The sequence below is a fragment of the Leptospira alstonii serovar Sichuan str. 79601 genome, from assembly GCF_000347175.1.
Taxonomy (GTDB): Bacteria; Spirochaetota; Leptospiria; order Leptospirales; family Leptospiraceae; genus Leptospira; species Leptospira alstonii.
Map to the genome: position 1 here is coordinate 1 of NZ_ANIK01000123.1, position 57,671 is coordinate 57,671.

A 57,671-nucleotide genomic window follows, 5' to 3' on the forward strand; every position below is an offset into this window, starting at 1 on the left:
TGTGGGCGGGTCGAGCGCGTTTTCTTGGGATGGGGATGCGATCTTGCTTTGTTTCTTTATCCAGTTGAAGAAGTAATGATCAGACTGAAGTTTCAAATCTTTCAGTTTGGTCTTCTGGACTTTAAAAACGGGTTTTGCTTTCTACGAAAGTGTCATTGTAAATAAAGAAACGATCACGCGCTCGACCCGTTTATTCGAAAGTGCAGTTTGCTTTTGATTGGGCGAACATCGCCTAACTGCGGCTTCTCGCGGCGCTTCGGGATTGCTCCGCAACCCTTGCTTGGCCTTCGGCACATTTGCTTTGTCACTCGGCTTGTGATCGTTCGCTAAGGCTCACTCAAGCCTTCGTGCCAATCCTTCCGCGCGTTTAGCGCGCTCCAGGACCGCAAACGTCGAGAAGCCTATTTCGTTAGGCGCCATAAATCAGGATAATTTAAATGACAAAATTTTTACTTATTTCATCAGTCTATACCTTAGATTTTATAAAACAAATAAGGACGGAGCTTTATAGTAGAAACTATGATTCACAAATAAATCTTCCCGATATTTCGATCGATTCAGAATCAAATCGACATTTATTGTTAAATGAGTTGGACAAATTTCAAGGAGTTATTTGTTTTCTAGATTATTCCGACCCAGAAATGCACGGACGTTCGGCCATCATCAATTACTATCGTAATGCTACAAGGGAGTTAGGAAAATATTTCGCTATATACTTACTTAATAATCCTCTTCATGGAGAAATCATAAATGACCCGGATACAGTCGACGGTAGTGAACTGTCGGAAAATCAAATTGCAAATAATATAGCAGAAACATATAAGAGTTTAGTATTATTTCAACTATCGTCTAGCAGATTAGTTTTAACAGATGAAAATAAACAAAAAATAGGCAGCTATATCAAGGATGCTATTGATGATCTAAAAGATCGCGAGTTGTATGAATCTAAAATGGCGACGATCTCGTTGTTTTTTTCAATTTCTATTCTGATTGTTGGAACATTAATATCAATTATTGGTATAGATTATATAATTCAAGGAACTACTGAATTATTTTCATATTCAATTATTTTGAAATTATTACAAAAAATATTAGTTCTTTCGGTCACTGGAATCATTAGCAAGATCTTATTTAACCTCTATAATAGCAAAAGACATTTAGTAGATACATTGATGAATCGAATTCATGCGATAAATTATGGAGATCTATATATTAAGGTATTTGAAGGGAAAATAGATCGGGAAGAATTTTCAAAAATTTTTAAAGACTGGAGCGTTAATATTAGCGCTTCAGATAATGCTGATTCATTTCCAAATTATGATTTGTCTTCTTTGAAAGATTTAATTGAGGGACTATTAAAAAAGAATGAATCTAAATCTTAATTTACGGCGCCTAACTTCGGTTTCTCGCTTCGTTCGCCATTCGCGGTCCCCGCTCAGGCTCACTGCGGGCTTCGCCACATTGCTCGATTTCGGTTCGCTTTGATGTTTAAAGACGAGCGAACCTCATCGTCCCTTCGCGCACAAGCGCTCGCGGCCGCAACGTCGAGGAGACTCTTTCGTTAGACGACAGTCTGAAAATTCATTTTATGAAAGTAAAAATTAAGACGGAGGCTAAAAATTATACTTTCCCTGAAGTAATTCTTTATTTAGATCAAATTCCAAGTCAGTATTTGTTCTATTCAGAGTATTCACTTAGACATCCATTTGACATTCTAAATCATTCATTAGGAAAAATATTTGGAACATATAAAAGACTTTTAAACTCCTTAACAAGTTTTCATAAAAATGCTCACCAACTTAATTATCGAATTCCTGATGAGGTCCTGCAAGCGACCAGCGATTTACTTTTGAATTTTAATAGTCTTTATGACGATTGTTTTTGGGTATTAAAGAGTATTTGTAAACCAGACAATATTCAGTATAAAACGCTTTCAGAATGGGTTATAAATGCTAAGGTTAAAAGTGCGGTTGAATTTAGATCCGATACGGTTCTTCATTCCTGCCATTGGAAAGATCAAATAAATCTTATAAAACATGGCAATACTAGGCTTAGATATATAGTAGGTCGTTATAGTGATATAGTTGTTCCCGGTTATTATATAGAGGGTGTCGATGCCGATGGTTCAATTGGACCAATTGAATCGGTTCATCCAAAATTTTTAGGAAAAACAACGGCATTTTCTTATAATTATCAATTAAGGCATAATATAATGCTTCTATTTGATATTTTAGAAAAATTACTTAAACATCTCAGACGACATTTTAAATCTTCTTACAATCATAAATTAATTAAAAATCGTGAAATCGAGTTAAATGCAAATGATATAAATATCGTTCTTAGTAATATTATCCATCTTCCAAAAATATTTTTTCCAGATGAAGTCGAGAAGAATACAACAGATATTTACGTTACAGATAAGGAGCTTAATATCAGTTATCCTGGTAAATTGAGAAGTCTTGGCTACCCATCAATGCAGTTTACGTTTATGTTTCAGGTAGAAAAGTTTCATCGATCCTTTCATATGCCTTATTTAGATGATTCTAAGTATCAACAATCAAACCAGACCGTCGTCTAACTTCGGCTTCTCGCGGCGCTTCGAGATTGCTCCGCAACTCTCGCTTGGCCTTTGGCACATTTGCTTTGTCACTCGGTTTGCGGGACGCTCACTAAGGTTCGCTCAAACCTCGTTCCAATCCTTTCGCGTGCTTAGGCACGCTTCAGGAACGCAAACGTCGAGAAGCCTACTTCGTTAGACGACATTGCAAAACAACATGCCTAAAATATTACCTGAACAATTTATAGAATCTCATAATATTGCTTTCTTCTTTCATGATGCAATGCTTTCAACTATTCATGATCTCGAGAAGAATGGTATTCTAAGTACTAAACTGGAATTTAATGATAAAGAAACATCCGAAGAATTTTCTAAAATTCCTAAAAAAGATACTTTCAGATTCCTGGAGGAAAGAGACAAAAAAGATGAACTTTACGAATTAATAACGAAACTTTCATATCATTCTTTATTAAGTGATATGCTACACTTTATTTATGAATCATTAAAGTGTTCCGAAAAAGGAAAATTAACAGTAGCTTATGCAATACTAAGAAAACCTTTCAAAGAAAGCCTATTTTACCTTGAAATGTTAGCAACTAATCATATTGACTTCTATGAGCGATTAAAGTCCGAAGATCCCAATGAATTAAATCTTTCAAACTCAAAGATTTTTGATGATACTACAAAAAAGAAGATTATTTCAAATGCTATTGCTAAATGTCCTTATGAACCAATCTTTGATTCGGAATTCATATATGATGTTCGCTACAACAAACATTGCGAATATGGCATTGAATTACTTTGGCAAAGAGCAAATCATTTAATCACAACATTTGGCCCTATCGCGACAGAACCCTTCAATTTCAATTTCATATTCCTAAATGGAAAAGATATCAATTCGTTATGGTTTCACTATTACCGCACTGTTCCTTTTCTTTTATTTTATACTTTTAATGTCATTGAAGCCATTATTGGAAAGTTTACAGTTTTTGATCCGCAAAAAGCTGATACGTTACCGCTAAAAGCATTTGCCGGATTTGCAATTTGGGCTGAAAATTCAGATTGGGATGAGATAGTGGAACCAATAGGATCAATTGGAAAAAATGTAACTAAAGATATTCCTTTTTTGTGTGCCAAATGCAATAAATCATTTGACTTTGATATCAAAATCTATAAACAAATTTTCTACGATGATTTCGTCAAATGCCCCAATTGCCGCTTCAAAATTAGATTACTTTAATATTTTGCTACGTCGTCTAACTGCGGCTTCTCACTTCGGGCTAAAGCCACATTGCTTTGTCACTTCGGTTCGCGAGACGGCGCTAAGGCGCCTCGAACCTCGTGCCAACCGCGTCGCGCACAAGCGCTTGCGGACGCAACGTCGAGAAGCCTATTTCGTTAGATGACATGTTCCAAAGTATTCTTTTGCAGTAAAATTCATGATCCGAAAATATTTTTCCTCTCGAAATCAAAATAATAGATTAACTTTAAATGACTTATATTTTAAGTTTCAAAATCTATATCTCTACTTTCGTGATAAAGATTATTTTAAACAGTCAGGAATAACAAAAAAGTTTTTATCAGAAGCCATTAAATTTGAAGCGGCTATAAAACTTTCCTTTCAGTCGTTCCCAATTACAAAATGGGAAAAGGAAGATATCACTGAGGATCGGATATTCGATACTATCGAATTTCTTTTTGATAAAGTTTCTAAGCCTGGAAGCATGGAACCATTTGATACTGATGCTGGATTTCAGATTTGGGATTACGGATCTTATAGCCAGAAAGAAGGTCAAAGTGAATATATTGAAATTGTAAATATGTTCTTAATTGATTACGGAGATGGATTTGAATTAAATGATAGAGGCGAAATTTTATCATTAGGCGACTCAGCATTGAAAAATATTTTGTGTGCAGACATACTTCCTTATGACGTCGAACATGTTGATAACAAAGTAATAAATGCCATTCATAAATGGAGAACTAGAAATCAATCCCTAAATGATAGAAAGGAAACAATTAGAGAACTTGCAGATGTTTTTGAATGGTTACGAAAAACTAAAAAATTAGAAAAAGTTTTAGATAAAAAGGACGACGCCTTGATTTTCGATCTTGCTAATAATTTCGCAATTAGACATCATAATCCAAGTCAGAAAGGAAATTATGATAAGAACATATGGTACTCTTGGATGTTTCATTTCTACCTTGCGAGTTACCATGCAATAATTCGACTTTTAATCAAACATGAGAAGTAATAATATCCTAATTTGTGGAACACGTCGTCTAACTTCGTCTCCTCGCTCCGTTCGAGATTTGCTCTGCAAACTCTCACTCCGGCTTCGCACATTTACTTTTTCACTCGGTTCGCAAGACGTTCGCTAATGCTCACTCGAACCTTGTGCCAATTCTTACGCGCGTTTAGACGCGCTCCAGAACCGCAAACGTCGAGAAGCCTATTTCGTTAGACGCAATCATGCAAATTTAATTATTATGAGAATTGGATATTATTTTGGTGCTGGAATTAGTAAAGAGAGCATTCCTTTGGCTCTTGATTTGCCTGCAAGATTGGCGTGAAATTGCCGAGGAGTGCCGTGGAATTCCCATTGATACATACGCTATAGAAAACAAAGATCAACCGAAGGTTTTGGCAAAGATCAAAAATGTTATATCTTCATATTTCTTAGTAGAGCAAAGTATAAATCATTCTTCAAATCTTGTCGGTTACGATTCGAAAATTAGTCCGCGTATAAGAAATTTTTTATCTCAACTGATAAAATCTGTCGATAGCCCCACTCAACTTTTTAACAACCCGATTATTTTCTCCTGGAATTACGACAATCAATTTGAGCTGTCTTTTTGTAAGCACATAGAAAGCATTTATGCAAATGAACATAAATTTCATTACGCTTTAAAACTTTTAAATGTCATACCTGGAAATGAAAATACTGGTGCCAATTCAGTTAATACTGAAGACACGCATACAATTATAAAATTAAATGGATCAGCAGGTTATTTAGTTCCTAATGATTCATATAGAAAGTGGAACCATTATGGACAATATTTGGCCTATCAAAATTTGGAAAAAATAATTCTAAGGGCTATTCGATATTATGGAATTCTTAAATATTCAAATTCGGCTGTAAAAAACTATATCAAATTCGCCTTTGAAAAAGAAGGAACGATAAATACTTATAATGACTTCATTAAAAGTGCGGCCTCGAAAGTCGAAAGATTAGTGATAATGGGATATTCGTTTCCAAGCGATAATAATCAAATTGATTCTGAGGTATTCAAGAACATGATTAATATTAAGGAAGCGATACTTATTGATTTACCGGAACGAGAAAGCGTGTTATTAGAAAGATTTAAAAATAGAATGAAAAAAGATATAGCTATTCGTTTTAGTTCGAATGTGGGTGAAATCCCGGTGTATTGATGCATAACTGCGGCTCCTCACTTCGGTTCGCGGGACGCGACTAAGGTCGCTCGAACCTCGTGCCAAGTCCGTCGCGCTTAGGCGCTTGGACCCGCAACGTCGAGGAGACTCTTTCGTTAGTCGACATAGCTTAAAACTATTTTAATTCCAAAAAGAAAATTGCTGAAATATTCTGATTTACTAGAACTTCATCTAAAATATTTCTAATCTAAATGCTTTTTGAATGGGATGATAAGAAGAATTCTTCAAATTTTAAAAAGCATCAAATATCGTTTAAACAAGCTTCTCAGGTCTTTTTAGATAAAGATGCAATCTACATTCCCGATGAAGATCATTCAGAAAATGAGGAAAGGTGGCTTGTCCTTGGGAAAATTGAAAATTTTACTGTAATCGTAGTTGTTTTTGTAGACAAATCTAATAAAAAAGAAGAAAAGTTAAGAATAATTTCCGCCAGAAAAGCTGATAAATTGGAAGAAAAAGAATACCTCCAAAGATTAGGCAAAGATTAAGAAATGAAAAAACATTACGATTTCTCCAAAGGTAAAAAAGGCGTTTTTTTTATAGAAGACAAAAAAAATATACATTTGCCGATATATCTTGATAACGATATTGAGGAATATTTTTCCAAAATTGCCTCTTCTAAAGGTAAAGATTTAAATTCTATCATTAACAAGGTTCTTAAGAAAGAAGTGGAACTTCAAAAAGAACTTTCTATTTAATTGTTCAGCTACGGCGCCTAACTGCGACTTCTCGCGGCGCTTCGGGATTGCTCCGCAACGCTTGCTTGGCCTTCGGCACATTTGCTTTGTCACTCAGCTTTCGAGACACTCACTAAGGTTCGCTCAAACCTCGTTCCAATCCTTTCGCGCGCTTCAGAACCGCAAACGTCGAGAAGCCTATTTCGTTAGGCGAACGACGAAATATTATTCTAAAAGGAAATCAGATGTTTATTAAAAAGAGTAAATCAATAATTATCATACTTTTCTGCGTCACAAATTTGATTGCACAAGAGGCTACAAATAGTTTAAAACAACAACTATTAGCTGTTAAGGTATGGAATACTTCGAATGGCGACTCTATAAGATTTAATGAAAACGGGACGCTGATCTTTCATGAAGAATCAGAACCCGTCATTTCCGGTGAAACCAATTATACTATTGAAATTAATATGGTATTATTTAAGTTTAAGAATTCTTCCGACCCGCGGCTTAAAGGACGAGAATACAAATGTACTTTGAAATTTAAAGAACATGACTATCTTCCAAAGCAATATATTGCGTGTGAAGGAAAATCTAAAAATGTTAAAGCAGTAAATTTCTATAATCCAAATTCCATTAACCCACCAGATCATAAATACGAAATTCAAGATCAAAAAGTCGTTTCAACGAAAAGAACAATTGGAACAGTAAATTCGGATGTATTTTTTAGAGAAAAAGCAAATGTAAATTCTAAGTTCTTTGCTTTTAACCAATTATCTTCCGAAGAATGTATGGAAGACAGATTAAAAGATCTTAAAAGCGATTCAGATCTTTCTAAGCAGATTAAATTACCAAAAGGATTTTCTGTCGAGATAATTGCCAGAACAGAAAGTATGTATAAAATCGAAAAATGGAATAATTATTGGTATTTCGTGTCTACTAGGTTAGGTTGTTACGGAGGAGTGACAACGACTTATGGTTGGATCTATGGAAATTTTATTAGTTTCTAACGAAGTTCGTCGCTTCGCCTAACTTCGTCGCGCACAAGCGCTTGCAGCCGCAACGACGAGGAGACTCTTTTTCGTTAGGCGAAATGGGACGAAAAATTACTCAAATAGAATATGAGAACCTCAATCTTTTGTTTATTAGCGTTGGCATTTATCGCCAACTGTTTACTCTTAGCACCGACGCATACAGTTGTTGGGCAAACGAGCCGCACACCCGACGGACATCTTGCTTATGACTTTGGTATTGAAACGCTCGGTGGCGTGTTTACGCCAATTATACGCAAAGGAGTTACGATACCTCACTCTGTGACCCAAGTTTTTTCTACTGCATCCGATAATCAGGAGCAAATCTTTCTGAGTATTTTCTCTGGCACTGCTCCGGTTACTTCGGGTGCCAATAGCCTCGGTCAATTCCAGTTAGTCGACATACCAAGACTTCCTCGCGGAGAACCTCAAATTGAAGTTACATTTGGAGTCGAAATCGATTCACTATGGATATCCGCAAAGGATCTTCGAACTGAACGTAGTATTTCAATACGCAAAGTTAAATAATCCATGCCCCCACTTCTCGCATAACCGAAAATTGTCGCGGTGCTGCGGGATCGCTTTGCGAACCTTGCTTGGGCTTCGCCAAATTCCGCTTTGTCACTCGTCTTACAAAGCAAGCCTCGCGCCAAGTCCTTCTGACACGCGGAACTTCGACAATTATCTTTCGTTAGGTGAAAGTTGTTAAATTAAATTTTTTAATAAGAAATAATGAATCAATTACTTACAAATCTTCTCAAATATAAAAGATATGAAAGCCTCAATTATTATTTTTATGATGATGGGTTAATTCAAAAAGCAATAAATAGTAACAAAACAACTGATATAAAAATGCAGACTACGTTATTATTAATGAGCTTGCAACGGCTCAACTATTATGTATTGCTTTCTTATTCTTTTGGAATTAAGGAGGGCGCTAAAAGATACAAAACAAATACTCAGTGGATTAAATATTTCAGTTCCGTAGCAAGGGAGATTATTTTATCGAATAATTTCGAAAAAGAATACCTTGATACTAATATAACTACAAGAACAAAGAAAATTAATAATTATCTAAAATACATTCGCGGACAATTAAGAGATACTGAAGATGGTAACCACGAAGTTTCGCGAGCTCTATCGACGATATTTAGATTTCGCGATCTTAAATCGATTATATTGGAAAATTATAATTATTACAACGCTACGTTTGGATTATTAATTGATTGCGATCAGTTTTTGACCGCTGTTAAAGCGAATTACTTATTTGATTAAAATAAACAACTTTCGCCTAACTGCTGCGGTTCCGCACATTTGCTTTGTCACTCGGTTTGCGGGACGATGCTAAGGCTCACTCGAACCTCGTACCAACCGCGTCGCGCACAGGTGCGATTGCGGTCCCAACGTCAAGAAGCCTACTTCGTTACGCGCCCATTTCGTAAATTCTATAATTTGAGCGAAAAAACCCGGAATTTTCGGTGAAATTCGATATTTTTGAAGATTAAATACTAATTCCTCTTATTGACTTTTTTCTCATGCGATCGAAAATTTTACATATGAAAGTTGAAACCAAACAAGAATTGATGCAAAAACTTTCTGTAATTAAGCCAAAGCTCCAAGCCGATTTTGGAGTTCTTCATATTGGTTTTTTCGGTTCTTTTGCAAAAGATAATATTAACCCAAATAGTGATGTTGATATCTTGGTGGAGATGAAAGAGCCTGATTTCGATTCAGTAGCAGAATTGCAGATCTTTCTAGAATCTATATTTGAACGTCACGTTGATCTAGTTAGGAAAAGAAGCCAAATTAAGCCTTCTTTTTTAAATCGAATTCAGAAAGATTTAATTAATGTCTGAAGAAATTAAAGAAAGATTTGAGTTTATATTAGAATCAATTTCTCTCATCGAAACAAGATTTAGTAAAATTAGATTTCCGGATGATTTAATCAATTCTGAAGATGGAATTACCATTCTAGACTCTATCCGCAATGAGGCTTCAGGCGATTGGAGATAATATCAAATCAATTTTTAAGTTAGATCCAAACTTTCTAAGCAAATACCCGGAGACTGATTGGGTTAAAATAATGAAAATGAGAGATATTATCTCACATCATTATGAAGGTCTCGATCATGAGATTATTTTCAGTATTTGTAAAGATAAGTTAAAGGATCTCAAGTTTTCTGTTATTGAAATATTGAACAAACTCAACAGCGCTTAACTGTCGGGTCTGACGCTGGCCCATCGAGATCGTTTCGCGGAAAAACTTCAACAAGACGTACAATGAATTTTTGTTATCTGAAACAATTAGTCAACTAATGGAACTTAAAAAAAATATCCGTTCGGGAGCTTTCAAAAAAACCAATCTCTCCCCTATGATCATTTAAGAAATTAAATCAGGTAAAAAGATAGAACCCTACATCCACCTCCCTCTTTCATCTGCAAGCTATCACAAGTTTTGCGGGCCGTTCGCTAAGGCTCACTCGAACCTCGCGCCAATTCTTTCGCGTACTTAGGCACGCTGCAGAACCGCGAACGTCGAGAAACCTATTTCGTTATGCGAAATAACGCCAAAAATAATTTTGAATACAAGATTTAAAATGAGAGGGACAAACCCTTAAATTGTTAGCCAAATAAGGGTTGGCTTCTGTAACACTATTGTATATACTATGTTGTAACGAGTTAAAATATGGTCAAAAAACTAATTCAACACGGTAATAGTTCTGCATTAATTATTGAAAAACCAAATCTTGAACTTTTAGATATTACTTCAGATACTTTTTTGGATATTAGTACTGATGGTAAAAGCTTAATCATTACACCTATTGACAGAAAATTAGAAACAAGTCTTGGAAAAATAAATAAAAAACACGGCAAGACACTTAAACGACTTGCTGAATGAGTTTGGATTCTATTAGATATTTATCTTACGAAGAGATTTTTTACATCCACAAGAACCAAATAGAAGAATACGGCGGTTCTTATGGAATTAGAGATAAAAAACCTCCTTGAGTCGGCGATCGCTCAACCGCTTTCCGGATTTGATAATCAAGAATTTCATATTGGGCTAATTCAAAAAGCATCTGCATATTTATTTTACCTTTGTAAAAATCACGCCTTTATAGATGGAAATAAACGAGTAGCACTTGCTTCCGCGCTGATTTTCTTAGATTTAAACGGTGTTGAAATAGAAGATCAAGAAGATTCATTGTATGAACTTACAATCGGAGTCGCTGATGGAAGAGTTTCATTAAAAAGTATTATAAAAATTTTAGAAAAATTAAAACTATAATTTAGTTCTAATAGAGAAGGGGCTTCAGCGCCTAACTTCGTCTCCTCGCTTCGTTCGGGATCGCTAATGCGACCCTCACTCCGGGCTAAAGCCACATTCGCTTTGTCACTCGGCTCGCGAGACGCGACTGCTCAAGCCTTGCGCCAATTCTTCCGCGTGCTTTAGGCACGCTCCAGAACCGCGAACGTCGACAATCACTTGTCGTTAGACGCAAGTCAGCAAAAATTTCTGGTTTTCATTATTAACAAGTTTTAAAAGACATTTTGGACCAGATCTGCGAAAAAACATTGACTTGCTTACAATTATATATATAATAAAATATATATGAATAGGGCTAAAATTTTTAAAAATGGCGACAGCCAAGCAATACGTTTACCAAAGGACTATCGTTTTAAGGGTAAGGAAGTTTATATACGAAAAGATGGCGATAACGTCATTCTAACACCAATAGACGATGCGGTTGATCGATTTTGGAATACCGTTAATAATTTTTCTGAAGATTTTACCATTGATCGAAACCAACCAAATGACTACGATAAACGAAATAGAATATGACTCAATATTTGTTAGATACGAATATCTGCATTTATATAATAAATCAAAAGCCGGAATCTGTTTATAAGAAATTTAAAAAGATTAAATTAGAGAACATCTTTATTTCATCAATTACTGAATTTGAATTGAGATATGGTGTTCAGAAAAGTCTTCATTTCGAAAGAAATCTGAAAGTCTTAGAGGAGTTTTTAAGTTATTTGAATATCCTCCCGTTTATTAGTGGAGATAAAAATAAAGCTGCAAAAGTTCGCGTAGAATTAGAAAGAGTAGGGAAACCAATTGGTCCTTTTGATCTTCTAATAGTTTCTCAGGCTTTATCAAATAAACTTACTCTTGTTACGAATAATGAAAAAGAGTTTATTCGAATTAAAGATATTAAAATTGAAAACTGGCTTTAAAAGATGCTAACCAGCGCCTAACTTCGTCTCCTCGCTTCGTTCGCGACTCACGGTTCCCGCTCGCGCTCACCGCGGTCTTCGACACATTGCTTTGTCACTCGGTTTGCGAGACGCTCACTAAGGTTCGCTCAAACCTCGTGCCAACCGCGTCGCGCACAAGCGCTCCGGGACCGCAAACGTCGAGAAGCCTATTTCATTAGGCGCTTACTAAAATTTATCGAGAAAGCAGGGGACTACTCCATAAATCTTAATGAAAGAAACTCCTTTCTAAATCATTAAGTTTGATTCTAAAAAATTGCTGACAAATTTTCAAAAGTATATACATTGTATATATAGGAATATTATGGAATCAATTATTCAAAAATGGGGTAATAGCTTAGGTATTAGAATTCCAAAGGCAATGGCAACGGAATTAGAGCTAAATGACGGAAGCCACGTTGAATTACAATATGAAGGGGATAAGATTGTAATATATCCAATGAAAAAAGCTTCATTAGAAGAAAAACTTTCTAAAATTACGAAACAAAATCTTCACTCTGAAATATCTACTGGTAACTCGATAGGTAAGGAAGCTTGGTAAGGAGTAGAAAGTATATTCCTGAAAAAGGAAATATAGTTTGGCTCAACTTTACCCCTCAAGCAGGTCATGAACAGAAAGGTCGTAGGCCCGCACTTGTTTTATCGCCGAAGGAATACAATTCAAAGACTGGGTTAGCAATATTTTGTCCAATTACGAGCAAAATTAAAGGTTATCCATTCGAAGTGTTGATTAAATCAAAAAAAATCGATGGTGTAATTCTTTCTGATCAAGTGAAAAACTTAGATTGGACTATTCGTGAAGTGGAGTTTATTGAATCGATAAATAAAGTTTCTTTGAAAGAAGTTTTAGATAATATTAAGCTATTAGTATTTTAATAAATGGGCTTCAGCGCATAACTTCATCTCCTCGCTTCGTTCGAGATAGATACGCGATTCTCACTCCGGCTCCGCACATTTGCTTTGCCGTTCGGCTTGTGATCGTTCACTAAGGTTGATCAAACCTCCGTCAACTCCTTCGCGCACAGGCGCTCCGGAAATGCAAACGTCGAGGAGACTCTTTCGTTAGGCGCAATGCCGCAGGAATTTATTGTGCTACATAAATAGATTTTATAAAACAAAGGCCTAAGTGGATACCTGCTATAAACAATGGCTGCAGGTGAAGAAGAGCTTTTCCTGGTATTCATGCCTTCATTAAACGTCTCAATAGTAAACGTATGTCTTTCAATACGACGTGGAAAGCAAAATGGTAAATAAAGAACAATTAGAACTATTTAGAATAGCTTTAATATCCGGATATATTCAAGTTTCGTCCGTCATAGACTGGGCAGATAGTAAAATTCAAAATGGTTCTGATGATTACATATATATTGAAATAGCCACTACATACAATATTAATGACATGGTCTCAGTGCTAAGGCAGACGGCAGGGGAATTTGATCCTCAAAAGGTTGTTCGTGGTTTTTTGGGAGTACTATACAATCACTACAAAAACAATCCCAGTGATATTGAAAAAATAGTGAGAACATTGTATCAGATATTGCTGGAATTTGAATCTTCAATGACGGATAATGAAAGAGGAACCATTTATCAACTTGATGATGGGTATGATCTGGCAAGTCAAGGAATATACGGATCAATGGAAGAAGTAAGCTTAGAATTAGGAGCATTTTTAAATGAATACTTCAATGAATATGAATCCATGTTCTGATTAATGCGGCACTGCACATAACTACGGCTCTGTCGCTCCGTTCAGGCTCACTTTGTGACCTTCGCTCCGGAAACGCAAACGTCGAGGAGACTCTTTCGTTAGGCGCAATGCCGCAGGAATTTTCAGAAAATCGGAATTATTCAGTTTGAATAATCTTTAAGCAACAAGTTAAAGCTTGACAATGTATCTCAATTGGGGAACAATCAACTTAAAGGATAATGATCATGGCAAAAACAGCAATGATTCGAGCGAGAGTTGAAGGTAACTTAAAAAAAGATGTAGAAAATATACTCGATCATTTAGGTATTTCTGCTTCAGAAGCTATCAATATTTTCTATCATCAGATTAAACTTAGTAAAGGATTGCCTTTCCCGGTTAAAATACCTAATAAAGTAACTCAAAAAACATTTGAAGCTACTGACAAAAAGAAAGGTATAAAGTCTGTCAAATCTAAAGAAGAATTATTTAAGAAACTGGAGATATGAAATTCATTCCTAGCTTTACAACTCAATTTAATAAAGATATTAAGTTACAGAAAAGGCGCAAGAAAGACTTAGAGAAACTCAAAGGGATAATGTCACAACTAATTGACGGTATTCAATTAAGTACAAAATACAAAGATCATAAATTAACCGGGAACTACAAAAATCGGCGTGAATGCCATATTGAACCTGATTGGCTTTTGATCTATAAGTTAGATGGCAACTCGATCATATTTGAAAGAACTGGAACGCACTCGGATTTATTCGATTAACATATCTTAATTATGCGGCGTTCCGGGAACGCAAACGTCGAGAAGGCTACTTCGCTAGGCGCCATTTTTGCAATTGAATACGTATAGTAAGGGGAAAAACTATTGAGATTGATTGTTCCATTAATTGTCTTGCTTTTGATAGCCTGTTCGGCAAAGACCACTGTTATTTCTTACGCAATAGTTCGCGGAGATGCAGTTAATACAAGGAGCGGCGCCAACTTTGTATAAAAATATACTACCTAATGAAGAGTTGTTTATTAATAAATTTAAATCTACGGTTTCCAATTTATTTCCTTTGATAAAATACCTCGAGATAGAAACGGAAGCTTTGAACCGCAGATAATTCAGACACGCTTTACCGGCTTCGATGAAAAGATCATCTCGATGTATTCGCGTGGAATGACGACGCGAGAAATATCCGAACACTTGAAAGAAATTTATCAAGTGGAAGTTTCAGCGGATCTTGATCTCTCAAGTCACCGATTCCGTCATGGAAACGGTAGTCGAATGGCAGAATCGACCCTTAGATAAGGTGTATTCGATTCTCATCATGGACCCGCCGATCGTAAAGGGACGGCAACCACGTCGTGAACAAAGCCTTCTATTTGGCTTTAGGAATCAATCTACAGGGTACAAAAGAGATTCTTGGGACGATGGCTAAGAAATGGCTTTATGATTTTTCTGCCAAGTGGGACAGTCAATATCCGATGATCGGTAAGCCTCGGAGAGGTAATTGGGAATCGGTCATTCCTTTTTTGGCCTATCCACCTAATTTTCGTAAGGCGATTTACACAACAAACGCCATCGAATCTATGAATATTCGGAGTTTTCAATTGGGTCGTTAATCTATTAAGCGGTTTAGTTGCATTTTCATTTTTTCCAAAAAAACCTTCTTTGAATTTGAGATCTAAAGACAATTTACAACTTTTACTTTCTACTTAGGCCGAACTCACGTTAATATAAAACACAAAAGACTGAATCCTAACGGCTCCTTGTGACGCAAAACTTCAAAATTACCACAGCTTCTAACATTTCTCTTAGGATGTAGGAACTATAGCGGGCCAGGATTTTACAGATCAATTGTAAAAATGTAGAAGGTCGTAATCCATTAAGAATTTTCTAAAGATTATGGCTGATTTCTTTTACTGCTTAAGCATGTCTGCATAAAAATATAATGTCCTGTTTTTGAAAACGGTGTTTTTGCGATAAAAATTAACGAAAATCGAAGCCAGTAAACGCAGACAAAAGATAGAAAAGCAAGATTTACAACATCTGTGATCCAAAGACCGAATGTGTCTCAAGGGGTGAATTTCATAAGAAAAATGAATTTAGTAGTCCGTTCAAATTTTCTTTAAAAAAAATGGATTAAAACTAATATATAATTTAAATGTATGTTCAATATAAGTAAATTATAGTTTCAGTTTATTTAAATATTCTAAATAATTAAATATATTGTTTTTGTTCAAAGGTAAATGAAAAGACTCGAAAGTAAAAATATTTTTGATGATTCGTATCCGTTTTTGTATTGCTGATCCCTATGGAATTTGAGTGCGAAAATTAAGGGGAGATTTGGGAAGCTGTATAAGTTCTCACAAATTGAATCTACCTGGAGTTTGCGGCTTTTTTGAGTGAGATTTAACATTTTAACTTTTGGAAATATAGTATGTTCGAGTAGTAGCGACGAAATGTTCATGTCATCTGACAGACAGCTGAAATTTAGAATTCAAACGAATTTATTGAAATCAAATTTAAGAAAAAATATTTATTCAATTCATATAAGTTGGGTGAATTAGTTTTCTTTTTGAACATAGGCTATGATTAATTGAGAAACATTTATAAGTAATTTAGAATATTTACTTAATTTAAAAAATAGGATTTGAAAGATGTGCAATTGGAAGAAGGTGTTAATAGTAGTTCTGTTAGTTACTATTGGGGTTGGGTTTGAGTATGGAATGAATCCTACACCAGTAGACGCTTCATCAAAGATTGAATACTCGGTTATTCAAAAACCCACCAATGAACCAAAAGACAAGCCGATCAAAGTCAATGTAAGTGGCGGCGGATCATTTTGTTACGGCCCCACCTTTAGCGGAGGTGAAAGTTACATTGTGATTGAACAGTGTTGGCAAACCCACGTTGCGAATGCAAGATACGACGTGTTTCAAAGAATTTCCTATTACATCAATGATACGTGGTTATGTGTTACTGCACCGGAAAAAGTAATTAGAGGGGACGAAACCTGGAACTATGTAAATCTCAGACCTTGTACGATCAACGACCCACTACAGAGATGGATCATAAAGGACAACGCCTTTTGGACTGCGGATGGACTTTATCGTTTAAAAGATACAAATTGGTATGGTTATATCTCTAGAAACTCTGGAGATAAATACAACCATACCTTAGATTCTTCCATGGATGATTGGATTAAAACAGTGGCCACTCCCGGAAACATTAGTATCAAGACTTCCATAGCTTGGGATCTGAACAATCGCTGGGGAAATGAACGTTATTTTATTCGTTGGGGAGGTTCGGATAAGAATACAACTCCTCTCTACTACAATCCTGAAAGCGGGCATCTCGCTCAGTATGATAGAGTAAGCGGCTCTCTCTACTGTATGTATTCTAATGTGGGTAAATCGAATTGGAATTGGGTGACGTGGGCATTGTGTAGTGACGCGGCTATCAGTAAGTATAATCCAGCTTATTGGAACGTCTCTTTTGAAACGGAAGAAGGCGGGATTATCTCGGACTACAAAGACAATGTGCTGAGAGTAACCAGAGGCGGATCCAATTGGGGTGTTGCCTATGCAGCCAAACCATCTTATTTAGGCAAGGATACTACCAATAATCCCACTTCTTTGTTTGTTGTTGATAAAAGCTTACTGGACTGGACACGTTATACGGCTTCTAATCTTGGAAAAACAGACCAGTTCTGTCCAGCTGGATATAAAGAAAGTATTGGACGTAAAAGAGTACTAAGAACTTTACCAACCGATTTTCAATTAACTGAAGAGTGGATGAATAGACTTTATCAGATAGCTATTTCAGTTTCTGCCGAATCTGCGACTCTATTGCACGGAGTATGTGGTCCTTGTCTACTTCATACTTTTCAGATGATGGCAGAATTACAGGAGTATCATTCTCAAGGACCTCTTCAGAGTGGAGGTTACTTTTTTGATACCGCTCCTAATACAAATCCTTTTACCTCATTACTACAACGTTATCCGTTGTTGTATTTCTTATTAGGAGATATACCTAGAATATTTTCTTTTTCAAATCAATTTATTAGAACTCAAGTGTTAGCAGCTTCTAGAGCTATGTTGCCTCGGTACAATTGGACCCTCTCTCAACAATTCAACACTCGGGAAGATATACTAACTTATGTTAACTCACTCATCAATTCTCCTCCTGGAAGCATTTGGTTGGCATTATTGGGACGGGAACGTCCAGACGGAACGGGTTTTGGGACTCATGCAGTTCCAGTTCTTAGGACCTCTCAAGGAATAGTAGTAATGCCAACTAACGCTCGCGTGTGGACATTAGAAGACTACAGAAGATCTTTAACACCCACTATGGATCCAAACCAGGTCATTTCTAATCTGGAAATATCAAATAGAGTTTTGAGAATACTTGTAACTATACAGTTAGGCGATCTCCACCAAAATACTTTCGATGCCGCGATCTCTAATAGAAATTGCACCGGAGAAGGAGAAGGCAGAAGAGGTAGTGGAGGATTTCCGACCAGCACATCCGTAAATCAATGTTCGACTGAAAGCGGCAGGTGCCTGTTACAATAAGTAAGTGAGGAAGGAGAAATAGTAATTTCTGTCGATGTCATGGTTAAAAAAATCCGTTGGCGTGAGAATGAATGTAAGCACAGATCTGACGTCAACGATACAAAACTACTGAATCAATTTAGAATCTACTATCAGAATTTAGAAAAAGATCTGCACGAAAAATCTAACCCCAGGCGTTGCCGCTAACGCGGCCCAGGGGGCTCCGCTTCGATCAAGTTGTCTCAAAATTACTTGAGTATATTGTGTTATTATAAAATAAAAATAACTTGACCACGAATTGATCCCTGACGCCGAAAAGCTCTACTATAAACTCAGAGGATCAAAACGAATTGTTTGAATCTTTTTTCCGAATTGGAAATTCATTCGCCTAAAAATTTAGAATAACAAAAAATGTTAGAGTCTTGATCCTAAACCGTTCGATTCCGTTTCCATGATAAACGAAAACTAATTTGTCTCTGATCAATTTCCAAACTTTTATAATATGATTATTTGGATTTAAGCCTATGAATAATACTTTTAGAAGACAAAAAATAGTGGCACGATTCCAACGAAAAAGTTAAAAGCAATGATCGAGCTTGTGAGATAAAGAGATGCAAGATAATTTTCAGATTTTCTTTCCCAACGAATCAAAATGACTCTTAGTTATTCGACGCTCTTCCCCTTATTTTTACGTTTCATTAGCATAGATGATACGAATGAAGTAGATACTACTTCAAGGTAATAGTTATCCGTAAAAATCTCAGAATAGTCTAATTACATATTTTCTTCCTATAGATGAGTTTCAATGAACAGGTCTGAAAAAAGTGAAATTAATATTCGAGGGAAAGATTTGATCGTTAGCTTTTAGCGTTGAGGTTTTATTTCTTGAGTTTTTGTAACGGAAATCAAGCATGTTTTAGAATTAATGATCCTCAAAATTACAACAACACATAACCCCGCAACCGATTTGGGTTTTTTGCTTCACAAACATCCTGATAAATTACAGTCCGTTGATTTATCGGTTGGAAAAGCCCATATATTCTATTCGGAAAAAAGAGAAGATAGGACTACTATTTGTATTCTCCTCGATATCGATCCTATTGAAATGGTTCGCGGTTCTAAGAATTTGAGCGGTGACGGATTTACTCTTGGCAATTATGTAAACGATCGTCCTTACGTTGCTTCTTCATTTTTGAGCGCCGCCTTAGTTAAGGCTTTTTCAACCGCAATGAATGGGAAGTGCAAAGAAAAACCGGAATTAGTGGAAGAAAAAATCCCTTTCGAAATATTTATATCTTCAATTCCCATTCCGAAAGGCGGAGAGATTCTGATAAGAAAGTTCTTCGAACCTCTCGGATACGAGGTTGAATTATTAAGACATGGATTGGATAAAAAATTTCCGGAATGGGGTGAAAGCAAGTATTATAACCTGAACATGAGGAATATCGTAACTACCAAAGATCTTCTTTCACATCTTTACGTTCTAATTCCGGCTCTCGATAATAATAAACATTATTTTGTAAACGAAGATGAAATTGAAAAACTGCTTCAAAAAGGGGAAGGGTGGTTGAAAAGCCATCCTGAAAAGGAACAAATCACTCGAAGATATTTGATCAACTTGAATTCGTTGTCCAGAAAGGCTCTCGAAAGATTAAACGAAGGTGAGGATGATAAGGCGGTTGATGATTATTCTGAAGTGAGTGAGCAGAAAAAAGTTAAAGAATCTTTTCATGAGAAAAGACTTAAATTCGTTGCAGATAAATTGATAGAATCCGGCGCTGAAAGGGTTTTGGATTTGGGTTGTGGAGAGGGAAAATTAATAAGACATTTAATGAAACAAAAACAATTTTCGGAAATCGTCGGAATCGACGTATCCTATTCGGAATTGTTGAAAGCAAAAGAACGATTGAAATTTGAAGAAATGGCACCGAAACAAAAGGAGCGAGTAAAGTTGATTCAAGGATCATTGACTTATAAGGATAATCGATTGGAAGGTTATGACGCGGCTGCCGTTGTTGAAGTGATTGAACACCTTGATTTAAATAGACTCGATGCCTTTGAAAAGGTAATTTTTCAATGTGCAAAACCAAAAACAGTAATTTTAACAACACCGAATAAAGAATACAATGTTGTTTGGGAAACTTTGGATTCGGAAGAAATGAGGCATGATGATCATCGTTTCGAATGGACGAGAAAAGAATTCGAAGATTGGTCCTCCAGGATTGGGTTGGAATATAATTATAGAGTAGAACTTTTACCGGTGGGCGACGAAGTGGAAAGTGTCGGAGCGCCTTCTCAAATGGCAATATTTACGTATGGAAATTAATGTACCCGAGTTATCGTTAGTCGTATTGATCGGAGCGTCCGGTTCCGGGAAAAGTAGTTTTGCCAAGAAGCATTTTAAGAAATCGGAAATACTTTCATCGGATGAATGTCGCGCATTAGTGTCGGATGATGAAAACAATCAGGCGGCTACGAACGACGCATTTGACGTTCTTTATTATATTGCAAGAAAACGTTTGCAGAACGGATTGTTAACCGTAATCGATGCGACAAATGTCCAGAGGGAGTCGCGAAAAGGACTGATAGAATTAAGTAGAGCTTACCATTGTTTGCCGGTGGCTATTATTCTAGATATTCCGGAGAAGATTTGCGAAGAGAGAAATCGAAATCGATCCGATAGAAATTTCGGCAGTCATGTGATTCGTCAACAAACACAACATTTAAAAAGTTCGATTAAGGGGCTGAGAGAAGAGGGCTTCCGACAAATCTATGTTTTAAGGTCAAAAGAGGAAGTAGATTCGGTTTCGACGATCCTAAGAGAAAAGTTATACAATGATAAAAAAGATATTACAGGACCGTTTGATATCATCGGAGACATTCACGGCTGTTTCGAAGAACTGCAAGAGTTGTTGAATAAATTAGGCTACTCCATTCAAAAAGGTGAAGATAACGATACAGATTACGGTTTTAGAGTAATAGCCCCTGAAAAGAGAAAGGCGATTTTTCTCGGGGATTTAGTAGACAGAGGTCCAGATTCTCCTAACGTATTACGTTTAGTTATGAGTATGGTTCATTCGGGTGCGGCTTATTGTGTTCCCGGAAATCATGATTTGAAACTCCAGAAATATCTTATTGGTAAAAAAGTTCAACTCAAGCACGGTCTTGAAATTACTGTAAAGCAGTTAGAGAATGAATCGGATCGTTTCAAAAAGAACGTAGAGCAATTTTTGTATGGTTTAATCAGTCATTACGTATTTGATAATGGTCGTTTGGTTGTGGCTCATGCCGGTTTGAAGGAAGAAATGCAAGGACGCGGTTCCGGAGCGGTAAGATCCTTTTGTCTATACGGCGAAACAACCGGTGAAATCGATGAATTTGGATTACCGGTACGTTTAAATTGGGCAAAAGAATATCGAGGAAAGGCAAAGGTTGTCTACGGTCATACGCCCGTTCCCGAAGCGGAGTGGTTGAATAAGACGATTGATATCGATACGGGTTGTGTTTTTGGCGGAAAGTTAACCGCACTTCGTTATCCGGAAGAAGAATTGGTTTCGATACAGGCCAAGAAAGTATATTGTGAACCTGTTAAACCGCTACATTCGGTTGAAAATCAGGATGGGCTCAGCGCTCAACAAGAACATGACAATTTATTGAATATTGAAGATGTAATCGGAAAGCGGATCATTCAGACAAAATTAAAAAGTAATATAGTGATTCGAGAAGAAAATTCAATTGCCGCATTAGAAGTCATGAGTCGATTCGCAGTAAATCCTAAATGGCTTATTTATCTTCCTCCGACGATGTCCCCTTGTGAAACAAGCAAATTGCCGGATTACTTGGAGCATCCTGAAGAAGCCCTAAACTATTATAAAAAAAGAGGGGTTGATAAGGTCGTCTGCGAAGAAAAACATATGGGCTCAAGGGCAATATTAGTAATATGTAAAGATGAGGACAGCTCTTTAAAACGTTTTGGTATAAATGATGAAGGAGTCGGAATCTGTTATACGAGAACGGGTAGAAATTTCTTCAATGACAAAGTTATGGAAGAGCAATTTATCACTAGAGTAAACCAATGCCTAACGAAAATCGATTTTTGGGATAACTTCAATACGGATTGGGTTTGTTTAGATGCCGAATTGATGCCTTGGTCCGCAAAGGCTTCCGCACTCTTAAAGGACCAATATGCGGCTGTCGGTGCAGCGGCAACCGGAGCTTTCCCGGAAGTTGAGAATGCGTTAAAGCAAACAATGGAACGTGGAATTGAGGACGTTGCAGATTTATATGAGAAATATTCAAAAAAACAAGCCGCCGTCTCAAAGTATGTAGTCGCTTATCAAAACTACTGTTGGCCGATTCGATCCATCGATGATTATAAATTGGCTCCGTTTCATATATTAGCCACGGAAGGACAGGTTCATATCGACAAATCTCACCAATGGCATATGGAAAGGATATCCGAGATTTGCGATGGGGATGGAAATCTTTTTCTATTAACGCCCTATCAAGTTGTTGATTTAAATAATCGATCGAGTTTCGACGAAGCAGTCGAATGGTGGGTGCAATTAACTCAAAAGGGCGGAGAGGGAATCGTTATTAAACCGTATAATTTCATCGAGTTTGGGAAAGAAGGACTCTTACAACCGGCAGTAAAATGTAGAGGAAGCGAATACCTTAGAATCATTTACGGACCTGAATATGATCTTCCACAAAATATTGAGCGATTGAAAAATCGAGGGCTTTCACGAAAACAATCTCTTGCATTAAGGGAATTTGCGTTGGGTATAGAAGGTCTTGATAGATTTGTAAAAAAAGAACCTCTTAGGAGAATTCATGAGAGCGTATTTGGAGTATTGGCTTTGGAAAGCGAGGAAGTTGACCCGCGTCTTTAAGGTTTAATTTTTCGATTAAGGCGTTATTCCGGTTCGCATTTGCTATCATTTTAATTGAATGTCCCGTAAATAGGTTTTGGGACAAGCTCTAAGATTCTCTGGACAAAAATTAACCATATAGTTTTTCTTCCAACCACACAGACATATTCTCGCGGATTTAACTCCGGAGCATAAGGAGGCAAAAATTCTACTCGAAGCCTTTTCTCATTTGCTTTTAAAAATTCCTTCATTGTTTTGCTTTTATGAACAGATAGGTTGTCTCAAACTATTAAAATCTTTTTGAGAAATAGCGCCTATATTACTGATAACTTTTTCCAAGACATCTTCTGACGAATGATCGGTGTCTTACCGTGTTTACACAATCGAGCTGACACCCTCCTGGCTTCGTTACTTCCTGTATTTAACGTGAGTTCGGCGTAAGAAAGATTGGGCGAATCGGTCGCGAATTTCATAGTAAAAATGGCTCCCGACCGCGCTTTACGCGAAAATTCCTTCGGAATTTCTGCTGCAATCGCTTTCGCATTTGTTATATCGAACTCACGTTATGTTAAAACGATCAAAAAAGGATAATTATACCTTTCGATTTTTAGATAGTATGCTTAGAATAAAAACATGTAATCGGGAGTATATTCATTTCTTTGCATTCCCCAAGTTGCAAAAACCGTATAACAATGTAAAATTTTAGATTCAAGTATGGACGACTGAAATCAATGTATCAAAAAAAAAGAATATTCTGTTTTTCAAATGTATTTCTTTTTTCCCTTATTATGTCCCCGGGTTTCCCGCAAACTCAATCGCAAACGACGATTTCCATCGATCCTTTACTTCGAGGTTCCTGGTATGCGGACCAGGAAGAAAAGGAAGCCGTACTCTATAACCGAGTGATGAAGTTCTTTCGGCCGAACGCACATTTCGTTTTGAAGACGGATCTACACGGAAGAAACTACCGGTTTTACAAGGACGGAAGGGTGGAGTTTATCGTGGACCGGGACTTCAAAGAGGTGTTTCCGGACGTTTCCGAACTGGACGTACATAGAAGCGAGGCAAAAGTATTGGCGGAACACGGAGAACCTTATTCGGCGATACGTTTGTTAAAAGGAATCGGGCTTTGTTACAGATTTCAATTCGGAAAACTCGTTCCCGAAGGATATGGAACCGCAGCGGAGGAGTTGAGTCGGTTGATGAAACACATGGCTCACAAAAGAGGGAACGTGGACGATCTCACCGATCCCTACGGATGTATAAAAAAGAATATTCTAAAAATTGAAAGTGAGCCGTTCCGATTTTCCCTGGAAACGACGGACGATTGGAAACATTATTTTCCGGAACCGGAAACGCCCGAAAGTGGAACCGAAGAGGATCACGTTTGGAAGGTCCGAAGATTTTATAAATCGATTCCCACCGAATGGGATACGGAGGAATGGGAAAAGGAATATCGCTCCCGATCCGAAACGTTTTTCTACTATAGGCCCGACAGAATTTTATTTACGATCGGACTCTCGTATCATCCGGTCGCGGCGGTTTATACTTCCAAAAATTATTTTCAACTCTGGGATCTCAAACGCGGAATCAATTCCCGTACGATTCGAGAAACGAACTTCCGAAGAAAGAAGGAACAGGATTCCTACGCAAGCCGTTTCGATTACTTTCACAAGGACGGAAGAAAGGTTCCCGTGGTTCTTTTGGAAAAATATTATTTACGAGAGAATCGAGGACTTCTGTTTTCCATATCCGGACCGGAAAAACAGATTGATCGCATCCGACAAATCTGGTCACAATTGAACCAGAAACTAATCGTCGAATGAACAATGATTTTCGCGCTCGTAAAAATCGGAGACCGTCCTTTTCCGCCGGGACAACCCTCGCAAAATTCTCCCTGGCAATTGCTCCTGATCGGGTTTTGTCTCGTGGACGGAATGGCGCTTCTTTTTATTCCTTTCGGAATTTACGGCTCCGTTTTACTCACGGTCGCCTTACTGATATTTTTGTTTTTGCCTCTTCTTTTTTTGGTCATCCGACTGAGTGCGAAATTCGGAAATCTTCTCTACGTCGCTTTGTTTTTAAGTCTTTTATCCGCGGGAGTTTCGGCGCTTTACATCAGTCATAGCATTGGATTTTTCCTCGGATTTCCGGTCGGAAAAAACGTCGACCTTTCACAATTCTCGCAAAGCGGAGAATCCGATCGCATCCTCGTTTTTCGGGGAGTCAAAATTCTTACCGACTATGTCTCATCCAGATCCGCGATCAGCAGGGCGAGGACGGAACCCAAGCGCGCCAAGACGATCTACTTTCACGTTGCGCCTCTTGTATCTTCGAGTTGGAAAAAAGGGGACCCGATTCCGGGTTGGGTCGCCTGCGAAAGAATGGAATTGCCGACTTGTACTTGGGGAAGTTCCGTCTTTTTTTGGGGCGAGAATCTAAAAAACCATTCCTTATATCCGTATTATAAACTTTCCGTTCAGGATGCGGGAAGAATCTATAAATTTTCCCTTCCGGAACATCCCATCATCTTCCGGCCGATCCAGAATCCGGAAAGGAAACTCTTTCGAGCGGGAATGTACGGACTATCGGGACTTTTCTTTCTCAATTATTCCTGGTTCCTTTGTATTTTTTTGGGGAAATTTTTCGGTAAGGAAAAATGAGTTTCGGCCGTTAAAAAAATCCTCAATTTCCTAAAAAACTTTTTCGTTTGCTAATTTTGATCCTTTATCTTCCGATATTTATACTGAGACGGGTAGTAGAATCTGATTTTTCCTTCTTCCTTAAATTCTTTTCCAAAGAATTCCAAGAGGGAACACAAAATCGATTCGGGTTCGGGGATTCGTTTACGTTTTTCCTTTTTAAATCGGAAAACGTTTTAAGAGTCGGACCTTAGTCTCTAAACGATTTTTTATTTTTTATTTTGTAACCAGGAGAAATTCTCATGAGGAAGAAGATCATCTTACTTGCCGGACTGCTCTGCATTCTTGCTGTACCAGGTGTCTATAGCCAGCAAACCGGAAACAATCAGGCTGGTGGAAATCAGCAAACAGGGGCTAACCCGGATCCTCTTGAAAAACTCATACTCGAGAATTTCGAAGAGGCGGAAGACTGGAGAGCGAAATCTACGACTCCACTGGGCGAAACCAAACTTCTTAAAATGGTTCAAAGAGGTCTGATGAGAGACGTGTTCGACGAGAACACGGTTCCGGATAACGGAGGAGATCAGATCGAAAAGAATCATATCCTCGGAATAAAAACCAACTATACCAATAGAGGTTTTGACAGAGTGGAAGTTTTTCCTCCTCACGAGTATATCGTAAAAGGAAAAGCTCGTCAGCTTTCCATCTGGGCTCTGGGAAGAAAATTCCGTCATACTCTTTTCGCTAAGCTGAGAGATTACAGAGGAAACACGCATAATATCCGTTTGGGAAGATTGGATTATTTCGGTTGGAGAAAACTCACCGCTACGATTCCGGGTTACGTTCCTCAAAGTACAAGGTTCGCCCTTTTGGATAAGAATCTTCACTTCGTATCTCTTTTTGCCGTCAGCGACGTTCACGAAGTAGGAGGACAATTCTACTTTTATGTGGACGATTTGGAAGTTCGTGCCGATAAATCGGATGCGAAGTATCCCGGATCGGAAATCAAGGATAATTGGTAATCTTCTAAAGAAAGGAAAACAAACATGAGAAGGTTCATGAACTCGTTCAAAATTACAGCGACTCTTACAACAATTCTCGGGGGAGCGATTCTTCTGGGTCTGGTTAACGGGCAAAACATCATCAAAAGTAAACGCGGGATCGATACCGCAACCGGTATCGACGTAAGCGGTTTGGAACTTAGATCCATCACCGTGGAATCCTGGGATAATCCCGCTTCTTCCGCGGCGTACGGATGGGAAGTTACCACCGATAAGGATACTCAACAAGCCCAAGGAGCACAGCCGCAAGCTTACCAACCGACCGCTCAAAACGCTCAGTCTCTTCGGGAAGTAAAATTGATCTCGGGTAAACCGGGAGATATCAAAAATGTGGACGCGGGAACGGCTAAGGTTCTCGGAATTAAATTTCAGTTCACATATCCGGGAGAAAATACGGTAACGATTCGTCCGCCGAGAGTGCCCGAATACGAAGTTCTTCGCACCAAGGCTTACTTGGATTCGAACAATCAAAGAAAGGTTTCAAAAATCTACGGAGTTGAATTTCCGGGTGTGAGTAAGGCTCTTTCCGTTTGGGTTTGCGGAAGAGGAAACGAATACAATCTGGAAGGTTGGATCGAAGATTGGAAAGGCGACACTCACATTCTTCAATTCGGGTCCCTTGACTTTATCGGATGGAGACCTTTGACCGTTTCGATTCCACAAGGAGTTCCTCAGGACGTAAATTCGTATCCGCAGGTAAAGACGATCGTTTTCAAACAGTTTAAGATTCGTTCTCGTCCCGATACGAGCGGCGAAACCGTTTATCTTTTCTTCGACGAGTTAAGAGTTCTTTCGGATGTGTTTGAAGTTCACTTCGACGGAGCTTCGATAGACTTCGACGATGACGATTGTAAGAGCAAACATAAATTGGATAAGATGCTCAAGACAAAGGTCGAAAAAGAATGCGGCGGCGGTGGCGCCAACAAATAAAGTTTTAAAGATCAACGGGATGTTCTAAATCCCGTCTTCCTTCTTCTCGGTGAGGTCGTTTGTTCGACTTTACCGGAAGTTCCTTCCCTTTAAATTCTGGTTTACGGATAAGCCAACTCGTCTATAATTGATAAATACAGGGCTGTCAGAAAGGAATTTAACCCCAAACGTCCCAATTTTCATCAAGCCGAGACTCAATCGGTGGAGTATCCTATGTCTAACGAAATATCAGCAACTACGGAATCCAGACCGGCCAGCGATCTGGATAAGCTGACATCTCTTTTTAACGAAGAAATTTATGTTCGCACGGACGCGAACTCCATTCCTGCATCCAAGTTTAAGATTTTTGACGATCTCATCGAATTTTATAAATCAGCCGGAAAAATAGACGAAGCGAAACGAAAAATCGAGGAATATCTCTCCGAACACGAAGACAGCATCTCCGCAAGATATTTACTCGGAATTCTTTCTCTCGAAAGAGGGGAAATCAGCGACTCCGGTCTTTTAAAAAACCTATTAGAATCTTTTAAAGCAGCCGGTAAGTGGGCGATTATAGAACACATCACCGATCAAATCCTGAAATACGGAGATCAAAGACTCGCCCTCAAATACAAAGCGGAAGCCCTTGAAAAATTAAAGAAGAACAAAGAACTCAAGGTCGTATTGGAAAAACTCGCCAAACACGACCGTAAGAATCCCGAAATCTTAAAAAAATACGCGCTTTCCATTTTGGACGAAAATAAGGAAAGGGCGATCACCTATCTCAAACAGGCGATCGAAACCTTTGCGAAGACGAAAGATTACGTTCAACTCGAAGAAATCTGGTCGATCATCGTAAGTAACAATCACGAAGACCTTCAATTTTTCGAAAGAATCGAAAGAATCATGTTGGGTCATAGGGAAAGAACCAGACTTGTCGGTTATCTTTATCCGATCGTAGAACCTTACAAACAGTTGGAAGACTGGGACAAGGTGATTTATCTTTTAAAAAAGATCCTAGAACACGAGGCTTCTTCCAACAAAGCAAGAAACGAACTCATCCGCGCTTACAAAGCGAAGTATGCCAATCATTCCCTTTTGGAAGATTTTCTCAAGATGTCCGAGATCGGAAACAACAGAAAACCGATCAAGGTTTGTATCGCCAACTTCGAAAGAAATATCGTGTTCGACACGAACAACTATGTCCTTCATAGAAACTGGGGAGTCGGGAAAATCACTTCGATTTCGCCTAACGGGGATTCCATTTTTGTGGACTTCAAGGACAAGAAGGATCATAAACTTTCGATCCAGATGGCGATTACCAGTTTAAAACCTCTGAAAAAAGATCATATCTGGGTAAAATATTACGAAAACAAAGAGGAGATCACGGATCTTTTTAAGAACAATGTTCCCGATTTTTTTAAGGAACTTTTGACCTCCTTCAACAACAGAATGTTGACTGCGGATATCAAATCCGAAGTTTCCGGAAAATTCCTTCCTCTCGCGGAATGGTCCAAATGGTGGAACAAAGCCAAGAATATAATCAAAAAGGAACCCAACATCGGATTCGATCCTAAGAAAAAGGACGAACTCGTATATCGTGAAAAGGCGATTTCTTTGTCGGAAGAGTTGTCGGAAAAGTTCGCTCACCAGACCGACGCGAACAAAAAACTCGATATCGCTATGGAAGCTTTGGATAACCGAGAAGACGCGGAAGGTGCGATCGAAGCTTTCAATCATTTTTATTACGAAGAAGAGGAAGCGGCCGATCCCGTTCGTAAAATCGTGGCGTTTTTATATCTGCAAACCGCGTCGGAAGAACTTGGAGAAGAGGAAATTCCAAGACATCTCAACGAACAAAAAATTGCGGAACTTATCAAATCTTTGCCTGTGAGTAATCTCACTGAAGTTTCCACAAAAATCGGAAACGTGGAAGTCAAAAAAGGTTACGTGAACTTGGTTCGCAAACACGCGCATAACCCCGAGGAAGTTTTGACCGGAATTCTTTTCGAAGTTCCGATCAAGGTCAACAAATACGTATTTTCCATCTTGGAAGAAGAGGATAAGTTCGATCTTCTGAATTCGTTTATCAAATCCGCGGGAGTAAGAGCGAAAGAAACTCCCGAAGTTTTCATTTGGGTCGCTAAGTCCATTCTCACGAAAATATGGGAGGGGGAATGGCTGGTCTCTTCTAAAGAGGAGGAACGTCTTGAGCTGATTCTGAAGGTTTTCCGTATGTTTAAACCTCTCGCTAAGATCGAGGATAAAGGAACGAAACTTAAGAACGCATGTAAGGAAATCCTTCATGGAAACGACGACGAGATTCTTCGGGAAGCGATTCATTCCGGAGACTCCGAATATATCCGCAAGTTATACGCGCTTTACAAAGAGGTTCCGTACTTTACCGATCTGGAAAAAGAACGTCTGTATTCCCTGATTGTGGAATTGAAACCGGACGTCGCTTGGGAAGAAGACGAGGACGAGGATGAAGAGGACGACGATATTCTCAACCGGATTCCGGAAGGTGCGATTCTAGTTACAAGGCGCGCTCTCAACCGGAAGAAGGAAGAGTTCGAACATCTTCTCAACGTGGAAATGCCGGAGAACTCCAAGGATATCGGAGAAGCTCAGGAAAGAGGGGACTTACGAGAAAACGCGGAATACAAGGCGGCCATGGAACGTCAGGTTCAGTTGCAAGCGGCCATCAAAAGGCTCGAAGCCGAAATCAAGAGTGCGATTATTTTGGATCTTACCAACGTCAAAACGGACAAGATCAATATCGGAGTTTCCGCAAAACTCAAAAACGAGTCCACGGGAGAAGTGGTGACTTATTCTATTTTGGGCGCTTGGGATGCGGATACGGAAAAACACATCATCAGTTATCAATCGCCTCTCGCTAAGTCTTTGCTCGGAAAGAAAACGGGAGATTCAGCCGTCTTGAACCTTACGGGTACGGAAACTCGTTATACGGTTCTTGACATCGGTAGATTTTCCTTACAAACTCAAGAAGACTAAGAAGAATATTCAAAAAGCTGAATCTATAAAAGTCCCGAGTCGATTTTCGATTCGGGACTTTTTTTATTATCGAGCGATCTGAAACACGATCATCGAACGACCCGTGGAAACTCAGTGAATGCCTTCCTATGGGGCGGCATTCAGGGAATAAACTCAATTTCGCTCTCTATGGAACATTCGGCAGAGAGCGAGATAGGAACTTTGTGTTACGCCGTTTTGCTTTTGTAGTTTTTATCCGAGAGGATCGACGCGACTTCAGCCGGAAGAATATGACGTTGAATATAAAGATGCAACTCTTCCGCGTTGAGTTTTTGAATCATCGTTTCCGGAATTTTATTCCAACATTGATCGAATACCGATCGAACGTTGAGCCCTTTCGATTTCAGATCCCCTACTTGATCACAGAGAAAGCGGATTCGCACCCTGTCTCTTTTAATTATGTTTGCCATTTTTTTTCTCCTTTTCCCGATCTTATGGTCTTTTAAACCGATTTCGGTTCGATCCAAGGATTTGATTTTACCGGAGATCCGTCTTCAAATCCCGAATTTACTTTCGTATTTTCCAAATCCGACTCTTATCGTATAGGAACCTCCGGACAAAAAATCCATACGAGAAGATCTTTTAGACGTCTTTTTATACAAAAATGTTTCGATTCGATTTTCGGTCCCATAAAACGAATGCAAACTTTTGAATGTAATCCAACCTGAGTTTGGTATAACAAATGCGAAAGCGATTGTATGTTGCGATCTATCGAACGACCCATAGGGAGTGAGATTGAGTTCAGAGAGCAACACTCGAGCTTCTTATTCGCCCAAACTTTTTTCGTCAAACTCGCGTTCGACGAAAGTAAACTGTGATTTTTGCGGGGGTAATAGGGACCTTGTTCGTTATTACTTTGAATGGTGCCTAACGTTTACGGGAGAATTGGGCGGACGGAAGTTCGGCGTTGAAATTAACGAACTGTTGGGATTGTCACAATCGATTTGAAAGAAAATTGCGAGTAGAGGGACTCGAACCCCCACACATTTCTGCACCAGAACCTAAATCTGGCGTGTCTACCAATTCCACCATACTCGCGCGCGGTCCTTCCAATGTTTGCGAATCTTCTTTGGAGTCAAGCGGTTTCGGCAAAACGCCTTCTCAAAATTGGGGAGCTCACCTTTGTTCACAATTTCGCGATGTTCGGCAAAACATAGGATCAACGATTAACGAGGGAATTCGCGGAAAAAAACGAAAGAACACGTTATCGGCCTTAACCTCATCCAAACAAAAAATCGCGTAAGAAACTCTTTCACAAATTCAAAATTTACCGAAACCGCTTTCCAAAAAAAAGATCCCATTGGGAATGGATGCACAATCATTCGATCGGATCCGCTTTCCAAAGATTCAATCAAACAGGTATTACGTATGTGGAAATCCCTAACCGGCAACGCACAATTCAGCATCATCGCTTGTATCATTTTTGTATTCCTGGGTTTTTTCAGCATGGGGATTCTTGGGTTCGGACTTTACTATTTGATATTTCCGATTTCAAAATCGCTGTTCCCGCACCCGGATTCCTTACACGGGGACAACGTCTGGCTTGTAGCCATGTATGCGAGTATGTTGTGGCCTTTCGGTTTTATTTTCGCGGCGATTTTATTTCATTTCCTTAAAAAAAGAGGATGGCCGACCGGAATATTATATTTTTTATATGTGATTTCACTCTGGCTCTGGTGTGCTCTTCTCTGGCTTTTTTTAATCAAGAGTTATTTTGTAAGTTCACAAGGGGTTACGACTCGTTCTATTGAAATCAAATCGAACCTTTTCTACGATATTTCATTTCTAAAAAAATGAAAGTAGGGTCTTATCGATTTAAGAAATCAATTTCGTCCCCGAAAAACCGAGCTCTCAGAAACGGGCTTCGGGAAGTTCAGCATCAACGCGAGACAATCGGTTGGAACGACGTCAAAACCCATTCCGGGAAGAAGTATTACTTTTTTGTAATCAGCTCTCCGATATAACGGTTTGCTCCGCAAAGATCCAATTCCTTTTTGAATCGTCATACTATTTTAGGGATTCGTCAAGTTTTGGCGAATAGTTGATTCACAATATGTTCTTCAAAAATTCCGTTTCCCTTTAAAGAATTCTTGAAACGGGATCGATTCTTTGAAACCATCGCTTTTTAAAAAACAATCTCAACTTGAAAAACACGGTTGAATCGAATCGGAAGGAATTCAAATGAACGAAACGTTTTACAAAGATAAAGTAGTATGGATCACAGGCGCTTCCTCCGGAATCGGGGAAGAACTCGTAAAAGAGGCGGCAAGGCGAGGAGCCAAGATCGTACTTTCCGCGAGAAGAAGTAAGGAATTGGAAAGGGTTAAAAAGGAATGCGGCCTAACCAAAACGAACAGCCTTGTTCTTCCTCTCGATTTAGAAGATTATAAAAAACTAAAGAACCTTCCGAAAAAAGTGATCGATCAATTTCAAAAAATAGACGTATTGATCAACAACGGCGGAATCAGCCAGCGTTCGTACACTTACGAAACGGCTCTGGATACGTACGAAAAGTTGATGGACGTGAACTATTTCGGGAATATCGCCTTGTCTCTTGCGGTGCTTCCGATTTTGCGGAGACAAAAAAACGGAGTGATCGCTTCGATTTCCAGCGTCGCCGGTTTGTTCGGAGTCCCTCTGAGAAGCGGATATAGCGCGACCAAGGCGGCTCTTACCGGTTTTTACGAAGCTCTGCGCGCGGAGAACACCAACGAAAACGTAAAGGTTTGTCTGATTTATCCGGGTTTTATTAGAACTCAAATTTCAAACAACGCGCTCAAGGGGGACGGAAGTAAACAAGGCAAGATGGACGAGGTGATCGAACAAGGAATCGCTCCGGACGAATGCGCTCGTAGGATTTTGGACGGAATCGCAACGTCCAAAAATAAAATCGTAATCGCCGGTAGGAGGGAAAAAATCGCCATTTTCATCCACAAATTCTTTCCCGGAATTTTTGCGAAGTCGATCGCAAAGGCGAAAGTCACCTAACGTTCTCTTTATGGATCGCAACATATAATCGTTTTCGCATTGTTACTCGCGTTAGAGTAAACGCGGTTTCGGGTATTCTATAAAACAAAACGAAGAAAAAAACAGTAAGGAGTTTTAGAATTTGAATATGTTCTTTACTGTCCGTCGTTTTCCCGGATTCTAACCTACGATTCGCAAACGTTTAAAGTTCGTTTAACATTTGCGGCAAAATCAACGATATCATTTAGGTACACTGTATGGCAAAGAACTACGTACGATTCGGCAGAAAGAATTCGATTCAATGGGGAAAAATCGAAGGCGACAAAATTCTTCCCCTGGATTGCGGGGATTCCACTACGAAGGATTTTTTGGAGTTTATAAAGAAAAAGAAAAAAACCTCCAAACAAAAACCGATCCGCATCCGGGACGTTTCCATTTTATCTCCGATCACCGCTCCTTGTCAGATTCTTTGTCAAGGCGCCAATTATAGACAACATCAGATCGAATCCGGTCTTGATCCGGACGATAAGATGTACAATCTATTCTTCACAAAATCGGACGCCTCTCTTTCTCCTCCGCTTGGAAAAATCATTCGTCCCTCCCACGTTAAACTTTTGGATTATGAGATCGAACTCGGCCTCGTATTCGGAAAAGCTTTCGATTCGACCTTGAGACTCGATTCTAAAAACGTCGGCGAATATGTGGCGGCCTTTTTTATGGCGAACGACGTATCCGCAAGGGACGTTCAAATTCCTCAGATGCAATGGTATAAAGGAAAATCGTATAGAACCTTTTGTCCCGCAGGTCCCTATCTCGCGGTTTTAGATCCCGGAGATTTCGATCTATTGGAATCCTTGGAGTTGACTCTTTTTGTAAACGATCAAATCAGACAAAAGGACGTAGCTTCCAATCTCGTTTTTAAACCCGCGGAAAGTATTTTAGAACTATCACAATTTTGTAATGTAACCCCGGGAGACGTTTTGTTGACGGGAACTCCTTCGGGATGTGCGCTCAGAGCTCCGGGAAAGTTCATTCAAAAAATTGCAAGTCTTTTATCGGAGAGAAAAAAATGGGACCTTTTTATCAAGGGCCAAAAAAAACGGATTCAGTATTTACGGCCGGGGGACGTCGTTCGTTCCACGATTTGCACTCCGGATCGTAGAATCGATTTGGGAGAACAGATTTTAAACGTCGTGGAGGAATGAATCCGGCGAGAAACGATATTTAATGCGAGTTTGGTGTGGGAAAATGCGCGAATTCGGCCCTATTTTGTAACTTCAAAAGTTTTAGCCCGAAGAAGTTCGTGATGTTATACGCACAATACAAGAATATCCAATATACGTTCAACCAACTCGCCGATCTTCTATCCGCCGTGGATGAAAAGGAATATTCGAAAAACATCACGCAAATAACGGGTTCGAGTATCGGGAAACACGTTCGACATTGTATCGAGGTTTTGGAGAATTTAACCGTCGGACTCGATACCGCGAACGTATCCTACGATCGGAGAAAGCGAAATCCCCTTTACGAAACGTCTCCACTCGCCGCCAGAGATAAAATTTTCGAACTATTGGGAAAACTCGAACAAATGGACGAAGATAAGATTATAGAACTTGCATATCTGATCGATCCGACCACGGGTCTTGAGGAAAAAACGACCACCAATCTGAAACGGGAATTTTTATACGTTCAGGATCATACGATCCATCATATGGCGATTATTAAACTTTACGCGGAATGTTTTTTACAAAGTATTTTTTTGCCAGAAGAATTCGGAGTCGCGTTATCGACACTTCAATTTCAAAAAACGATCGGCATCTCGGACGCGCAAAGTAAAAGTTCGGAATCCTAAAAATCCGCCTCTAACAAAGCTAAACATTCGGATTAAAAAAATCTTTTTATGAAACGTTTGAATGCGGTTATAAGTAGTAAAATCACTTTTGGGAAAATTCGTCTTAAAAAATTAATCCGACCTGAGTTTTGGCCGACTTGTTTCTTTTACGCGCCTCTCGTTCCGTATATCGCCTATCTAACGGTTCGTTACCGAGGATTGGGAACGATCTGTGCGGCCAATCCCGGAATTCCTTTGGGAGGTTTGGTCGGAGAATCCAAGGAACAAATCTTGAAAAATATGGATTCCGAAAACGTATTGAATTTTTTTAAAGTTTCCGACGCCGAATCGAATGTCGAAAAGGAATTTGAATTCATCAAAAAGGAAACTTTGAAAAGAAAATTCAAATTTCCTTATATACTGAAACCAGACGCGGGACAAAGAGGCTCCGGCGTTAAACTCGTAAAAAACGAAAACGAGGTTCTTGAATATCTGAAAAAAACCAACGTGGATCTGATCGTACAGGAATATCATTCGGGTCCGGAAGAAGCGGGAATTTTTTACTACCGTTTTCCGAACGAAGACGAAGGAAAAATTCTATCGGTTACGAGAAAAACCTTCCCGATCCTGGAGGGCAACGGAACGAACACATTGGGCGAGTTGATTTTAGAACATCCAAGATTTCAATTCCAATGGAAAGTTTTTAAAGAAAGGTATGTAAAAGAATGGGATACGGTTTTGCCCTTAGGAGAAAAAAAAAGATTGGCCGAAGCGGGGAATCATTGTCAGGGCACTCTATTTACGGACGGAAGTTCTTTGATCACGAAAGAACTCACTCGAAAGATCGACCAAATTTCAAAGACATTTTCGGGATTTCATTTCGGGCGATACGACATTCGTTATCGATCCGATGAAAAGTTAAAACTGGGAAAAGATTTCGGAATTGTGGAATTGAACGGAATCACTTCCGAATCCACGAATCTTTACGATCCCGATTTTTCCATTTGGAGAATGTATTCGATCTTATTCAAACAATGGAATTTGCTCTTTCAAATCGGTTTTGAAAATAGAAAACGGGGGATTTCCAAAACGAAACTCGGCAAAATCGTAAAAGCCGTGACCGTTTTTTACGGAGGAAATAGAAAGGTAGACGTTCGATCGGATTGAAAAAAGTCTATGTTAACTTGAGTTCGGTGTAATCAATGCGAAAGCGATTGAAGTTGAACTCAGCAGATGCCATTTCTATGGATCGCTCGAAATGCCCAGACTTTCAACCGCCCAATTCACGTTATATTATGCGAAAAAAAATTCGTTTCTAATCGTAAGCAGACGAGGTGAAAAACCGTGACAGATCCAATTCTTAAAATCGTTTATTTCTTGTTTGGCGATCCTAAAAAAAATTCCCTCGAACACAGACTTTTTAATACGGTCGCGTTCGTAAACGGAACTTTGAATATTTTCGGCGCCTTCTCCTCCTTTTATCTGGAAAACTTCATGGTGATTTTTCTTCTGAATTTCGTTTCAGGAATTCTTTTGATAGGTATGTATTTTATTTCCAGGGTGAAGAGTATCTATTATTCTCTCTTTTGGCCTTTTAATCTTATCATTCTCGTCTATCTGTCTTCGATGTGGTTTTTTAACGGAGGTTCGATAGGAGGTAATCATTACTATTTCATTCCCGCTCTTGTAATCGCGACCATACTGCTGAGAAATCATAACGTATGGATCGTTTATTTGATATATGCCGCGGCGACCGCGTTTCTTTACGGAATCGAATATTTCCATCGAGGACTTGTTAAGATGTATCCGAACGATACGGAACGTTATTTGGATGCGGGAGGAAATTATCTATTCGTTCAGATTTTAACGGGACTTCTAATTTTCATCCTTACAAGAAATTTAAACATAGAAAGAAAAAAATCGGATTCCCTTTTGCTGAACATCCTTCCCGAAACCGTTGCGGAAGAATTGAAGAGAAACGATTTCGTGGTTCCCATTCGTTACGAAAGCGTTACGGTGCTTTTTACGGATATGGCGGGGTTTACAAAAATCGCGGAAACGATGTCGCCGGAGGAATTGTTAAACGAACTCGATCTTTTTTTTAGAGAGTTCGATTCCATCACCAAAAATCATAGGATGGAAAAAATCAAAACGATCGGGGACGCCTACATGGCCGCCGGTGGTCTTCCCTTAGCCAATAAAACTCATTCCATAGATGCGGTGTTATGCGGACTTGAATTTCAAAGGTTTATGCGCTTGAAAAAGCAGGAAAGAGAAAGTAATCGTCAACCCTATTGGGAGCTCAGACTCGGAATCCATACGGGTTCGGTGGTTGCGGGTGTCGTCGGTTCCGAAAAATTCGCATACGATATATGGGGAGATTCCGTCAACACAGCAAGTCGTATGGAAAGTTCCGGAATTCCGGGAGAAGTCAATATTTCCAGCGAAACTTACGAGAAGATCAAAGATTTTTTTATCTGCGAACACAGAGGAAAAATTAAGGCGAAGAACAAAGGCGAAATCGATATGTATCTCGTAAAAAAAATTCGAGAGGGATTACACGATCCTCAAGACGATTTGAAACCAAATGAAACTTTTTTTCGGTTTTACTCTCAAATTCAAAAAGGGGAATTCTCTGCTTAAGAATTTCCGGGAACTTCTTATATGTCGTCAGCTTCCGTTTTCTTTTTTCCTTTCATTTGGTTTTGTCTCCTTTTAGTAGTTTCTTGTACGGTTCCGGAGGATCTCAAAAAAAAACCGGAAGAAAGCCTGATTCGCCTCAAAGAAGCCGGAGTAAAACTTAGAGAATTCTATTTAGACGGGGGAGGAAAACGGATTTACGGAGTTGCCGGAGGTTGTGAATCAGAAAATCAGAATATTTTAATATTCATACACGGCTCTCCGGGGGGATGGCAAAATTACGCTTGGTATTTGGAAAACAAAACCTTAACGGCAAAGTATTGTATCCTTACGTTGGATAGACCCGGGTTCGGCAAATCGGAACCCAACGAAGCGGTTCCGGATGTTGCAAAACAAGCCGATATTTTAGAAAAAGCCATTGAGGATTTTTTAAAGCTGGTTGGAGCCCCTGAAAAAGTAAAGATCGTCCTAGTAGGACATTCTTATGGGGGGCCGATCGCGGCAAAAATCGCCATTTCTAATCGGAAAATTCATAGACTTGTTTTACTGGCGGGCCCTTTGAGCGCAAAGGAAGAGGAAATTCGTTGGTATAACAGAATCGCGGATTGGCGTTGGGTCAATAACTTGTTGCCGAATGATTTCAAAAACAGCAACGACGAAATGCTTCCCCTCAAATTCCAATTGGAGACTTTAGAGAAATTTTGGAAAAACATCCCTTGCGGGATCATCTTGATTCATGGAAAGAAGGACTCTTTGGTGCCTTTTCAAAATCTGGAATTCTTTAAGACTCAATTTTCAGAATCAAGGCTTACTGCGATCGTATTGGAAGAAGAGGATCATTTTATTCCCTGGACTCAAAAAAAACTTTTAGAGAGTTTATTATTGGAAGCGGTTCGCTAAATCGAGTGTGCTTTGAGTGTGGGAACTCTTACACGAAAGTTGAACGTTTGGTGGGTAGTTTATATGTAAATTTGGACTTTTGATGGATTGTGTGAGTTCCCACACTCCATCAATCCAAAGAATCTTTTCTAAAAATGAGGGAGTTCCCACATTTCCGGTTCTACAAGACAAGTAGTTTGCAGTAAAACGTAAGTCTGTAGGGAGTTCCCGCATTAAGCGCTTATCCCTCGTCATAATTGTGGGGCTAAAACGTGGGAACTCTTACAAATCAGGCTAAAGTTTTTTAAAACAGAAAGGTTACCTTTTTCCTTTTTTCGCGTAAATTCGATCCATGCCGGACCTTTCGAGAACCGTATTCGGTATGGGCTTGTTACTAAACTCCGATTTTGAAATCCGCTCGACCCTTGGAGAGAATCGTTCTGAAACGATCACTCTTTTGATTCCGGAAGATACTTGGGTTCGTTTTTCCGAGAAAGATGTGAAAGCGTTGCCGAAAAAGATTCCTCATCTTTTGAGAATCTATGGGAAGTACCTTTCCTCTACGAAACGTCTTGGGAAAAAAGCGGGCCGAACTTTGTATCAGCCCAGTCCGGGAAAACAAAAGATGAAGCGAGTGAATATCCGGCTTAATACCGGAAGTTGGACACTTTTTGGCGCGTTCGCACAGGCTCATGGTGTGTCTCGATGTTATCTTTTCAATTATCTCCTGTGGTTGGAAGACCTGGGAGTTGGAGATTCCATTGTAAATACGATGAATGAGGGAGTTCCCATGTTCCACCGATCTTACAGTTATATTCTCCGTCTCGACCTGCTAAACAACCAAGTGATCCGCAAATTATACTATCGACCGAAATCTTACTTTTACACATCGGATGATCAAGAGCGAATCACTAACTCAACGTGAGTTCGGCGTAAGGAACTTTTGTTTCCGCAAAAAAACGCGGGAGTTCCCACAGAAACCTATCGCCTTACATGATTTTTGCGGTTTTGAACCGTTTTTTCACGGAAAATCTCCGTAAGAGTTCCCACATTGGATGGTTGACGGAGAGAACCTTATATTTCTAAGAAAAAATCCAAGTCGGTTTAAAAATTAAAATCAATAAGAACACATTGGATTCAATTGAATAAAACGATGAATGGAATGGATTTGTATGGATATTTTGTTTCTTATATTACTTTCGTTGAATATTAAACAATTCTTCTTGTAGGTACTCAAATTGCCTATACTTTAAGCATGTTTTTTATAATTACTTATTTTTATGGGTTCCGGTTATAAGATGAACGAAATTCTTTTCTTTTTTCTCTCCAAAATTTTACAGATTCTTTTCCAACGCAATTAAACTAAAGTACATATTATGATCTTTTCATAATAGAGTGTTCATATTAGTAATTTTGACAATAAGTTTAGTGGTAAGGTACGCGTCACTTACTGCACCAAAGTTGAAGATTCACATTATAATGTAAAGTGATGAAGGATAGTTGTATATGCTATTCTATCCGATGAGATCCGGCTCATAAAAAAAGGTCCGGAATTCGTTGGAGGTTTTGTATGCAAAGAATAATAAAAACCATTCTGCTGGTCCTATTCGTGGTTTGGGGCGTAAATTGTGTAAACGGAAATAAAAATAGTCTGCCCCTTCTTGCTTATCTAGACTTTGGCGGCGATAGAACGAATTCTTCCTTTGCGGTCTCGCAAATTACCCCGGGTTCGGGCGTAACCGGAATTCCTTTAAATACATCAATTCAAGTCACTTTCAACGGGGCTCTGGATTCTTCCAGTGTGACTTCTTCCACTTTTTTTCTCAAACAAGGGGAAACTCCAATCTTAGCAGCTTTGAGATCCGATGAATCTACCATTGTTTTAACTCCGAATTCCTCTCTTGCTGCTTCAACAACTTACACGGTAACAATTGCGAAAGAAATTACATCTTCAAAGGGAATTTCTCTCAAAGAGGGGTTTAGCTGGAGTTTTACTACGGCCACCGTAGTGGATGCCGTGGCACCGGCCTTATCTTTGAGAACACCTGCGACGGGGGCGGCACTGGTTCCCAATAATACTTCCATCCAGGTCGCTTTCACGGAAACAATGGATTGTACGACGGTTGATAATACTACCCTGACCCTGAAAAATAATGTGACCAACGCTGCAGAGGCTGCAAACGTAACTTGTTTGGGCTCAAGCGCGACTTTGGATCCAGTCAATCCTTTGGCGGCAAATACGGTATATCGTGTGGATCTTTCCGCCGCGATGAGGGATCTCGCCAACAATCCGCTTCCGGGCGCGCAGAGCTGGACTTTTACGACCGGGGCCGGTCCCGATATTACCGCTCCGACTGTTTCTTTCGTGTCCCCAGCCGTAGGCGCTCAGGGAGCGTCGATTAATACCGCCGTAAGCGTCGCTTTTAGCGAACCCATCAATTGCGGAACGATCGCGGGAAATTTTACTTTAGATGACAACCCCCTTCTTCCGGGGACTGTTAACGTAGCCGTCAATTGTTCCGGATCTACCGCTTCTATCACCCCAGCGGTCCCGTTGGCATTCAATACGGCTTACACCGCGACTATTTCCAATGCGGTTACCGATTTGTCCGGAAATTCAATTGTACCGAACGCGGTGAATTCTTGGGTTTGGACTTTTACTACCGGCACTGCGCCCGATGCGACGCAGCCTACCGTGACGTTTAGCGTTCCTGCGGCAAATGCAGTCGGAATTGGAACCAATATAAGCCCTACTGTGGTTTTTAGCGAACCGATGTCCTGTGCTTCCGTAACTGCGGCTTCTTTTCGATTGAAGCGAAAAGCGACTGGGATCTACCTGGCCGGAAATGTCAACTGTGTTGGAACCTCCGCTACTTGGACACTCGATCCGTTAGTCAATCCGACGCTTATTTTTAACACAGAATACACAGTGGAAATCAATGCCGGTGCTTTGGATAGCGCCAATAATCCTGCGGTTCCATTCTCTTGGGACTTTACCACCGGACCGGGACCGGATGTGACCCTTCCCAATGTCGTCTTTGTCACACCTGCAAACGGTTCTACCGGAATCGCTGTCAACGGCGGCGGGAGCATCGCTTTCGATGAAACAATGAACTGCGCTACCGTTTTAGGCGGAATCACTTTGGATGATGATCCTACAACTCCGGCTACCGTGGTGCCGATAACGGTCAACTGCAATGGAAACACGGCGTCTTTTGTTCCTGCGATGCCGCCATTGGCGTTCAACACTGCATACACCGTAAAAATCGCAAATACGGTGACAGACAGTTCCAATAACGCTTTACTTGCGGACTATGTTTGGAGTTTTACTACCGGTGCGGCGCCGGATGTCACTCCACCTCAAGTTTCCCTGGTCAGTCCTTTGCCCGGTGCTACGGGATTGGCTACCAATTCAACGATTACGGTTTCTTTTAACGAAACAATTGATTGCGCGAGTTTAAATCTTACCGTCAACAACGGAATTGCGGTTACTAAGAATTGTTCCGGCGCCTCGGCGACCTTCGTTCCCAACGTGGGAACTCCTCTCAATGCGGGAACCACTTATACGGCTACCCTAGTAAACGTAAATGATCTTCAGGGCAATCCGATGACAGCCCTTCCTCCCGCTTTTAGCTGGACTTTTACAACAGGACTTGCGCCGGACGTGGCTCCGCCGACTGTCACGATTCAAAACGTGAGAACTAACAGCGTAATCGAATCCGGATTCATCATCGGAACCTCCACAGACGACAGGTCCGTTGCGAGTGTTGAAGTTTCGGTCGACGGTGGAGGATTTACGAATGCGGGTGTAACCGGAACCACTTCCTGGAAATATCAGCTTCCGACCGCCGGAGCAACCTGGCGTCCTAATTCTCAACATACGATTACCGTAAGAGCTATCGATACTTCGAACAATGTGACTACGGTAGCGCTACAACCTACGGTTAACAATGTAAGAAAAGGAACAAATAGGGATGTTAACGGAGACGGATACGGCGATCTGGTGACCGCGGAATACGGTCAAGGTATCGTTTACATTTTCCATTCTTCCGGAACTGCGGGAATTACCGTAGCAAATGCGCCTTCTGCAAGTCGCATCATTGTAGGAAGTGCGGCGAACCGATTTGGGAAAACCGTGGCGACGGGAGACGTCAATGGAGACGGATTTGCAGACGTAATCGTAGGCGCGCCGCCTCCCGTTCCCGGTGTTGGCGGAATTGGTAGAGTTTATATTTTCCATTCCTCAGGAACCGCCGGCGTGACCACGTCCTTCTCCGGTTTTGCGAACAACACTCTTACGGGTAATTTAAATGCCGATCAGTTCGGCGATTCGCTGGCAATGGGTGATATCAACGGAGACGGATATTCGGATGTGGTCGTAGGTGCGCCGGGTTACAACGCTCTTACGGGAAGAATTTATGTCTTTCATTCTACGGGAGGCGTCGGAATTGCAAACGCGACTGTAAATGCGGCTGGGGCCGGAGCAAGCTCCTTTAAAACCGGAGCGGCTACAGGTGATAAATTCGGTTATTCCCTTGCTGTGGGAAATATGAACGGCAATACGGGAGGAGGATTTTCGGATGACATCGCAGTCGGTTCTCCCGGTTTCAATAGTGGCGGTTTTGGGGATGATTGGGGTAGAATATATATGTATTACGGCTCCACGCCAGGAGGGTTGACGGCAGCGGCACCGAATACTCTTACGAACAATACTGGAAATACGAATGCAGTTGCCGGAATTCCGGGTGGACCCGCTCAATTCGGATATTCTGTCGCAGTCGCCGATGTAAACGGGGATAGCTTTTGCGATGTAATCGGAGGAGCGCCGTTTTTTACACAAACGAGCGTTCTACCTGCGGGAAATAGTCCGTTACAAGGTAGAACTGCTCTTTTTCTTTCGAACGGAACGACAGGGATTGCAACCGCAAATATAGGGGCTGCAATTCGTGTCATTAACGGGATCGTTAACGGACAATTTATAGCTACCTCGCTTACGGCAAGGGACTTAAATTCGGACGGTAAGGCTGATATAATTCTCTCCTCCGTGAATCCGAATGCGGTTCAGGTCTTTATGACTCCTGCAGTCGGCGCTGGAGCGGATGTAGATACGAATGCTGCGGACGTTAGCATCGCAGGAGTCGCTTCTCTCGGAGTCGTTGGAATTGTGAATGGACCCGGTCGTGCGCTTTCTGCTGGAGATTTAAACGGGGATGGTATTAACGATTTGATTGTCGGTGGAACTACCGACTTCGTCTATATTTTCCACTCCGCAGGTGGTGTTACACCGGTTACCAACAATCCTGCGGCCGCGTCGAGCATCATCCTTGGTTCCGGTCTTGCAGGCGGAATCGGGGGGGCCGGACTTTCAAATGAGTTTGGATCCGGTTTCTAACGAGAGATAAAACCGCAAAGTTCACTCCCGGAAAATTTTCTCGGAGTGAACGGCGTCCGATTCGCTTTCGATAATCAACTTGAGTTCGTTATAACAAATGTCAAAGCGATTATTATGTTGCGGCCGAGGAACTTAAGCAGGCGCCTATGGATCGGCGTTCGGGCAAACAATATCGAGTTCAGAGAGAGATGTTGAGTTCGAGAGTTCTAACCCCTAGTGACTAAACCCTCACCCCTTGAAACGTGGGAACTCCTTCAAATTTCCTTTTAGGTTTTGGGACACGTTCTTAGTCTCTTATTTGCTCCGAACTTTCTCCACGAATTCAAGTTATTTATCTATGAGAAGAATCGGATCGTAGCGTCGATATTCCGATTTCCAATTTATAAAACTATTTCGTATATCTTAATTTTCTAAATTTACGCTCGCGTTATAGTGGAGTTTTGAAAAATTCGATAGTTGGTTTTTTCTTAAAAGGAGTTTATCAGATTTTTACAATAGCGAACGGTGGGGGCATTAAGGCGGTTACCAATTTCCATGAGACAGGTGGAGAATTAATTTTTCAACAACTCTACTGGTAATTTCGGATTGGAACGACGCCGTTCCAATCTATTGTGACCAAGCGTCATTGTTTCGAAAGAATTTTTACGGTCCTTTCCAGATCGTCTCTGTGTTGTTTCAGATCTTTTTTGAGAAGCGCCGGGATTTCTTTTTGTTCCTTGAGAAAGCGATTGGTTTTATCAACGAGGGCCTGATTCGGTTCCACTCCCGGAAATAAGATGTTTCCAAACGCAGAAGAAAAATGAGAATCGCGATCCTTATAAATTCCGATCACGGATTCGAAGTATAAATCCTCGTAACTCTTTAACATTTCTTCTTGATGATCCCAGTAAAAACCTTTCATCCCGTAACGAAGCATGTCGGTGGAATGTTTCGTGTGAGGATCGGTGAATTCCTTCCAAGCGGAAGCCTTTGATTGGCGATCCGGAAAAGCGACTTTGGCTCCGTACGCCTTTTTTGCGCCCAGATCGCCAGTGTCCGTTTTTTCCTCTTGGGCAATGAGGTCTAACGCGTCCTTGTTTCCGAAAGCGGAAAGTCTCGTTAAAATGCTCCATCTTCTTTCCTGATCGATTTTGATTCCGGGGATCGCGACCTTGCCGTCTAAAAGATCCTTTAAGTAGGAAAGTTGGTTCGGAGTTCTGGACGTTCCTTCCAGCATTCTATACCAAACGATTTTTTCTTCCTCGCCGGTGGAAGGGTTTGAAAGTTCGCTTTTTGCGAGCTCGTTGAGTTTTGAGGACCATTCCTCCCTGTGTTCCTTTTTTAAGTAACTCGTCGCGATGGAAGAGGCTTTGGTCAGAATATGACTGCTTCGAACGGAAAGATCCTCTTCGTGAATTCCCTGTTGGAAAACGAGTTCCAGAAAAACCTTCGGAGAAATTTCCGCGTCGCGCGTCATCTGCCACAGGGAACCCCAAAGAATCCTTCTGGCAAAACGATCCTTTACTTTGTTCAAGGACGTTTTGAGTAAGGCGATTCCGTCTTTCGGAAGATACGTTTTCGCATAGGCGTAGTCGTTTGTGTTGAGAACAACGATTTCCGAGGAAACGGACTTTTTGGAATCGGAGGCCGTTTTCAAAGTAGGAGAATTTTTCGTCTTTGTATTTTTGTGAATGGAAGAATCCGTTTTTACAATCGGATTGTAGGAAAGGAGGGTTTCTTTTCCTTGAACGATTACCTTGTCCTTCCATGCCACTTGGAAGGAATAAAGAATAGGTCCGTCGTATTCTTCTTCGGTTTGGTTTTCCTTCGGAGAAAAGACAGTCACTTCCAAAGCGTGTGTTCTAAAAAGTCCGTTTTTTTCGGAAGGCAGTTGTCGGATTAATAAACGGCCCTCTTTCCATTCCGGAAGTAAAGTGTTAACCCCGGTCGTATCCAGCCATTCCTTGCTCCAACTGCGGATATCGATTCCCGAGGTTTCGGACATAGTGTCCAAAAAATCCGTTTGAACCGTATTCGAATTTGCGAATTTTTGAAAGTATTTTCGCATCGCTTCTCGAAACGTCTCTTCTCCGATGTAATACATCAATTGACGAAGCACCGAAGCCCCTTTGGAATAGGAGATTCCGTCGAAGTTACTGATAGCGTCTAACGTGTTCTCTGCGCTTCCCGCGACGGGGTGGGTCGTGGAGAGTTGATCCTCTCTGTAAGCCCATTCCTCCCTGACGTAAAAATGTTCGAGAGCGTCCGGAAATAATTTACCGTGAGACATCGCGTAATAGGAAAGATAATCCGCAAAACTTTCGTTCAACCAAAGATCGTTCCACCATTTCATCGTAACCAAATTCCCGAACCACATGTGGACCATCTCGTGATAGATCGTGTTGGCTCTTCCGAGATATTCGGAATAAATTCTGGGACTTCTAAAGATGTAATGTTCCGAAAAAGTGACGGCGCCCACGTTTTCCATCGCGCCCATGTTGAACTCGGGAACGAAAATCTGATCGTACTTACCGTACGGATACGGAAGATCAAAGTAAGATTCTAAAAATGAAAAAGATTCTTTTGTGATCGCAAAAAGATTTTCCGCATCCAAATATTTGGCGAGGGATTTCCTGCACAAAATCCGAAGAGGAATGTTTTTATAACGATCCTCCCAAACCTCGTACGGACCCGCGATCAATGCGAACAAATATGTGGAGAAAAGGGCGGTTTTCTGAAAACGAATTTCGATTCTATCGTTTTGAGGATTTTCCTTGATAGGAAGAGTGTTGTGAACGTATTTCCATTCTTTCGGTCCGACAAGAGACAGTTCATACGTCGCCTTTAAGTCGGGTTGATCGAAACACGGAAACATTCGGTGCGCCTCGAAAGGTTCAAAGTCCGTGTGAAGATATTCGGAACCGTCGGAAGGATCTTGGAACTGATGAAATCCGGAACCGCTGTGATTGTAGTCGTTTGTATAACGAATTTCGATTTCATTCTTTCCGGGTTTTAAGGAATCGCCCGGAACATCCAGGGAAGAATCGGTCTTCGTATAATCGGAGAATTCTTTTCCGTTTAATAAGAATACTTCGATCTTTTTCGTTACGAAATCGATTTTAAGTTTTCCTTTTTCGTTTCCCGTATAAAAAAATAGGATTTTGGTTTCGCCCTGATACGTGGAAGATCCCGCCTTAAGATCCAAACGGATTTCATAACCGACTTGATTGACCAGTTCCGCCCTTTTGACGGCCTCTGTTTGCGTAAGTATGTTGGGAGCGTCCATTGGTTCCTTCCTATGTATTCGAAAATAATAATATTCAGATATATGGTTCGTCTCTAAACTCGCGTTAAATGATGTCCTTCAACTCCATCTTTCGAAGACGGGGAGCGATCGCTCCCACAAAGGCGACGGTCAAAAGAGTCAAGGCTCCGCCTGCGACGATGGATCTTCGGATTCCGAGCCATTCCGCGGTAATACCGGACTCGAATTCTCCGATCTCGTTCGAAGAACCGATAAAGATATGATTCACTGCGGAGACTCTTCCTTTCATGTGATCGGGCGTGTGTATCTGAACGATCGTATGTCGAATCACGACGCTGACCATATCGAACGCACCCGCCGCCGCAAGACAAAGAAACGAAATCCTATAGTCTTCGGAAAATCCGAAAAGTATGATACAAATCCCGAAGCCGAACACACAAGAAAGAAGAATCCAACCCGAATGTTTTTTAGGAGGTTTTGCTGCGATCAAGAGCGCGCATAAGACGGCGCCGATTCCTTGCGCCGAACGAAGAATGCCGAAGATCTCGGGACTTTGTCCCAGAATTTTTTCCGTAAAAGAAGGAAGAAGCGCTACGGCTCCGCCGAAAAGTACCGCAAACAAATCCAAGGAGATCGCACCCAAAATGATCTGGTGTGTGGAAACAAATTTCCAACCGGAGCTTAAACTTTCCCAGACGGTTTCGCTCGACTCCGGCTTTGGAGGAACCGGTTTCCCTTTTACAAACAACATCAAAATCAAACCGAAGCTCATCAAAAAGAGGTCGATCGAATACGCGAAGTAAAGACCGGCGACGATCAACATTCCGCCCGTAAGAGGGCCGAGGACCAAGGAGATCTGCCAGGCGATTCCGCTCCAAGTCGCCGCGTTCGGAAACGTCTCCTTATCCACAAGCTGAGTTTGAAACGCGGCGGTCGCGGGATGTAAAAAACCTCTTGCGATCCCCGAAAGAAAAATCACGCCGTAAATCGGATATACGCCGAAGTCCCGCAGGACCCAAGACATATTAGGAATTACTAATGCGAGTAAAAGAAAGGAACAGATCGATAATAGACCGAGCGCCGAAGTTACGATTCTTTTTCTCGGGAACGAATCGATGATAAGACCGGAAAACAAAGCCATTGCGATGGATGGAATCGCTTCCGTGAGGCCGATAAAACCCACGTGCAAGTTGCTGCCAGTGAGATGATACATCTGCCAACCGACGACGGTGGTTTGAATGCTGACGGAAAGAGTCACCATAAATTTACCGAAAAGAAAGGAACGATAGTCGGCGATTCTCAGGGCTTGGAAGGGATCGTGTTTTGTTTGAGGTCGAGTCATTCTAGTTCTGCATTGGGTTCTTTATAAAATACATACCGAGTGCGGCTACCATCATCCCGTGGTGAAGGATGTTATCGGAGATCAGCCGGGGAATGTTCCGAATGGGAGTTTCAAAAATTTCAATTTGTTCGCTATCGTCCAGATCCTGATCGTGAAGTTTACGAACGTTTCTCGCGACGAAGGTATGACACCAGTTGTTCAAAATCGCCGGATTTCCAGTGACCTTTCCTAAGTATTCCCAATCTTGCGAAACGTAACCCGTTTCTTCCACGAGTTCGGCCTGCGCGGATTCGAGAAGAGTTTTTTTCTCGGCGATTCCTCCGGGAATCTCCAAACTGAAACGGTGGATTCCGTGTCTGTATTGATCGATCAGAAGAATTTTGTTTTCCGGAGTGATCGCGATCACGTTCACCCAATCCAAGGATTCTAGATGAAAAAAATCTTTCGAAACCCGTTTGTCGGGGGAGGTGGTATGCCAGGATACGAGTTTGAAAATCGGAGTGGCGATTAAATCTTTTCGATTACTCTTGGACCAAAGATTCGAGTGAGGATCGTATTCTTCCGGATGAAAGGGTTTCATTTTGTTGCTCCATGGTTTCAAAATAGGTTTTTTTCTCCAAGAGAGAATTCCGGGTGTACAGGATTGACAGAATCTTTCCCGCTCCAATTATGTCACGTGACTTATGAAACTCAGTCCTGAACAGGAAAAAGCGGTTCGTCACGTAGACGGGCCGATTCTCATCTTTGCCGGCGCCGGTTCCGGGAAGACCCGGGTTATCTCCAATCGAATCGTACATTTGATCGAAACCGCGGGAGTTCCCGCAGGAAAAATCGTAGCTCTTTCTTTTACGAATAAGAGCGCGAGGGAAATGGCGGAACGCGTTCGAAAAATGATTCCGAGACAGAAGCTCAAGGGAATTGTACTTTCCACGTTCCACTCCCTGGGTTTGAACATACTCAAAAAACATATCGGACTTTTGGGATACAAACATCCTTTCCTATTGATGAATCAGAACGATCAGGAAGGGTTCTTAACTACATTATTAATCGCTAATAAAGTGGAATTGAAAAAAGCGAAGGTTTCCGAAGTCCTCGGAAAAATTTCCCGTATCAAAAACTCGGGACCCGCTTACAGGGAATATTTGGATTCTTCCCTTGTGGAATCGGACCAGATCGCCAATCTCGTTTTCGACGGTTATCAGAAATCGCTCAAAGAACAGAACTCGCTCGACTTCGACGATCTGATACTTCTTCCCGGAGTTTTACTCAAGGAATTTCCGGAAGTCAGGGAAGAATATCACAAGAAGTTTCAATACTTCATGGTGGACGAGTTTCAAGATACGAACCAAACTCAGTACGTATTTTTGAGAGCGCTTATGGGGGAAAATCGAAATCTCTGCGTGGTCGGAGACGACGACCAATCCATCTACGCGTTTCGAGGATCGGACCTCGGTCTGATTTTAAACTTTGAAAAGGATTTTTCCGAGGCCAACGTTGTGCGCCTTTTGGAGAATTACAGATCCACTAGCGTAATCATACAGGGCGCCAATTCGCTTATCAAAAACAATCTTTCCCGAAGATCCAAAGAATTGTTCTCTTCCATTTCCGGAGGAAGGAAGATCCGTTACTTGGAAAGAATGGACGAAAAGGACGAAGCGGCTTACGTCGTGGATTGTATTCGTGAGGAAATCATCAAGGACGCGAGAGTAGGAAGTCAGATCGCGATTTTATTCAGGACCAATTTTCAAACCCGACCTTTCGAGGAGGAACTCCGAAGCAGATCCATACCTTATAAACTCGTGGGAGGATATAACTTTTTCGATCGAAAGGAAATTCGGGATATGATTTCCTACATTCGATTGATCGCGAATACGAGAGACGACGCCTCTTTACTCCGAATTTTGAATTATCCGAAACGGGGAATCGGACCCGGAAGTATTTCGCTCATCCACGAAAAGGCTTCCAATATGAAAGAATCCTTATACGAAATTTTATTTCGAGTCTGCGAGTCCCCCGATTTTATACCGAGCCTACAGAAAAAAATTCAATCCGAAGTTTACAATTTTGTAAACCTGATCGAAAGAACGAAAAAGAAATTCTCCACAGCGCCTAAGATGTATTTTGCGCTCCGGGAATTCATACAGGAAGTGGGAATCGAAAAAGAGATTCTACTCGAAGAAAAAGACGAGAAGGTCGCCAAGGCTCGTTCCTTCAATCTTTCGGAACTCGTAAACATGATGTCTTACTTCGAGGAGAATCACGACTCTCCCGAAAAACCCACGTTATTCGACTTTATCAACCGACTTAATTTGCTCATGGAAGACGAGAATCCTTCCGATGAGGATAAGGAAGACAATCGGGTACAACTACTAACGATTCATCAATCGAAGGGTTTGGAGTTCGAGTCGGTTTATGTCGCGGGAATGGAAGAGGGAATTCTTCCCAACTCAAGAGTATTGACGGAAGAATCTTCGGTGGACGAAGAGAGACGTTTGCTCTACGTGGCTATGACCCGTGCAAGGAAGCATTTATGCTTGACAGGGGCCGCAAATCGACGCAAATTTGGGGAGCAAATGGCTACCCAAGCCTCCCGATTTCTTACGGAAATCGATCCGGAGACTATGGACTGGGTTTCCAATGATGAAGTTCGCCAGCAGGAGACGGAAGACTTCTTCGCCGAACTTGAAAAATTGAAAACAGGATCGTAGACAATGACGTTCAATACAAAAATAATTACTTTAGCGACGACAATTTTCCTCCTTTTATCCGCCTGCACAAGCGGTCAAAAATCGACGGATTCCGCTCTTTCACAGGAGTCCGCAATTCGTTCTAAAATTCAAACGATCGACTCTCAACTTTTGTCCTCTCAGTCGGATGAAAAAAAACGTTCTTCCTTACTCATGGAAAAGGCGAAGTTGCTGATTCAAATCGAATCTTACAAGGAAGCGACCGTCGTTTTAAAGGAAATCCAAAATTCTAAAGAAGGAAAAGGTCTGGAACATCTGGATCATTACCTTGGGACCGCGTATTTGGGAATCAACGACACTGAAAACGCGATCGTTCATTTTAGAAAATCCGAGTCCGTCGATAAAAATTACGAGTCAACCACTCGCAGAAAGATGTACGCAAAGGCTCTTTATCAAGAGGAAAAATACGGCCTCGCGCTCGGTATTTTAGGACGCGCATCCAGAGAAAAGGATTTTGAAAAAGACATTCTCTTTTATGAAACCGTCGCCAATAGTTTTATGCGGATAAAGGAATTCAAAAGATGTCAGATGGTTCTGGAAGAAGGACTTCAGAAATTTCCGGAAAGTCCGGTTCTGAAAGAAATTCAGGAACAACTCTCTCAGGTTCTTCCAAGATAACTTCTCGCAACCCTACATTCGATCGACTTCGCCGAGTTCGACAAAAGCTCGGCGTTTTTGCTTCCGGGGATCTCGTTCTTTTTCTCGGATCCTTTTTGGTTTTTTTAAAGGAAAATCGAAGGACCAAAATCATACTGATTCTTTTTCTTTTGGCGCTTGCAATTCACGCGATCGTCGTAGAATCCGTCGGTTATTACGTACGAACCCGTCTTTTGGACCTTCGGGGTTTAAAGGAACTTTCCAGAAATTTCATCAACAAAGAACTCGGGCGCGCCGTGACTCTCGGAGTTGTGGATTACGATTTTCCGAACGCGGTTGTGTTCGAAGATTTTCGGATTTCTTCCGACGAGGATTTCGCGCTCAATCATATTCTTTTTCGAACCAATAAGATCCAGTTTCGCCTCGGAGGTTTGTGGAAGGGACAACCTTTCGTTCGCGGGATCGTCGTAAAAGATTCTTCGATCAATATCGATCTGCAGGATCAAATTTCGGGGGAACTCATCGGCTATATTCAAAAGATCAACATTCCCGAAATCCGTTTGATGAATACAACGGTCACCGTTTCTAAGGGCGGGGAAGAGATTCTGAGCGCGCTAAAAGGAGTCGACATTATCATCACCAAACGGCCCGAAGGTGTTATCGTAGCGGTCGGAGATTCCCTATTTCCTTTTCCGTATTCCAGATTTATCCAAGGAACTTTCGAAACCAAGTTCAATTCGAACGAATCCAAAAGTAGTTTCCGTTTTCAGAATGTAAAAGCGGAGAAGATTCGCGGAATCTATTCCTTGTTCGGAAAAATCGCTCCTTCTTCCGGAAAGATTTCGGGAGAGTACGAAATTGTTTTGAACGGAAAAAAAGTTTTCGTAAAAGGGAAAAATCAATTCACGAACGTGTCCGGAAAAATCCTTCAAGATCTTCCCTTGGGTTTGAAAATTCCGGATCTGAAAGACGCGGATCTCGTTCACGAAATGGATTTAACGTTAGACGAAACCGGAGAAAAACAGGTTCATACATTTACAAAAGAAGGGAATCTGTTTCGTCTAACGTACGGACTAAATCCGAAAAAACTCGCAACCTGGGAAATTTTTGCGGATTGGAAGAATATTCAAGAATTAAAATCCGTTTTTCAGTTTCCGGGCGATCTGGAAACTCTCGAAGGTCGGTTGAACCTGAGTGGAAAATGGGAAGAATCCGGAAATTACGGGGATTGGATCAAAAGTAACGTCTCCCTGAATCTTCTGGGTTTTCATTGGAAGGATCCTTTTTTAGACCTCCGACTGGACGAGGCGGATTTTAAGGTTCTTCCGGGAAATCTTTTGGAGTTCGGCGCCAAAGGAAGTCTGTTTCAAGAATCGATTACGACCCGGATTACTGGCAAAACCGGTTGGAAAAAATCTCCTCGCGCCAACGGAGCCTTTTTTTATCCCTTATACAACGATTGGAAATGGAATCTCGAATTGGATCGGGTTTCGGTGAGGGATTTTCTTCCGATCTATCATTCTTGGAAGAATTGGATTCGAACCGATATCAAAACCCGACAGGAAAAATTGGTTCCCGAAATCCGTTGGACCAGAACTCCATTTTACAAATATCTAATGGAGTATTTTACGTTTACGGTTCAATGGAAATTGAAATCCTTTCGGCTTAAGGAAAAGGATCTAGGAAGAGTTGTTCTGAACGGAAAGGTGATTCCTTTTTTTTCAAGACTGGATCTGAAAGGATTTCGGGATGAGAATCCATTCGCGGAAGGTTACGCGAATTTTACCTTCGGCCAGGACAATCCGTATATGGATTTGAGACTTAAGGTTACGGAAATGCCTTGGGAAGAACCGGTGAACGGCTTCTGCGGATCTTGGATCGTTCCCGAAACGGTTACCTCGGACACTACGATCCGTCTTTTCGGGGACGACTTTTTAGCGCTCCATAATTCTTTGAACGTTCAGCATAACGTGAGTTTTAATCGTTCCCGTTTTCAGGATAAAAGATCGCTTCCTTTAAATCTTAGGGAACCTTTCGATTTCGGATACGAACACAACCTTTTGCCGACCTTGTCTTACTACAGAAACGTTTTTTGGAAAAACGAAACCGCCGATCTCACCGGTTACGGAGCCGTGGAAAACAATCGGATTCGGATCAGCGCCAACGGAAAATTGAACGATACCTTTATCAGTAGAAAATTTAAGGAGGAGGCCGGGGAATGCAAACTGGAATCAATCGGAGACAGATAATTCTAATTACGACCGGGGTTCTTTTGGCGATTTTGCTCGCGTTCGGCATTTATCTTTTTATTTTCAAAAATCCTAATATACCCGTCGGTAAAAGTTCCGAATCAAAGACCGATCTGATCGGCACCTGGAGGGTCTCGCCGATCGTTCCCACGATTCAAATCCGATTTATCAGCGATAGGGAGGCCGTTCTTTTGCAGGAACGTTCCGAAACTAAGTTGTATCTTATGGAAGACGGGGAAGGTCTTCAGCTTAGAAGAAGAGGGGAAGAGACTCCCAGCGGTTATTTTTTGTTTCGCGAGTTGAAAGCCGATACTTGGCAGGGGCTCTGGGGCGACGATCTTGTCGTTTTAAAAAGAATCTCTTCGAATTAAAAATCTGATTTTTTAAAAGGAATCGATATGGATTTAAAATTTACGGTACAAACTAAAATTCAAAAACCGTTGGAAGACGTTTTCCAAGCCGTCTACGATCCCCGGCATTTGAGCGGTTATTTTACGACCGGGGGCGCCAGCGCTCCTTTGAAAGCGGGAACCGAAGTGATTTGGAAATTTGCGGATTTTCCTTCGGAAGAGGGAGTTCGCGTATTCGTTAAAGAAATGATTTCGAATTCAAAAATCGTTTTGGAATGGGACGCGCACGAAGGAAGTTACGAGGGTGAAAACGAACTGCTTACCGCCGGAGGTTACAAAACTCGTACGGAAATGATTTTCGAATCCTTGGATCCGAACAATACTCTTTTGAAAATCACCGAATCCGGTTGGAGAGAATCCCAGGCCGCGTTAGACGGTTCTTACATGAACTGCCAGGGTTGGATGAATATGAGCTGCTGCCTCAAAGCGTATTTGGAATACGGGATCAACCTAAGAAAAGGGTTCTTCTAAATCGGTTCGACGGTGGTTTCTTGTCCCGCTTTTTTGGGGATTCCTTTGATCAGCTTCGTGATTTCTCGGGACGCGTGTCTGGACGAGTTTTCGTTTCCCAGCGCTTCCTTCACTTTGCTAACGTCTTCGATCGTTTTGCTGCGGTATTTTTTGTTGTCCAAAAGTAAAATCGATTCTTCCGCGATATGCGTTGGAGTACATTCCGCCTGAACGAGTTCCCTGCAGATTTCTTTGCCGGAAAGAATGTTTACGAGTCCGATATGAGGAGTTCGGATAAAAAGAGAACCGATTACGTAAGTGAACATGCTGACTTTGTAAAGTATCACCATGGGTTTTTCGAAATAGGCGACTTCCAAGGTCGCCGTGCCGGAAGTAACCAAAACCAAATCGGAAGCCTCGATCGCGCGAAGGGATCGATCGAACAGATATTCGATTTTTAGATTCGGATATTTCGTTTTTACAAGTTCGATCCGTTCGAGGATATAAACTTCTTCTTTTTGATTGATGTTGGGTAAAAGAAAACGGATTTTCTTTTTCTCCGTTTCGTAATGATCGGAAAGTCGGCCCGCGGTTTCCAAAAGATCGTTGAGTATTCTTCGAATTTCACCGCTTCTTGATCCCGGCATAAGCGTAATTGTGGAATGAAAATGAGTTTTGTCTTCCGGGTCGGGAAGGAGGGTTTCCTTTCGGATTTTTTCCCTCAAACGAACCGCAAGAGGATGTCCCACGAACTCGCAGGGAACCCCGTAACGATCATAGATTTCTTTTTCAAAAGGAAAAAGAACGAGCATCAGATCGATATTATCTCGGATCGTATAAATTCGATCGAACTTCCAAGCCCAGAGTTGAGGAGAAACGTAAAAGACCACGGTGATCCCTAGTTTCTTTAATTCTTTTGCGAGTCGCAAATTGAAACCGGGATAGTCGATTAGGACGGCGTGAGTGCAGTTTCTTTCGACGGCGACGTCGATCAATCTTCCGATTAACTTTTTTAAAAATCCATACTTGAAAAGAATCGCCGAAAAACCGATGATCGAAAGTTCTTCCATGGATTCGATCGAAGTAAAACCTTCTTCGATCATTCTTTCTCCGCCGACTCCGAACGTTTCCAGATCGGAAAAGTTTTTTTTGAGTTCTCGGATCAATTCCCCGCCCAAAAGGTCGCCGGAATGTTCACCGGCCAACATCAGGATTTTCGGATCGTCCTTTTTGCCCGAAACAACGGGCGCGCGTTTGGATTGGCTACCGGATTTTTTTGATTGTAGAGTTGATTTTCGTAAGGTTGCCATTGCCGATACTCAAGATGTGGATTTTTAGTTTTTCCGCAAGGTTAATAAATTCTTTTGGATGAACGATGATCGTCTCTCCGGTGCGAAGAGCCAAGGTTGTGCAGTTGCTTTCGTACATCGTTCTCAGAGTGTTTTCTCCGACGGTAGGAAGGTCGAAACGGTGATCCTGATGTAGTTTAGAACTTTTGCATACTGTCGCTTTGCCTTTTTTGACGTAAGAGCCACCGCGTCGGATCGCAAGATCCGTACCCTCCACGGCTTCCACCGCGAGAACGGATTTATCCAGAACGACCACGGTTTGACCGATGTCGAGCCCCGCCATCTTTTCCGCGTATTCCATTCCGAAAGCCACGTCTTCCAATTCTTTTTTACTCAAGGCTTTTTTGGTAAATCTTCCTTCGGGAAGAAATAGGGATTGGAGATAGGTTTTTTGGGAGATGATCGTGATTTTTTCTTTTGCAAACTCGTCCGAAACCGTTTTGAAAATCGAATAATCGTGTTTGTTGATCATTCTCGCGAGAAGGCTGATCGCTTTCAGATCAAATTTCAAATTTTTGAATATGATTTCTTTTTTTACCTTTCCGAGAAGAAGAAGCCGATCTATATTATGCTTTTTGCATAATTTCATGAGGGCTCCGATTTTGACGATGTGAATCGGAATGTTACGATCCGCGAAGTTTCCCGCGTGGAAATCGGATTCGATGATGGAAAGAAAAATAGGATCTTCGCCCGCGGCAAGAGCCTCTTTCATTCCGATATGAGGGAGTTCTCCCGCTCCGGCAAGAATTCCGAGCTTTCCCAAACTAAGGCCCCGTCAATCCGTAGAAGACGC

At 40.9% G+C, this 57,671-nt stretch carries 51 protein-coding genes, 1 tRNA gene and 4 pseudogenes (1 of these 56 running past the window's edge); 46 read left to right on the plus strand and 10 right to left on the minus strand.

Features of this window, described 5'->3' with window-relative positions; genetic code table 11:
- Positions 1-437: 437 nt before the first annotated feature.
- From LEP1GSC194_RS20260 to LEP1GSC194_RS20380, 26 genes and pseudogenes are all read left to right on the plus strand, one after another.
- Positions 438-1,382 carry a hypothetical protein gene (locus LEP1GSC194_RS20260; protein WP_020775377.1) on the plus strand — a complete coding sequence of 315 codons (945 nt, stop codon included), beginning with the start codon at positions 438-440 and terminating at the stop codon, positions 1,380-1,382.
- 206 nt (positions 1,383-1,588) lie between these two features.
- Positions 1,589-2,578, plus strand: coding sequence for a hypothetical protein (locus LEP1GSC194_RS20265; RefSeq protein ID WP_020775381.1), 990 nt, complete (start codon positions 1,589-1,591; stop codon positions 2,576-2,578).
- A gap of 196 nt (positions 2,579-2,774) precedes the next feature.
- Positions 2,775-3,797 (plus strand): hypothetical protein, encoded by a 1,023-nt coding sequence (locus LEP1GSC194_RS20270; protein WP_020775366.1) that lies wholly within the window; start codon positions 2,775-2,777, stop codon positions 3,795-3,797.
- Between the two features lie 199 nt (positions 3,798-3,996).
- Positions 3,997-4,812: a hypothetical protein gene (locus tag LEP1GSC194_RS20275; protein WP_020775374.1), complete on the plus strand. Its 816-nt coding sequence runs from the start codon at positions 3,997-3,999 to the stop codon at positions 4,810-4,812.
- Between the two features lie 242 nt (positions 4,813-5,054).
- Positions 5,055-5,993 carry a hypothetical protein gene (locus LEP1GSC194_RS20280; RefSeq protein ID WP_231384457.1) on the plus strand — a complete coding sequence of 313 codons (939 nt, stop codon included), beginning with the start codon at positions 5,055-5,057 and terminating at the stop codon, positions 5,991-5,993.
- 212 nt (positions 5,994-6,205) lie between these two features.
- Complete coding sequence (locus LEP1GSC194_RS20285) at positions 6,206-6,502, plus strand: BrnT family toxin (RefSeq protein WP_017808008.1); 297 nt, start codon at positions 6,206-6,208, stop codon at positions 6,500-6,502.
- Between the two features lie 3 nt (positions 6,503-6,505).
- A complete protein-coding gene (locus tag LEP1GSC194_RS20290) occupies positions 6,506-6,712 on the plus strand; it encodes a hypothetical protein (protein ID WP_020775355.1) in 207 nt (68 codons plus the stop codon).
- Positions 6,713-6,936: 224 nt separating this feature from the next.
- On the plus strand, positions 6,937-7,701 hold the full coding sequence (locus LEP1GSC194_RS20295) for a hypothetical protein (protein ID WP_020775361.1): 765 nt from the start codon (positions 6,937-6,939) through the stop codon (positions 7,699-7,701).
- A 111-nt stretch (positions 7,702-7,812) separates the two neighbouring features.
- Complete coding sequence (locus LEP1GSC194_RS20300; protein WP_036043921.1) at positions 7,813-8,250, plus strand: Hsp70 family protein; 438 nt, start codon at positions 7,813-7,815, stop codon at positions 8,248-8,250.
- A gap of 204 nt (positions 8,251-8,454) precedes the next feature.
- Entirely contained in the window at positions 8,455-8,997 is a 543-nt protein-coding gene (locus LEP1GSC194_RS20305) for a hypothetical protein (protein WP_036043923.1), read from the plus strand.
- Positions 8,998-9,278: 281 nt separating this feature from the next.
- Entirely contained in the window at positions 9,279-9,578 is a 300-nt protein-coding gene (locus LEP1GSC194_RS20310; protein ID WP_036043925.1) for a nucleotidyltransferase family protein, read from the plus strand.
- Positions 9,571-9,735, plus strand: coding sequence for a hypothetical protein (locus LEP1GSC194_RS23325; protein WP_020775342.1), 165 nt, complete (start codon positions 9,571-9,573; stop codon positions 9,733-9,735). The genes LEP1GSC194_RS20310 and LEP1GSC194_RS23325 overlap by 8 nt, the downstream gene beginning before the upstream one ends.
- Positions 9,710-9,940 (plus strand): HepT-like ribonuclease domain-containing protein, encoded by a 231-nt coding sequence (locus LEP1GSC194_RS23330; protein WP_231384456.1) that lies wholly within the window; start codon positions 9,710-9,712, stop codon positions 9,938-9,940. The genes LEP1GSC194_RS23325 and LEP1GSC194_RS23330 overlap by 26 nt, the downstream gene beginning before the upstream one ends.
- A 468-nt stretch (positions 9,941-10,408) precedes the next feature.
- Positions 10,409-10,621, plus strand: coding sequence for an AbrB/MazE/SpoVT family DNA-binding domain-containing protein (locus LEP1GSC194_RS20320; RefSeq protein WP_036043927.1), 213 nt, complete (start codon positions 10,409-10,411; stop codon positions 10,619-10,621).
- Positions 10,622-10,702: 81 nt separating this feature from the next.
- Positions 10,703-11,011 (plus strand): type II toxin-antitoxin system death-on-curing family toxin, encoded by a 309-nt coding sequence (locus LEP1GSC194_RS20325; RefSeq protein WP_020775380.1) that lies wholly within the window; start codon positions 10,703-10,705, stop codon positions 11,009-11,011.
- Between the two features lie 324 nt (positions 11,012-11,335).
- A complete protein-coding gene (gene vapB, locus LEP1GSC194_RS20330) occupies positions 11,336-11,566 on the plus strand; it encodes a type II toxin-antitoxin system antitoxin VapB (protein WP_036043928.1) in 231 nt (76 codons plus the stop codon).
- Positions 11,563-11,964: a type II toxin-antitoxin system tRNA(fMet)-specific endonuclease VapC gene (gene vapC / locus LEP1GSC194_RS20335; RefSeq protein ID WP_036043931.1), complete on the plus strand. Its 402-nt coding sequence runs from the start codon at positions 11,563-11,565 to the stop codon at positions 11,962-11,964. Before vapB ends, vapC begins: the two co-directional genes overlap by 4 nt.
- Positions 11,965-12,307: 343 nt before the next feature.
- Positions 12,308-12,544 carry an AbrB/MazE/SpoVT family DNA-binding domain-containing protein gene (locus LEP1GSC194_RS20340; RefSeq protein WP_004503974.1) on the plus strand — a complete coding sequence of 79 codons (237 nt, stop codon included), beginning with the start codon at positions 12,308-12,310 and terminating at the stop codon, positions 12,542-12,544.
- Positions 12,538-12,879, plus strand: a complete 342-nt coding sequence (gene mazF, locus LEP1GSC194_RS20345) for an endoribonuclease MazF (protein ID WP_017808331.1) — start codon at positions 12,538-12,540, stop codon at positions 12,877-12,879. The genes LEP1GSC194_RS20340 and mazF overlap by 7 nt, the downstream gene beginning before the upstream one ends.
- A 367-nt stretch (positions 12,880-13,246) precedes the next feature.
- Positions 13,247-13,711, plus strand: a complete 465-nt coding sequence (locus tag LEP1GSC194_RS20350; protein WP_017810009.1) for a hypothetical protein — start codon at positions 13,247-13,249, stop codon at positions 13,709-13,711.
- Positions 13,712-13,935: 224 nt separating this feature from the next.
- A complete protein-coding gene (locus LEP1GSC194_RS20355) occupies positions 13,936-14,196 on the plus strand; it encodes a type II toxin-antitoxin system RelB/DinJ family antitoxin (protein WP_036043935.1) in 261 nt (86 codons plus the stop codon).
- A complete protein-coding gene (locus LEP1GSC194_RS20360; RefSeq protein ID WP_017810011.1) occupies positions 14,193-14,465 on the plus strand; it encodes a type II toxin-antitoxin system YafQ family toxin in 273 nt (90 codons plus the stop codon). The genes LEP1GSC194_RS20355 and LEP1GSC194_RS20360 overlap by 4 nt, the downstream gene beginning before the upstream one ends.
- A 300-nt stretch (positions 14,466-14,765) precedes the next feature.
- Positions 14,766-15,286, plus strand: a pseudogene (locus tag LEP1GSC194_RS22080) (transposase); the annotation flags it as partial.
- A 1,062-nt stretch (positions 15,287-16,348) separates the two neighbouring features.
- Positions 16,349-18,265 (plus strand): DUF1561 domain-containing protein, encoded by a 1,917-nt coding sequence (locus tag LEP1GSC194_RS20370; protein ID WP_020775348.1) that lies wholly within the window; start codon positions 16,349-16,351, stop codon positions 18,263-18,265.
- A 904-nt stretch (positions 18,266-19,169) separates the two neighbouring features.
- Positions 19,170-20,570 carry a 3' terminal RNA ribose 2'-O-methyltransferase Hen1 gene (locus LEP1GSC194_RS20375; RefSeq protein WP_036043937.1) on the plus strand — a complete coding sequence of 467 codons (1,401 nt, stop codon included), beginning with the start codon at positions 19,170-19,172 and terminating at the stop codon, positions 20,568-20,570.
- Positions 20,560-23,136, plus strand: a complete 2,577-nt coding sequence (locus LEP1GSC194_RS20380) for a polynucleotide kinase-phosphatase (RefSeq protein WP_020775371.1) — start codon at positions 20,560-20,562, stop codon at positions 23,134-23,136. Before LEP1GSC194_RS20375 ends, LEP1GSC194_RS20380 begins: the two co-directional genes overlap by 11 nt.
- Positions 23,137-23,181: 45 nt before the next feature.
- On the opposite strand, the pseudogene LEP1GSC194_RS21855 reads toward LEP1GSC194_RS20380, so the two are convergent.
- Positions 23,182-23,486 (minus strand): annotated as a pseudogene (locus LEP1GSC194_RS21855) (transposase); the annotation flags it as partial.
- A 360-nt stretch (positions 23,487-23,846) separates the two neighbouring features.
- On the opposite strand from LEP1GSC194_RS21855, the gene LEP1GSC194_RS20385 reads away from it, so the two are divergent.
- From LEP1GSC194_RS20385 to greA, 6 genes are all read left to right on the plus strand, one after another.
- Positions 23,847-24,941, plus strand: coding sequence for an LIC10775 family protein (locus LEP1GSC194_RS20385; RefSeq protein WP_020775363.1), 1,095 nt, complete (start codon positions 23,847-23,849; stop codon positions 24,939-24,941).
- Between the two features lie 3 nt (positions 24,942-24,944).
- Positions 24,945-25,778, plus strand: coding sequence for a hypothetical protein (locus LEP1GSC194_RS20390; RefSeq protein WP_020775365.1), 834 nt, complete (start codon positions 24,945-24,947; stop codon positions 25,776-25,778).
- 47 nt (positions 25,779-25,825) lie between these two features.
- On the plus strand, positions 25,826-26,011 hold the full coding sequence (locus LEP1GSC194_RS23705; RefSeq protein WP_036043939.1) for a hypothetical protein: 186 nt from the start codon (positions 25,826-25,828) through the stop codon (positions 26,009-26,011).
- 48 nt (positions 26,012-26,059) lie between these two features.
- Positions 26,060-26,779, plus strand: a complete 720-nt coding sequence (gene flaA2 / locus LEP1GSC194_RS20400; RefSeq protein ID WP_020775356.1) for a flagellar filament outer layer protein FlaA2 — start codon at positions 26,060-26,062, stop codon at positions 26,777-26,779.
- 24 nt (positions 26,780-26,803) lie between these two features.
- Positions 26,804-27,748 (plus strand): flagellar filament outer layer protein FlaA1, encoded by a 945-nt coding sequence (gene flaA1 / locus LEP1GSC194_RS20405; RefSeq protein ID WP_020775376.1) that lies wholly within the window; start codon positions 26,804-26,806, stop codon positions 27,746-27,748.
- A 213-nt stretch (positions 27,749-27,961) separates the two neighbouring features.
- A complete protein-coding gene (gene greA, locus LEP1GSC194_RS20410) occupies positions 27,962-30,742 on the plus strand; it encodes a transcription elongation factor GreA (protein ID WP_020775389.1) in 2,781 nt (926 codons plus the stop codon).
- A 206-nt stretch (positions 30,743-30,948) separates the two neighbouring features.
- On the opposite strand, the gene LEP1GSC194_RS20415 is transcribed toward greA, so the two are convergent.
- Both LEP1GSC194_RS20415 and LEP1GSC194_RS20420 read right to left on the minus strand, forming a co-directional pair.
- Positions 30,949-31,191, minus strand: a complete 243-nt coding sequence (locus LEP1GSC194_RS20415) for a hypothetical protein (RefSeq protein WP_020775350.1) — start codon at positions 31,189-31,191, stop codon at positions 30,949-30,951.
- Positions 31,192-31,737: 546 nt separating this feature from the next.
- Positions 31,738-31,819: transfer RNA gene (locus LEP1GSC194_RS20420), tRNA-Leu, on the minus strand.
- Between the two features lie 330 nt (positions 31,820-32,149).
- Between LEP1GSC194_RS20420 and LEP1GSC194_RS20430 the strand changes: the two are divergent.
- Positions 32,150-32,497 (plus strand): annotated as a pseudogene (locus LEP1GSC194_RS20430) (hypothetical protein); the annotation flags it as partial.
- Between the two features lie 102 nt (positions 32,498-32,599).
- Here LEP1GSC194_RS20430 and LEP1GSC194_RS23710 read toward each other — a convergent pair.
- Positions 32,600-32,724, minus strand: a pseudogene (locus LEP1GSC194_RS23710) (saccharopine dehydrogenase family protein); the annotation flags it as partial.
- 238 nt (positions 32,725-32,962) lie between these two features.
- Between LEP1GSC194_RS23710 and LEP1GSC194_RS20440 the strand changes: the two are divergent.
- The 8 genes from LEP1GSC194_RS20440 (at position 32,963) to LEP1GSC194_RS20475 (ending at position 44,490) form a co-directional block, all read left to right on the plus strand.
- Positions 32,963-33,769, plus strand: coding sequence for an SDR family oxidoreductase (locus LEP1GSC194_RS20440; protein ID WP_020775364.1), 807 nt, complete (start codon positions 32,963-32,965; stop codon positions 33,767-33,769).
- A gap of 236 nt (positions 33,770-34,005) precedes the next feature.
- Complete coding sequence (locus LEP1GSC194_RS20445; RefSeq protein WP_020775387.1) at positions 34,006-34,953, plus strand: fumarylacetoacetate hydrolase family protein; 948 nt, start codon at positions 34,006-34,008, stop codon at positions 34,951-34,953.
- Between the two features lie 101 nt (positions 34,954-35,054).
- A complete protein-coding gene (locus LEP1GSC194_RS20450; protein ID WP_021064363.1) occupies positions 35,055-35,600 on the plus strand; it encodes a DinB family protein in 546 nt (181 codons plus the stop codon).
- 48 nt (positions 35,601-35,648) lie between these two features.
- The gene (locus LEP1GSC194_RS20455; RefSeq protein ID WP_020775357.1) at positions 35,649-36,746 is read left to right on the plus strand and encodes an ATP-grasp domain-containing protein; all 1,098 of its coding nucleotides are present in this window, start codon (positions 35,649-35,651) and stop codon (positions 36,744-36,746) included.
- Positions 36,747-36,923: 177 nt separating this feature from the next.
- Positions 36,924-38,222 (plus strand): adenylate/guanylate cyclase domain-containing protein, encoded by a 1,299-nt coding sequence (locus LEP1GSC194_RS20460; RefSeq protein ID WP_036043944.1) that lies wholly within the window; start codon positions 36,924-36,926, stop codon positions 38,220-38,222.
- A 21-nt stretch (positions 38,223-38,243) separates the two neighbouring features.
- Entirely contained in the window at positions 38,244-39,119 is an 876-nt protein-coding gene (locus LEP1GSC194_RS20465) for an alpha/beta fold hydrolase (protein ID WP_020775378.1), read from the plus strand.
- Positions 39,120-39,480: 361 nt separating this feature from the next.
- The gene (locus tag LEP1GSC194_RS20470; RefSeq protein ID WP_036043950.1) at positions 39,481-40,023 is read left to right on the plus strand and encodes a DUF1564 domain-containing protein; all 543 of its coding nucleotides are present in this window, start codon (positions 39,481-39,483) and stop codon (positions 40,021-40,023) included.
- Between the two features lie 645 nt (positions 40,024-40,668).
- Positions 40,669-44,490, plus strand: coding sequence for an Ig-like domain-containing protein (locus LEP1GSC194_RS20475; RefSeq protein WP_020775341.1), 3,822 nt, complete (start codon positions 40,669-40,671; stop codon positions 44,488-44,490).
- A gap of 622 nt (positions 44,491-45,112) precedes the next feature.
- Here LEP1GSC194_RS20475 and LEP1GSC194_RS20480 read toward each other — a convergent pair.
- From LEP1GSC194_RS20480 to LEP1GSC194_RS20490, 3 genes are all read right to left on the minus strand, one after another.
- Positions 45,113-47,755 carry a M1 family aminopeptidase gene (locus tag LEP1GSC194_RS20480; protein WP_020775344.1) on the minus strand — a complete coding sequence of 881 codons (2,643 nt, stop codon included), beginning with the start codon at positions 47,753-47,755 and terminating at the stop codon, positions 45,113-45,115.
- Between the two features lie 64 nt (positions 47,756-47,819).
- Positions 47,820-49,076, minus strand: coding sequence for an MFS transporter (locus LEP1GSC194_RS20485; protein ID WP_017810200.1), 1,257 nt, complete (start codon positions 49,074-49,076; stop codon positions 47,820-47,822).
- Between the two features lies 1 nt (position 49,077).
- Positions 49,078-49,656 (minus strand): NUDIX hydrolase, encoded by a 579-nt coding sequence (locus tag LEP1GSC194_RS20490; protein WP_020775354.1) that lies wholly within the window; start codon positions 49,654-49,656, stop codon positions 49,078-49,080.
- 103 nt (positions 49,657-49,759) lie between these two features.
- On the opposite strand from LEP1GSC194_RS20490, the gene LEP1GSC194_RS20495 reads away from it, so the two are divergent.
- From LEP1GSC194_RS20495 to LEP1GSC194_RS20515, 5 genes are read left to right on the plus strand one after another with little or no spacing between them, the layout of a single operon-like run.
- Positions 49,760-51,784 carry an ATP-dependent helicase gene (locus tag LEP1GSC194_RS20495; protein ID WP_017810198.1) on the plus strand — a complete coding sequence of 675 codons (2,025 nt, stop codon included), beginning with the start codon at positions 49,760-49,762 and terminating at the stop codon, positions 51,782-51,784.
- A gap of 3 nt (positions 51,785-51,787) precedes the next feature.
- The gene (locus tag LEP1GSC194_RS20500; RefSeq protein WP_017810197.1) at positions 51,788-52,441 is read left to right on the plus strand and encodes a tetratricopeptide repeat protein; all 654 of its coding nucleotides are present in this window, start codon (positions 51,788-51,790) and stop codon (positions 52,439-52,441) included.
- Positions 52,345-54,669 (plus strand): LIC_12586 family protein, encoded by a 2,325-nt coding sequence (locus LEP1GSC194_RS20505; RefSeq protein WP_231384455.1) that lies wholly within the window; start codon positions 52,345-52,347, stop codon positions 54,667-54,669. The genes LEP1GSC194_RS20500 and LEP1GSC194_RS20505 overlap by 97 nt, the downstream gene beginning before the upstream one ends.
- The gene (locus LEP1GSC194_RS20510; protein ID WP_017810196.1) at positions 54,639-55,040 is read left to right on the plus strand and encodes a hypothetical protein; all 402 of its coding nucleotides are present in this window, start codon (positions 54,639-54,641) and stop codon (positions 55,038-55,040) included. Before LEP1GSC194_RS20505 ends, LEP1GSC194_RS20510 begins: the two co-directional genes overlap by 31 nt.
- Positions 55,041-55,067: 27 nt before the next feature.
- A complete protein-coding gene (locus LEP1GSC194_RS20515; RefSeq protein ID WP_017810195.1) occupies positions 55,068-55,550 on the plus strand; it encodes an SRPBCC family protein in 483 nt (160 codons plus the stop codon).
- Here the strand turns inward: LEP1GSC194_RS20515 and lpxB are convergent.
- The 3 genes in view from lpxB to LEP1GSC194_RS20530 are tightly spaced (at most 12 nt apart) and all read right to left on the minus strand, a layout consistent with a single transcriptional unit that may run on beyond the window.
- Positions 55,547-56,839: a lipid-A-disaccharide synthase gene (lpxB, locus tag LEP1GSC194_RS20520; RefSeq protein WP_020775391.1), complete on the minus strand. Its 1,293-nt coding sequence runs from the start codon at positions 56,837-56,839 to the stop codon at positions 55,547-55,549. The genes LEP1GSC194_RS20515 and lpxB overlap by 4 nt on opposite strands.
- Positions 56,793-57,641: an LpxI family protein gene (locus tag LEP1GSC194_RS20525; protein ID WP_020775349.1), complete on the minus strand. Its 849-nt coding sequence runs from the start codon at positions 57,639-57,641 to the stop codon at positions 56,793-56,795. Before LEP1GSC194_RS20525 ends, lpxB begins: the two co-directional genes overlap by 47 nt.
- A gap of 12 nt (positions 57,642-57,653) precedes the next feature.
- A protein-coding gene (locus LEP1GSC194_RS20530; protein ID WP_020775390.1) for an FmdB family zinc ribbon protein crosses the window boundary here: on the minus strand, positions 57,654-57,671 show its 3' portion. The gene runs 231 nt beyond the window's last position; only the last 18 of its 249 coding nucleotides appear in the window; its start codon lies off the right edge, out of view — the gene reads right to left on this strand; its stop codon occupies positions 57,654-57,656.

Bases quoted from the DNA above. Each gene is read 5' to 3' on its own strand.
- LEP1GSC194_RS20260 (WP_020775377.1), top strand. From the start codon at position 438: ATGACAAAATTTTTACTTATTTCATCAGTCTATACCTTAGATTTTATA.
- LEP1GSC194_RS20265 (WP_020775381.1), top strand. From the start codon at position 1,589: ATGAAAGTAAAAATTAAGACGGAGGCTAAAAATTATACTTTCCCTGAA.
- LEP1GSC194_RS20270 (WP_020775366.1), top strand. From the start codon at position 2,775: ATGCCTAAAATATTACCTGAACAATTTATAGAATCTCATAATATTGCT.
- LEP1GSC194_RS20275 (WP_020775374.1), top strand. From the start codon at position 3,997: ATGATCCGAAAATATTTTTCCTCTCGAAATCAAAATAATAGATTAACT.
- LEP1GSC194_RS20285 (WP_017808008.1), top strand. From the start codon at position 6,206: ATGCTTTTTGAATGGGATGATAAGAAGAATTCTTCAAATTTTAAAAAG.
- LEP1GSC194_RS20290 (WP_020775355.1), top strand. From the start codon at position 6,506: ATGAAAAAACATTACGATTTCTCCAAAGGTAAAAAAGGCGTTTTTTTT.
- LEP1GSC194_RS20295 (WP_020775361.1), top strand. From the start codon at position 6,937: ATGTTTATTAAAAAGAGTAAATCAATAATTATCATACTTTTCTGCGTC.
- LEP1GSC194_RS20300 (WP_036043921.1), top strand. From the start codon at position 7,813: ATGAGAACCTCAATCTTTTGTTTATTAGCGTTGGCATTTATCGCCAAC.
- LEP1GSC194_RS20305 (WP_036043923.1), top strand. From the start codon at position 8,455: ATGAATCAATTACTTACAAATCTTCTCAAATATAAAAGATATGAAAGC.
- LEP1GSC194_RS20310 (WP_036043925.1), top strand. From the start codon at position 9,279: ATGAAAGTTGAAACCAAACAAGAATTGATGCAAAAACTTTCTGTAATT.
- LEP1GSC194_RS23325 (WP_020775342.1), top strand. From the start codon at position 9,571: ATGTCTGAAGAAATTAAAGAAAGATTTGAGTTTATATTAGAATCAATT.
- LEP1GSC194_RS23330 (WP_231384456.1), top strand. From the start codon at position 9,710: ATGAGGCTTCAGGCGATTGGAGATAATATCAAATCAATTTTTAAGTTA.
- LEP1GSC194_RS20320 (WP_036043927.1), top strand. From the start codon at position 10,409: ATGGTCAAAAAACTAATTCAACACGGTAATAGTTCTGCATTAATTATT.
- LEP1GSC194_RS20325 (WP_020775380.1), top strand. From the start codon at position 10,703: ATGGAATTAGAGATAAAAAACCTCCTTGAGTCGGCGATCGCTCAACCG.
- vapB (WP_036043928.1), top strand. From the start codon at position 11,336: ATGAATAGGGCTAAAATTTTTAAAAATGGCGACAGCCAAGCAATACGT.
- vapC (WP_036043931.1), top strand. From the start codon at position 11,563: ATGACTCAATATTTGTTAGATACGAATATCTGCATTTATATAATAAAT.
- LEP1GSC194_RS20340 (WP_004503974.1), top strand. From the start codon at position 12,308: ATGGAATCAATTATTCAAAAATGGGGTAATAGCTTAGGTATTAGAATT.
- LEP1GSC194_RS20350 (WP_017810009.1), top strand. From the start codon at position 13,247: ATGGTAAATAAAGAACAATTAGAACTATTTAGAATAGCTTTAATATCC.
- LEP1GSC194_RS20355 (WP_036043935.1), top strand. From the start codon at position 13,936: ATGGCAAAAACAGCAATGATTCGAGCGAGAGTTGAAGGTAACTTAAAA.
- LEP1GSC194_RS20360 (WP_017810011.1), top strand. From the start codon at position 14,193: ATGAAATTCATTCCTAGCTTTACAACTCAATTTAATAAAGATATTAAG.
- LEP1GSC194_RS20370 (WP_020775348.1), top strand. From the start codon at position 16,349: ATGTGCAATTGGAAGAAGGTGTTAATAGTAGTTCTGTTAGTTACTATT.
- LEP1GSC194_RS20375 (WP_036043937.1), top strand. From the start codon at position 19,170: ATGATCCTCAAAATTACAACAACACATAACCCCGCAACCGATTTGGGT.
- LEP1GSC194_RS20380 (WP_020775371.1), top strand. From the start codon at position 20,560: ATGGAAATTAATGTACCCGAGTTATCGTTAGTCGTATTGATCGGAGCG.
- LEP1GSC194_RS20385 (WP_020775363.1), top strand. From the start codon at position 23,847: ATGTATCAAAAAAAAAGAATATTCTGTTTTTCAAATGTATTTCTTTTT.
- LEP1GSC194_RS20390 (WP_020775365.1), top strand. From the start codon at position 24,945: ATGATTTTCGCGCTCGTAAAAATCGGAGACCGTCCTTTTCCGCCGGGA.
- flaA2 (WP_020775356.1), top strand. From the start codon at position 26,060: ATGAGGAAGAAGATCATCTTACTTGCCGGACTGCTCTGCATTCTTGCT.
- flaA1 (WP_020775376.1), top strand. From the start codon at position 26,804: ATGAGAAGGTTCATGAACTCGTTCAAAATTACAGCGACTCTTACAACA.
- greA (WP_020775389.1), top strand. From the start codon at position 27,962: ATGTCTAACGAAATATCAGCAACTACGGAATCCAGACCGGCCAGCGAT.
- LEP1GSC194_RS20415 (WP_020775350.1), bottom strand. From the start codon at position 31,191: ATGGCAAACATAATTAAAAGAGACAGGGTGCGAATCCGCTTTCTCTGT.
- LEP1GSC194_RS20440 (WP_020775364.1), top strand. From the start codon at position 32,963: ATGAACGAAACGTTTTACAAAGATAAAGTAGTATGGATCACAGGCGCT.
- LEP1GSC194_RS20445 (WP_020775387.1), top strand. From the start codon at position 34,006: ATGGCAAAGAACTACGTACGATTCGGCAGAAAGAATTCGATTCAATGG.
- LEP1GSC194_RS20450 (WP_021064363.1), top strand. From the start codon at position 35,055: ATGTTATACGCACAATACAAGAATATCCAATATACGTTCAACCAACTC.
- LEP1GSC194_RS20455 (WP_020775357.1), top strand. From the start codon at position 35,649: ATGAAACGTTTGAATGCGGTTATAAGTAGTAAAATCACTTTTGGGAAA.
- LEP1GSC194_RS20465 (WP_020775378.1), top strand. From the start codon at position 38,244: ATGTCGTCAGCTTCCGTTTTCTTTTTTCCTTTCATTTGGTTTTGTCTC.
- LEP1GSC194_RS20470 (WP_036043950.1), top strand. From the start codon at position 39,481: ATGGGCTTGTTACTAAACTCCGATTTTGAAATCCGCTCGACCCTTGGA.
- LEP1GSC194_RS20475 (WP_020775341.1), top strand. From the start codon at position 40,669: ATGCAAAGAATAATAAAAACCATTCTGCTGGTCCTATTCGTGGTTTGG.
- LEP1GSC194_RS20480 (WP_020775344.1), bottom strand. From the start codon at position 47,755: ATGGACGCTCCCAACATACTTACGCAAACAGAGGCCGTCAAAAGGGCG.
- LEP1GSC194_RS20485 (WP_017810200.1), bottom strand. From the start codon at position 49,076: ATGACTCGACCTCAAACAAAACACGATCCCTTCCAAGCCCTGAGAATC.
- LEP1GSC194_RS20490 (WP_020775354.1), bottom strand. From the start codon at position 49,656: ATGAAACCCTTTCATCCGGAAGAATACGATCCTCACTCGAATCTTTGG.
- LEP1GSC194_RS20495 (WP_017810198.1), top strand. From the start codon at position 49,760: ATGAAACTCAGTCCTGAACAGGAAAAAGCGGTTCGTCACGTAGACGGG.
- LEP1GSC194_RS20500 (WP_017810197.1), top strand. From the start codon at position 51,788: ATGACGTTCAATACAAAAATAATTACTTTAGCGACGACAATTTTCCTC.
- LEP1GSC194_RS20505 (WP_231384455.1), top strand. From the start codon at position 52,345: ATGTCAGATGGTTCTGGAAGAAGGACTTCAGAAATTTCCGGAAAGTCC.
- LEP1GSC194_RS20510 (WP_017810196.1), top strand. From the start codon at position 54,639: ATGCAAACTGGAATCAATCGGAGACAGATAATTCTAATTACGACCGGG.
- LEP1GSC194_RS20515 (WP_017810195.1), top strand. From the start codon at position 55,068: ATGGATTTAAAATTTACGGTACAAACTAAAATTCAAAAACCGTTGGAA.
- lpxB (WP_020775391.1), bottom strand. From the start codon at position 56,839: ATGGCAACCTTACGAAAATCAACTCTACAATCAAAAAAATCCGGTAGC.